Raw genomic sequence first — 57,671 nt, 5'->3', positions numbered from 1 at the left:
CGGCGAGACCTAGTCTGAAACCCTTGATCCACTGGCAGGGGGAGCAAAATGCGGGTAGCGATCGTTCATTATTGGCTTGTGTCCATGCGGGGGGGCGAAAAGGTCGTCGAAGCCCTGTGCGACATGTATCCAGACGCCGACATCTTCACATTGGTCTACGACGCGGAAAAGACGTCCGAGAAGATCCGCCGCCACCGTATCATTCCCTCGTTCCTTCAGCGCATTCCCGGCGCAGTCTCCAACTATCAGGCGCTGCTCCCCCTCATGCCGTTCGCGCTCGAGAGCCTGGATTTGAAGGACTACGACCTGATCATCTCAAGCGAATCCGGCCCCGCGAAGGGCATTATTCCGCCTCCGCATGCCGTGCATGTCTGCTACTGCCATTCGCCCATGCGGTATCTCTGGGACCACTACCATATCTACCGGTCGACGGCGGGATTTGCCACGCGGATGATGATGCCGGTGCTGGCGCCGTTTCTGCGGTCCTGGGATGCCAGTTCGAGCCTGCGCGTCGATCGCTTCGTGGCCAATTCGCATCATGTCAGCGAACGCGTGCGCAAATATTACCGCAGGTCGACGTCGGTCGTGCCGCCGCCGGTATCCGTCGATGACTTCGCGTTGGCCGCCGATCCGGGGGACTTCTACCTCTGCGCAGGACAGATCGTTCCCTACAAGCGGGTCGATCTCGCGGTCCGCGCCTTCACCGAGATGGGACGGAACCTGGTTGTCATCGGCGACGGCGCGCCGAGGGACGTCGAGGCATTGAAGCGCCTGGCCGGCCCGACCGTGCGCTTCCTGGGCCGGACGTCCTTCCCGGTCCTCAAGGCCAATCTCGCGCATTGCCGGGCATTGCTTTTTCCTGGTGAGGAGGATTTCGGCATCGTGCCCGTCGAGGCGATGGCGAGCGGGAGGCCGGTGATCGCCTATGGTCGAGGAGGTGCCCTGGAGACCGTCGTGCACGGGCATACCGGCCTGCTGTTCAACGAGCAGTCCGTCGAAGCGATCATAGGCGCCGTTCGCGAGTTCGAAGAGCGCGCTCTGTTGTTTCAACCGGAAGCCATCCGCGCGCACGCCTCGCGTTTCAGCGTCCAGAATTTCCAGGCGAGCATGCGCAAGATTATCGACGAGGAGCTGGCGGCAAAGAGATCCGGCTTCTCCGGGGATTTCGATTTCCTGACGCCGCCCTCGAGCTACAACGGTGAACTACCGGTTCCCCTGCATTGATGGGTGGGCCGAACAGAAGGATGTGGCGAATGAACCAGATCATGGCGTGCTACACTCGGTTCGACGAACATGGGCCGCTTCCATGGAACAGGTTGCCGAAGGGGCCGGGGAGACCGCTGCGGTTCGCGCTCCATCGCCTGGGGTTCGTGGTCTTCCTTACATTCGGCGGTGTGCTTGTGGCCACCGTCGTACTGCTGATGCTTGCCAGTTGGCTGCTGGGCGTTGACCGGGACCAGGACGTTTCGCGCGAACAAGAATGACGCCCACGAAGGCCCGAGCGGTGAAGCGGCGTGTTGCCGCGCATGACAGCGGTTCCAACCGGGTGCTACCGCGTGGTCCCGGTCGCTCAAGCGCTCCATCCGGCATTTCCTATGACCGAACGATCCATGTCGTCGCGTTCACCGGGCGGATATCCGCGTGAATGTCCCATTTGGCGTGCGGGCCGAGGCCGGTGCCTGGAAGAACATGCGGTGCCTCCATGCCCCGCAGTCGTGTTTACTTCAGCTTGAAGGCCGCTTCCGTGCGGTTGGTGGCGTGCAACTTCTTCATGATGTTACGGATATGCACCTTCACCGTGCTTTCGCGGAGATTCATCTCATAAGCGATGATCTTGTTGGCCTTTCCGCGACGAAGCGCTTCCGCGACTTCCATCTCGCGGGGCGTGAAGATGTCCGAATGGCAGTTTGGCCCGTTGACGGCGGAACTGATCGCGTCCTTCGCCGCGAGAATGCTGCTCGCGGGAATGAAAACCCCTCCGGCGCGTGCCAGCGCGATGGCCTGGGCGGCGACGCTGACGCGCACGCTGTTGGGGATATAGCCCCGCGCGCCCAACTCAACCGCTTTCATGATCTCGCCCAGATCATCCGAATCCGCAATCACGATGACCGGAACGCCGCCGAATGCCTTCGCCGCATTCGAAATCTTCTCGCAGGTTGCCGGATCGCTGACTTTCGTGCCGCTGAAAACAAGCAGTATGGCGGCGGGGTCATCCCGTGGCGGCTGCCTACGCCACTCATCGATCGACCCAGCCGTTCGGATGGTCATCGCCGGACTGTACATTGACAGGCTTTGTGACAGGCACTCCCGATCAAGCGTGCGGGGATCGATGATGAGAACATAGTCCCCGTCGTCATCGGTTATGTCATCGGTCACGATGTTACTTCCAAATGCATGTTCGGAGCGAAACGCCTCGCTCCGAAGTGGAGTAATATTGTTCTGTCCAATGCTTTCCGTGTTCATGGCACTCTCCCTACCCTAGCTCCGCCTGTTTGTGTTAGCTCTGTCGCGGAGCCCCCAAAATTTCGCAAAAGGATTCGCATTCTCCGCCCGGGCGAAGACAAGTATTGAGTAATTTGGTGAGCGTTTGACCTTTATATTAGTCTTTCAGAATTTTGTTGAAGATGCATTAACCTAAGTTAATTTGTTGGTAATTATTGTTGGGTGCGCCTGTGCTATTGACTTTTTTCACTTGGGCGATGCAGTCGTGGTGCTACGATGATCGTGCAGGCTTGCTGGTAAGCGGAAATACCTCGACGTGACTGTATCACGGGCGACCGAGGGCTCGGGGCGAGACGGATCGCGAACGCGCCTTCGAGTACTCCCGCTTCATATTCGCGGGATGTCGCCGCGGTGATCCAAACTGGCGAAACAGGCTCGCGAGACAAGGCGGCGGGTGGCGTTCAGCCGATGCGGCTGGCGAGGTATCCCGGGTTGAAGTCAACCAGTTCCATCAATCTCCTGCGATCCAGGAATTCGACGATCCCGTTGCGGAAAGACAGAAGGCCGTTCGTCCTCAGGTCCTTGAGCACGCGATTGATATGCACGGTCGACAGGCCCACGGCGTCGCCGATGTCAGACTGCTTCAGAGGGCAGACAAAGCCATCGAAGTCCGCCTTTGTGCCTTCGCTCGCGCGAATTCCCAGTTCCAGAAGCAAGTGCCCGGTTCGCTCAAGCGCATCACGCCGGCCGATGTTCGCGATCCGTTCGGACAGTCGCGCCAGGCGCTTGATCATTTCCGAAACGATGATCTTGGTGAGTTGTGGGGAGAGGTCCGATCCCTGTCCAAGGAGACGGTCGGGAAATTCATACAGGCTAACCGGAGACAGAGCCTGGATCGTCTCTTGCGCGAGGGCGGAGGATTTCGTCGAAATCAGGTCGCCACGAAGGGCAAATTCCGTCACGATCCGGGTACCGTTTGGCAGGATCTTGGCGCAGATCGCCCAGCCACTGTTGACGAACAGGATCGATGAATCGTCATCGCCGGGTTCGAAGATCGTGGAGCCGACCGCGTAATGGCGCAAACAAGCGCCGGCCAATTCGTTGGACGCGCGGCTATACTGGATATCTGCCGGTGTCTGTTTCGGCAGATCATCTATTCCCATTCGACCACCCCCCGGCCCCGAACAGTACACTCCTCACGACGAGGTGAATTGCCCTCGGATTGTACAATTCAGCACAGTTTGCTCGAAACTGAAATCAATTTTATTAAACAAATTCAGAATTTACTTTCTTCCAACGCTAAAAATGACTTTTATCAATTATGATTTCATTTTCTGGTGGCCATTTTCGCGTGGTTGTTCTGGCGGAGACGGCCGCTGCTCATCGGTTCACCGGTCATTGTCGCCGACGCTTGTAGCCGGTCCGCGAGCATCCGAACCGCGTCCGTCGCCGCTGCCAATCCCGCCGCTTGCGTGGCCTCGTCGATCCCGCTTTCCGCGGCACGCGCGAGAAGAAAAGCCACATGCGTCGGTGTTGTCGCCGGACCATCGGCGAAATAGCCTTCCCGTCCCACCGACCGGAAAAAGCTCGCGACCTTCTGATCCCAGCCAAAGCCGACATGTGGAATTCCGAGGGCGTAGGCCGCGATGCAGGCATGCAGCCGATGGGCGAGAATGACCGAGCTCGATCGAAGCACGTCCATAAGCTCCAGCGGCGTGCGAGGACGCGCCGCCAGTTGCAGCATCCCGGCGGCGCGACTGGGCGCGAGCCGCTGGTCCAAGAAGACCCGCCCGGCGAAGGCCTGATCTTCGCGCGCGCCGTTCGAAAAGAGGTGGACACGGTCACCCCCGCGAGACCAGCAGCCGGACGAGATCGACATATTCCCCGACCGTGCCAAAACAGATGCCGCGTGTCCGCCTGCCGGAATGGCGCACCAGGATCAAGGGGTCGGTGACGCAAATACCGGTGACCCGCTCTCCATCATTCGTGGATGCTACGGCGCCTGTCGTCACCAGATCCCGTGCGAACAGCCCGGGATCAGGCACGACCGCAGGTATTTGTCCGCCCGGAAAATGGCGTCGCCAGTTGTCGCGGGACGCCGCGTCACGGACCGACAGGTAGACGAGGTTGGTGTTTTCGACCCTGTGAAACAGCTCATGCGCGCGCCGCGACCAAGTCCCGCCGACGCCGACGGCATGGATCGCGAGCGGTTTGCCGCTGCGGCGAACGCAGTCCAGCAAGGTTCCGATCTTGAGCGGAAAGTTGAGATCGTCGTCCTGAAAAAGATTGCCTCCGCCAATGACGACAGCGTTGGCGTCGGCGATCCTATCGTCCCATTCGTCGCCCAGTACGCGAAGCCGGGAGCGGAGGGCATGCGTCACGGCGAGGCGGCGGGCGAAGAAGGGAAGGACGTGCAACACCCGGACGGCGATTCGCCGATGCGCGGAGGTCGCACCGAAATCCGTGCGACCCGCCAGATCGATGGTCTCCACCTCGACACGGCTCTGGCTGCACAACGCCTTTTCCAGGCACTGCGCCAAAATGCCGTCGCCGAGATTTTCGCTGAATTTGACATTGAACACCGCGACTTTCATGACACGGCCTCCACGGCGCCGGCCTGCCGCGACGGCCGCCGCCAAGCCACCCGACCGGCGGCGGATGCGGGCACGACGAAGGCCGCGAGGCTGCCCGTCAGAAGATAGAACATCGCGCTCATGTCATAAACCGTGCCGGAAATGGCCGCCGGGACGATCATGGCAAGCACGCCGGCCTTGCAGGCGCGGGCGACGCAAAGCAATTCATCACCCACAGACCCGGGCATCGTTGCCGGTTGCGCCCTCAACACCGCGACGACGAAGATTGAGAAGAGCAAGAAACCGAGGACGCCGACATTGGAGAGCAGGACCAGGATATAGCTGGAGGCCCGGGCGCTTCCCAGCCCGGCGCCGAAACCGTAAGTGTCGAGGAACGTCTGGTACGCCATCGCGTTCCAGAGCGTGCGTTCGCGCCCTGACTGGCTGCCGGCCTTCGAGAGCAGCATCTCGTCGATGAAGTCATTCAGGCTTTCCGCGACTTGAGGAAAAAGGACAAGGAGAATGAGGGCCAGGAGTGGAACGACGGCGACCACCACGACCAGAAAGGTCGGCCGTGCCATCGCAGGCTTCCAAAGACCGGTCACCAGCGCTCGAAGCCAGAGAAACGGAACCACGGCGATGACTCCGATCAGGGCGGTCGCCGACGTGGATAGCAGCAGGGCCGCCAGCGAGAGCGCCGCGAGCGGTCCCGTCGTCCATGATCGCATGCGGTCGAGCCACAGGCTGGCGGTCGCGGCAAAAAGCACCAGAGCGTAGCTGGCGAAGGTCGATGCTTCCGGGAAGGTTCCCGAGATGCGTTTGAGGCCGCCCTTTTCCGATCCCGTCAGCAGAGCGTAATTCGCCGTCCTGAAGATGCTCATGAACTGTTCCGTCCGCGTGAAGTAGGTCGCGACATCGATGATCGCGAAGATGATGTTCATCGCGGCCAAAAGGACGATCGCCGCGACGAGGTGTCGTGGCGTGCCGGTTTGGCGGAAATAGGAGAAGGCGGCGGCGAATGCCACCACGCCGCCGATCGCATAGACCGACTGAGTGATATTGTTGGAGGAGAAACGCAGTGGCGTGAGCGTAATGAAATTCCGTCCGTTCGCGACACGCTCGACTGTCATCGTCTCGGTGACCCCCTGGAACAAGCGCGGGAAAAAGATCGCCGTCAGCAAGCCGAAAGCAGTGAGCAACAGCAGCCAGAATCCGGCGCGGGGTGGCTGAAGCGCCGCGAGGAAATAACCTTCACCCGCAGCCATGAACATGCGCAGGGCGAAGAACGGTAGAAAGAGACTGGGCACGAGAACCGTCGCGCCTCCAAGCATCGGCAAGCTCAGCGCCGCCGCCGCGCCGAACAAGGTCGACACCAGCATGACCGAAAAAGCCCAGTGGATCGGCGCGGCCAGAATGACTAGGCCGACCAAGATCGTGATTGCTCCTATCGGCTCGAGATTCATATTCCCGGTCCCCCGCCGGTGCAGGTCGGTCACTGTCGGATAGGATGGCCCTGCAACCCCTTTCTCCGTCCGATCTCGTCGTTATTCCATCAAAAACCAGGTGGAAGGGGAAGCTGACCATATTCATATTCCGGGGCTACGCCTTTTGCGGTAGCTGGCGAAACGAATTCAGTTCTATCCCATCGCCGGCCCGAGCGACTACGAAAGCGGCATGTTCACCTCGGATCAAAGCCATGAGTGCGTCCCTGGGGGCCGTGCGTTTCAACGCCGCTCGGCGCGGGCATCCTTGCTCGCGGTCGTGCTGCTGTTGGGCTATGTCGTGAACGCGAAAGGCGACGGCGAGGGCGATACGGGCGATGCGCTCGATATCGAGGGGATGAGGGTTGCCTTCGACGAGGATTTCTCGCGGCTGAACGTCTCGGAATGGGGTCCGGGAACGCGATGGATAGCGCATACGCCCTGGTCGGGCGATTTTGGTGGCGCGCGTTTCGCCGCGCCGCGTCCCGGTTTCCCCTTCACCGTGGCGGATGGCGTCCTGCGCATCGAGGCCAGACGCGACGAGCACGGGGAATGGCGTTCCGGATTGCTCGCCTCCGTCGACACCAAGGGCCGGGGATTTGCCCAGCAATACGGATATTTCGAAATGAGGGCACGCCTGCCGGACGGCCCTGGCGTGTGGCCGGCCTTCTGGCTGATCGGCCTCGATCGATCGCAATCCACTGCGGAGATTGACGCGCTCGAATATTATGGCGACCGACCGGGCGCCTTTTCGTCCATTGTCCATGTCTGGCACCGTGATGGGCGGCATTATTCGCAGGGCAAGCGCATTCCGGCCTTTCGCGACGCCGATCCGAGCGAGTTCCATACCTATGGTGTGAAGATTGATGCGTCGCAGATACGCATATACTTCGATCGGCAGCTCATGTGGAAGACACCGACACAGCCGGCACATCGCCAGCCGATGTATATCCTGCTGAATCTCGCTCTCGTCGAGGAGGAGAGCCGGAACGCCGCTGCCAATCCCTCTAGTATGTTCGTGGACTATGTCCGCGCCTACAGCTTCAAGTAATCGCGCTTGCCGTGCCCGATCGGATGATCTCGCCTGTCATCTTCAGGTCGCGGCACCGTGCCGTTTCGCGGACTTTCCGCCGGTTCCGTGAGTGGCTCGATCGGACAAACGCAGCGCAAGGCCGTGAACCGTATCGGTCAAAGGGATTAGGTCCACGGGTACGATCGATCAAACGTCTCAGCCCAATGATCATCTATTTATTTCGCCCGATCATGGAATTCTGAAACTCCGGTGGCGGCAGTTCCGGCCGTGATGGCGCGGGTTCGAAACCTCCGATTACGCCGTTTCAACGATCATGACGAGGGGGCGATGAACCATTCGACGGACTCCAAGGGGAACCATACCCGGTCAACGTCGCGCCGACAGGGCGCGTTGCCCTATGACCGGGACTGCAGCGTTCACGATGTCTTTGGCCAGCAGGCGAGAGCCATTCCCTATTCCAAGGCCGCGGCCTTCGGTGCCCGATCCTTGACCTATGGCGAGCTCGATCGCCTGTCGGACGCGTTGGCGGCCTATCTCATCAAGCTCGGCGTTCGTAAGGGCGACATCGTCGGCCTTGCCGTGCCGCGTGCTCTTTCCACGGTCGTCGCGAAGCTCGCGATCCTTAAGGCGGGCGGTGCTTACCTGCCTATCGACCCGGCCTTTCCTCTCGAACACCTCAGCTATGTGATCGGCGAATGCGTGCCGAAGGTCATCTTCATCGACGACGTCCACGGCGAGCACGTGCGGTCGCTGCCCGAGGTCAGGGGCGTGACGATCAATCTGGAAGCGCTGCTTCCGACCCTTGCCGTCGACGTTTCCATTGGCCTGCCCGAGGTGGGAGGCGGTGATCTGGCCTATGTCATGTACACATCTGGTTCCACCGGGCGTCCCAAGGGCGTCGCCATTCCCCATCGCGGGATCACGCGGCTGGTGCTCGACCAGGACGTCGCCGATTTCGGTCGCGGCGACGCGGTTCTGCACACCGCGACCATCTCCTTCGACGCCACGACCTTCGAGATCTGGAGCGCCCTGCTCAACGGTGCGGCCTTGATCGGCATGCCGGAGGCGAATTTCTCGCTCGGAGATCTCTGCGAGGTCATCCGCGAGAACGATGTCACCGCCGCCCTGCTGACGACCGGCATGTTCAACCTGTTCGCCGATTTCGCGACGGAACCTCTGCCCAGTCTGCGCAAGGTGCTGTTCGGCGGAGAGGCCGGATCGGTCGAACACGTGAAACGCTTTCAGACGTGCCATCCCGAGGTCGTGCTGGTCAATGTCTACGGGCCTACGGAATGCTCCTGCATCGCGACCCTCTACACGGTTCCCCAGGACTTCCAGAGCCTCGAACTGCCCATCGGCGAAGCGATCGCCAACACACGCGTCCTGGTCCTCGATGAGGGACTGCGTCCGCTGCCGGCGGGCATGGAGGGCCAGCTCGCGCTCGCGGGCGACGGTCTTGCCCTCGGCTATTCCCACCGGCCGGACTTGACCGAGGAAAAGTTCGTCATGATCGGGACCCCTGAGGGACCGTTGCGTTGCTACCTCACGGGTGATCTCGCCGTGATGGACGAGAACGGTACCTTCTTCTTCAAGGGACGCCGCGACCGGCAGATCAAGATCAATGGCAAGCGTATCGAACTCGACGAGATCGAAGCCGCCATCCGGCGCGACCCTCGTCTGCTGGATGGCGTGGTAACCTGCCAATCGCAGGGGACCGCGATCAAGCGGATCGTCGCCTATCTGCGGCCACGGCTGGCAAGCGATGTCGGCAATCCCAATTTCGTGCCGGCCTTCATGGAGCGGCTGCGTCACGCGCTTCCGGCCTACATGATCCCCAGTGCCGCGATCGCGCTTGCCGAGTTGCCATTGACGCCCGCCGGAAAGGTCGATCGCGCGCAATTGCCGCCGCCACCGATCGAAGTCGCCAAGCCGGCGGCGCCCGAAAGCCGCAGCGAGGAGATGCTGGCGCGCCTGTGGAGGAATGTGCTTGGCATCCAGGACATTCCGCTCGATCGCAATTTCTTCGATCTCGGGGGGACCTCGCTGCAATTGCTCAGGATGCAGGCCGGCCTTCTCGCCGAACTCGGGCGCAACGTGGACGTGCTCGCGCTCTTCAAGCACTCGACCGTCCGTGAACTGGCGCGGTTTCTCGACGGCAAGATACCGAAGACAGCACGGTCGATGACCACCGATCAAAGGGCGGCTTTGCAGAGAAAGAGCAGGTCCCAATTCCGCAGGAGTGCATCATGAAGGGGAACGGCAAGCTCGTGCAGGGACTGGCAAGCGGCCAGGAACCGGACGAACCCAGCACCGCAGACGGTATCGCGATCATCGGCATGTCCGGCCGCTTTCCGGACGCGCCGTCGGTGGAGGCCTTGTGGTCGCTCATCGAGCAAGGAGGCAGCAGCTTCGGCTCCTTCTCCGCCAACGAGATCGATGATGCCTTCACCGACGAGGAACGCGCCGGCGCGGACTATATCGCGTCACGCCCGTTTCTCAGTGACATCGAGATGTTCGACGCCGAGTTCTTCGGGATGTTCCCGCGCGAGGCAGCCGTCACCGATCCGCAGCACCGCGTCTTCCTCGAGGTCTGCTGGGAAGCGCTGGAAGGCGCGGGCTATGATCCCTATCGCCGCTCGGAAATGGTCGGCGTTTTTGCCGGCTGCTCGATGCCGACCTATCTTCTGAACAACGTGCTGGGCGACCGTGCCAAGGTCGAGGAGTTCACCTCGAACTACCAGATCGGCTGCTTCAACCAGATCGTCGGTTCGATCACAGACGCGCTCGCGACCCGGATCGCCTACAAGTTCAACCTGCGCGGGCCGGCTTTCACGATCCATTCGGCGTGTTCGACATCGCTGCTCGCGGTTTGTCAGGCGTGCCAGAACCTCCTGACCTATAGCTGCGATCTGGCGCTGGCCGGTGGGGTGTCCGTGACGATCCCGCAGAAGCGCGGCTACATTTACCAGGAAGGTGGCATGGTGTCTCGCGACGGCGTCTGCCGGCCCTTCGACGCGGACGCGACGGGAACCGTCTTCGCGAGCGGCGCCGGCGTGGTGTTGCTGAAACGGCTGGACGATGCCCTGCATGACAGGGACAGGATCTATGCCGTCATTCGTGGTTACGGCATCAACAACGACGGCTCCGACAAGATCGGGTTCACGGCGCCAAGCGCGGAGGGACAGGCGGAGGCCATTTCCGTTGCTCTCGCCAATGCCGGGATCGAGCCGGACACGATCGGCTACGTGGAATGTCACGGAACGGCGACACCGCTCGGAGATCCCATCGAATTCGCCGGACTGCAACTCGCTTTCTCCTCGATCGCGGAAAAGAGGGGTGGCTGCGCACTCGGTTCGCTCAAAGGCAATATCGGCCATATGGACGCGGCCGCGGGTGTGGGGGGGCTGATCAAGACCGCGCTGGCGCTTCACCATGCGAAAATCCCTGCTATGGCCAATTATGCGGAGCCCAATCCGCACATCCATTTGAACGACAGCGCCTTCTACATTCCAAAGAGCATCTCGGCCTGGCCCCGCTCATCGGCGCCCCGACGGGCCGGTGTCAGCTCGTTCGGGGTTGGCGGCACTAATGTCCACGTCGTGCTGGAGGAAGCGCCTCCACCCCGACCCATCGCGGAGGGCCATATCGAGGGTCCGTTCATCCTGCCCTTGTCAGCCCGCACGGAGGATGCACTGACGGCGGCGCGCCGTAATCTCGCAGCTCATCTGAGGGCGCATCCCGACATCGTTCTGCCCCAGGCCGCTCGCACCTTGCAGATCGGCCGTCACGCCTTCGCGCACCGCGCCGCTGTGGTGGCGGGCACGACCGCCGAGGCGATTGAGCTCCTCGGCGCCGAACGGGTGAGTAGCAGTCAGGCCGAGGATGTCGCACCGCCCGTCGTATTCATGTTTCCGGGGCAGGGTGCGCAATATGTTGGCATGGGCGCCGAGCTTTGCCGACGCGAGCCAGAATTCGCGCGGTGGATTGATCGCGGCGCCGAAGTGCTAAAGATGAGCCACAACATCGATGTGCGCGACTATATCTGCCACACGGGCCAGGTGACAGAGACGATGGCGCAGGAACAGCGCGAGACACGCATTGCCCAGCCCTGCCTCTATCTGGTTGAGCATGCCATGGCGCGGATGTGGATGAATCGCGGGCTGATGCCCGATGCGATGATCGGCCATAGCGTCGGGGAATTCGTGGCGGCCACCATCGCCAACGCGATCTCCTTCGAGGATGCGCTTCGGCTCGTCGCGACGCGCGGCCGGCTGATGCAGACACAGCCGCCCGGCGCGATGGTATCGGTTCGCTGTGATCCGGAAACGGCTCGGCGCCATCTGCACGGCGGCGCCGAAATCGCGGCCATCAATGCCCCCAGGCTGTGCGTCGTCTCCGGTCCGTTCGAAGATATCGACGCGGTTTGCTCTGATCTGGAAAAGGCCGGGATCGCCTTCAGCCGGCTGCAGACCTCCCATGCGTTTCACTCGGCGATGATGGAGCCGTGCATCGACGACCTGCGCGAGCAGGCGGCGAAAGTGACCTATGGCACAGCGACCGTTCCCTATGTCTCGTGCATCACGGGCGAATGGCAGACGGACGAAGCCGGATCCTCACCCGATTATTGGGCGCGGCATTGCCGGGAGGCCGTACGGTTCGCGGATGGTCTCGGCACACTCTGCAGCGAACAGAAGCCCGTCTTGCTCGAGGTCGGGCCAGGTCGCACGCTGTCGACCTTCGCGGCGCAGACGATCGGCCGCGGCGGCGCGGCGGCCATCGTGCAGTCGATGCCGGAGCACGACCGGGCCGACGCGGCGGCCGTCATTCTGGCGGAAGCGCATGGCAGGCTCTGGGCGAGTGGTTGCGAGCTCGCATGGCCGCCTTTGCCCACCGCCGCCGAGCGCGCCGTGCCGCTGCCCACCTACCCATTCCAACGTCAGCGTCACTGGATCGACGCGCCTCCGCCCGTACGGCGAGGGCCACGCGCGAGCAGTGTCCAGTCCAACAGTCCCGAAGTGAAACCAGCAGGCGAGATTGAAACGATGAACGCCGTGAATCCCTTCCCCACCACAGATCGTATTCCGGAACTGGAGGGGGCGCTGATCACGCTCCTCGCCGACATGTCGGGAGAGGCGCTCGATGCTGGCAGCAGGACGAGCACCTTCCTGGAGCTCGGCTTCGATTCCCTTTTCATCGGCCAGTTCACCCAGAAGGTCGAAAGGCAGTTCGGCGTGAAGCTGTCGTTTCGTGAACTGCTGAGCAATATCCCGACCGTCGGCGATCTCGCCCGGCACCTGGACCTGCAAATGCCGCCTCCGGCGAAGCCAGCCGAAGCGCAGCCGCGGGCGACCATGCCGGCCGTCGCCGGGGCGACGACGGTGTCCGCACCTGCTACGGCCGTTTCCTTTACAGGCGCCCCGCCCGCGGCGGTCGCGCGGATGGATGGTGGTTCGGGCATCGAGGCCGTCATTCAATCCCAGCTGCAGATGGCGCAGGCTCTTTTCACACAGCAACTTCAGGTGCTTCAGGCCGCATCGTCGGCACGCCCACCGTCCCCCCGTGACGCCGAAGTGTCTGAGGCTCCAGAGGCTGCTCCCAGGGTCGCCGCACCTGGGAGCAGCCCCGAGGATCAAGCCGAGTTCGGAGGAGAGCGCATTCGGCTCTACCGGCCCGACGCCAAGGTGGCCGCTCCCGCGTTATCACCGGAAAAGCAGCAGTTCATCGAGGATCTCATCGCGGCCTATGCGACGAAGAACCGCCGGTCGAAGGAGTTCACCGAGAAGAACCGGCGGCGCCTCGCCGATCCCAGAACGGCGTCCGGCTTCCGCGCCGACTGGAAGGAAATGATCTTCCCGATCGTCTCCGACCGTTCGAAGGGTGCGCGGATTTGGGACATCGACGGTCATGAATACATCGATCTGGTCAACGGCTTCGGCCAGACCGCCTTCGGGCACGCCCCGGATTTCATCGTTGAGGCGATGAAGACGCAGATCGACGCGGGTTTCGCCATTGGCCCGCAAACGCCCCTGGCGGGCGAGGTCGCGGAAATGATCTGCGCGACGACCGGCCATCAGCGCGTGACGTTCTGCAACACCGGTTCGGAAGCCGTGATGGCGGCAATGCGCGTGGCGCGCACGGTGACGGGCCGAGACTATATCGTCGTGTTCGCCAATGATTATCACGGACAGTTCGACGAGGTGCTTGTGAAGGGCCGCAACCGGTCCGCCAAGCCCGTCGCGCTGCCGATCGCCGCGGGAATTCCGGCGAACTCCGTCTCGAACATGATGGTGCTTCGCTACGGCGCGCCCGAGAGCCTGGACTGGATCCGCTCCAACGCGGGCGATATCGCGGCCGTCATTATCGAGCCGGTGCAGAGCCGCCATCCGGAATTGCGGCCGGAAGAGTTCGTTCGCGGCCTCCGGGAGATCGCCACGCGGGAGGAATTCGCGCTCGTGTTCGACGAGGTCGTGACTGGATTCCGCGTCCATCCGGGTGGCATGCAGGCCATCTGGGGCATCAAGGGCGACATGGCGACCTACGGCAAGGTGATCGGCGGTGGCATGCCGATCGGCGTGCTGGCCGGCGAGCCGCGCTTCATGGACGCCCTCGATGGCGGTGACTGGAACTACGGCGACGATTCCGTACCGATGGTGGCGCCGACCTTCTTCGCCGGCACCTTCGTGCGCCATCCGGTCGTGCTGTCGGCCGCCCGGGCGGTGCTCAGGCACATCAAGGGCGAGGGAGCCGCGCTCTACGACCGCGTCGCCGAGCGCACGCAGGCGCTCATCAGCGAGATCAACGCCGATCTCGAAAAGCGCGGGATCGCTCCGCACCTCCAGGGCTACAAGAGCTGGTTCGTGACCGATTTCAGCGCCCAGGATCCGCTCGGAGGACTGATCTATCCCTACCTGCGCCTGAACGGCCTGCATATCCAGGACGGTTACCCATGTTTCCTGACGACGGCGCACAGTGAGGAGGATTTCCGCTTCATCGCCAAGGCCTTCCGCGATGGTGTCGAGGTGCTTCAGGCGGTGGGCATCCTCTCGCCGAAGGGGGCGGAAGGCCGTTCGACCGAGCGCGCATCAGCGCCGGCTGCGACGGAAGAGACGCAGGGCGGACTGGAAAAGACCGCGGGGCCCGACACGGCGCCGCTGACGGAAGCGCAGTCCGAGATCTGGCTCGCGGCGCAGGCCGGCGCCGAGGCCTCGTGCTCCTTCAACGAGTCCTTCACGCTCAGGCTGGACGGCGTTCTCGACGAGGCGGCATTCGCCGGCGCGTTCAAGGCCGTCATCGATCGCCATGACGCGCTGCATATCCGCTTCGACCGCTCCGGCGACCGGTTCGGCTTCATTCCCGATTTCAACCTCGACCTGCCGGTCCTCGATCTGAGTCAGGAGGACGACGGCGACGCCATCCTTCGAGAGCTCGTGGCGGCCGAGGCGCGCGTTCCCTTCGACCTGGTCAACGGACCGCTTGCCCGGGCCACGCTGGCGCGGCTCTCCGGCGACAGGCACGCCTTCGTCTTTACCGCCCATCACATCGTATGCGACGGCTGGTCGATGAACGTTCTCATCGAGGAACTGTCCGCCACCTATTCCGCCGCCATCCAGGGCGAGACCGCACGGTTTGAGCCGGCGCTGTCCTTCGCGACCTACGCGACCGAATATGCGCCGAAATCCGAGCCGACGGGGGAAACCGCGCGCTTCTGGCTGGACCAGTTCAAGGACATCCCCGAGGTCCTGGAAATGCCGTTCGACCGGCCGCATCCGGAGCGCCGGACCTTCTCCGGCGGCACCTGCACGAAGACGATCGGCAAGGAGGTCTACAAGACGCTGAAGAAGCGCGGGGCGGGGGCGGGGGCCACGCTGTTTTCCACCCTGCTCGCAGCGCTCCAGGTCATGGTTTCACGCCTTTCGGGACAATCGGACGTCGTCATCGCGGTACCGTCGGCGGGACAAAGCCTGCTCGATGACGAAGTCCTTGTCGGCCATTGTGTCAATCTGCTGCCGCTGCGCCAATCCGTCGTGGCCTCGTCCTCGTTTACGGATCACCTCAAAACCACCCAGCAACTGGTACTGAAGGCCTTCGAGCACCAGGACTATACCTATGGCACGCTGGTCAGGACGCTCAACATTCCGCGCGATCCTCATCGGTTGCCGCTCACGGGCATCCAGTTCAATCTTGAGCGCGTCGCCTCCAATGCCGAGTTCGCCGGTCTGACGGCGAATGTCGAGCCCAATGCGAAGGCGTTCTCCAACTTCGACATGTTCCTGAACATGATCGAGGGCCCCGAAGGCATCCGCATCGACGTCGATTACAACGCCGACGTGCTCGACCCCGAGACGGTCGACCGCTGGATTGGCCACTTCACCACGCTGGTCACCGCCCTGGCCGAGAGCATGGAGCGCCCGGTCGCAGAACTGCCGCTTCTCTCCGAGGCCGAGCTCGACTGGCTGGCGAATGGTCTCAACCGCAGCGAGGCGGACTATGAACGCGGCGAGACGGTCGTTTCGCTGTTCGCGAGGAAGGCCGCCGAGCAACCCGACGCCGTCGCCGCGATCCATCGGGAGAAGGCGATCACCTATGGCGAGCTCGAAGCGCGCTCCAACCAGCTCGCCCGGCACATCCAGGCCTGCGTGCCGGAGCGCGGACAGCGAGTGGTCGTGCTTGTGGATCGTTCGCTCGGCATGCTCACGGCGCTTCTCGCCGTGATGAAGGCCGGTCATGCCTATGTACCCCTCGATCCGGAACACCCCGAGGCGCGCCTGCGCCAGACGCTCGAAACCGCGCGTCCGGTCGCGATCGTCTGCGACAGCGAGGCCATGGCGAGGCTCGGCAGAGAAGGGGTGCGCGTCATTCGTCTCGACACGGAGAGCGAGGCCATCAAGGAGCAGTCCGAGGCTCCGCTCGCGGACCTGCCGACCGACACGGACGCGCCGGTCTACGTGATCTTCACCTCGGGCTCCACCGGAACGCCCAAGGGCGTCGAGGTCTCCCACCGGGCGCTCGTCAATTTTCTCACGTCGATGGCGCGCGAACCCGGCTTCACCAAGGACGATACGATCGTCGCGGTGACGACGGTTTCCTTCGACATCGCGGGGCTTGAGCTCTATCTGCCGCTGGTAACCGGCGGCAAGGTGGTCATCGCCGATCGCGGACAGGTCCAGGACGGATTCGCGCTTGTCCGGCTCGTGCGCGAGAGCGGGGCCACGGTGTTGCAGGCGACGCCGACGCTCTGGCAGATGCTGGTTGAGGCCGGGATCGGAAAGCAGAGCGGCCTCAAGATGCTGTGCGGGGGCGAGCCGCTTCCGAAGGATCTGGCGAAGGCGCTCGCCGGAGTGGGCGCGGAACTATGGAACATGTATGGCCCGACCGAGACAACAATCTGGTCTTCCCTGCAGCGTATTCGCGACGACGATGCCGCGATCACGATCGGACATCCCGTCGCAAACACCGAACTTCATATCATCGACGGTAATGGCGGGTTGGCGCCGGTCGGTGTCTCGGGGGAACTGTATATCGGTGGAGACGGCCTCGCGCGCGGCTATTTCGAACGGCCGGACCTGACCGAGAGAGCCTTTGTCCCTTGCGACATCGGGTCTGGGGGCGTCCGTCGTCTCTACAAGACGGGCGATGTAGGAAAACGGCTGCGCGATGGTTCTCTGCAACTGCTGGGTCGCCGCGACAACCAGATCAAGCTGCGCGGCTTCCGCATCGAACTCGGCGATATCGAATCGGTCGTCGCCCAGACTCCGGGCGTGCGCCAATGCGCCGTGGTCGGCGTTCGCAACGGCAAGGGGGATCCGTCGCTGGTCTGCTATTTCGTCACCGAGCCGGGTGCTTCGGCTCCGTCCGGGGAAAGCCTCGCGGCGCGGGCCCGGGCGCAACTTCCGGCCTATATGGTGCCGGTCCATTGGCGGATCGAGCAGGCCTTGCCGCAGACCGGAAACGGCAAGCTCGACCGCGACGCGCTGGTGAAGCGCGGTCTGCCGCAGCGCGAGGCGGTAGCAGTCAAGACCGCGCCCCGGACCGAGATGGAAAAGAGGCTCGCCAGGATATGGATGGCGGTGCTCGACATGGATGACATTGGCGTCGAGGACAATCTCTATGCGCTTGGGGCGGATTCGCTGACGATCTTCCGCATCGCCGCGCGCATGCTGGACGACGGCCTGCCACTCGAGGCCAAGCACCTGCTGCGTCATCCCTCGATCGCGGAACTGGCGGCCTATGCGGAGGAACTGGAAGAGACGGACGTGGAGGCCACGGCCTATCAGATCCCGTCACTGGCTAATTTCCGCAATGGCGCGCGTCGTGGAATGGGGGTCGTCTGATGAATCATATGGGAAACATCACCTCGGCCCCCGATGCGACCACGGCGATCGTCGGCGAATTCCCCTGCACCCAGACCCAGCTGCGCTGCTGGGTCCTCGATCAGCTAAAGCCAGGCAACCCGGCGCTGAACGTTGCGGTCCGCTGGGAGATTCGCGGGGATTTCAAGGCGTCGACGATCGAGGCCACGTTGCGCACGATCATCCAGCGTCACGAGATTCTGCGCACGCGCTTCGTCGAACGGAACGGCAGCCCCTATCAGCAGGTCGTCGAAGGCGTCGACTTCCGGCTGTCGGTAATCGATCTCCGGGGCATGCCGATCGAGCAGCACGAACAGCGGATTCTCTCCATCGGGGAAGAGACTGCGTCCGCGCCCTTCAACCTTGGCCGGCCTGGCCTCATACGGGTGTCGCTGCTGATCGTCGAGAACGAACGCGCCTTCATTCTGATCACCGCGCATCAGAGCTGCTTCGACGGATGGTCGATCCGCGTGCTGGGCAGGGAGGTCGGGGAAATCGCGGCGGCGCTCGACGCGGGGCGGGCACCAAATCTTCCGGACCTCGCCCTGCAATACGGCGATTTCGCACTGTGGCAGAAGGCCTATCTGGACAGCTATGGTTTCGAGACCGAGAAGACCTTCTGGCGGGAACAACTGGTCGGCGCGCCCTATTTCGAGGTGCCGACGGATCATCCGCGCAAGGCGCAGAAGACGAACAACGGGAATATCATGTCGGTCGTGAAGCCGCTGGAATTCGGCGAGCGGATGGAAAACGCCGCCCGCGAGAACCGTGTGTCGCTCTACAGTTTCGGCGCCGCGGTGATGAGCGCGATGCTACACCGCTATACGTGTGCCGGCGATATCCTGTTTGGCACGCAGATCGCCGGGCGCGACCAATCCGACCTGGAAAACCTGATTGGCGTCTTCATCAACAATCTGGTGCTTCGCTTCCATGTCGCACCGGAGACATCCTTCCTCGACCACTTGCGGGCCGCGAGCACGGTCGTGGCGGCCGCGCTCGATCACCAGCGCATGCCGTTCAACAAGTTGGTCGAAATGGTCAACCCACCCCGAGACCCATCGCGCAATCCGCTGATCTCGGTCAACTTCAATCTGCAGAAGGCCTTCCTCGAGGATCGCCGCTACGGTGCCTTCGAACTCGTTAGCGCTCCATCGCAATCACCGGGCGTCATCTATGACCTGAGCTTCATCATGATCGGCCGTCCGTCCGGCTGGCGGATGTCGATCGAATACAACACGGATCTCTTCGACCGAGGGACCATCGAACGGCTGTTGCAAATGTGGCAGGACGCCTACGAGCTTGCGCTTGGCCGGCCAACGGCGCCGCTGTCGTCGCTCGTCGCTCCCGGGGTGGTTGTTTCCTCAGACCAGACCGGCAGCCGCGTGGGGACCGTGCCGGTCGTCGCCCTCTCCAGCGCTCGCGCCGGTCGTGTTGAGGCGGCGGAGATGACCGCGCGGGACCTGCGCGCGCCGGTGTCTCCATCGGATCGCGTCGCGACCCTCACGGATATCTGGGCGCGGATCCTCGACGTCAAATCGGTCCGGCCGGAGGATGATTTCTTCGCGCTTGGCGGGCACTCGCTGCTGGCGCTCCGCATGCTGTCGGCGGTGAAGGAGCAATGCGACGTCAGGCCCAATCTCGAGCTGCTTTTCCGCGCGCCGACACTCGGCGCCTTTGCCCGCGCGATATTCGGCGACGACACGCCGGAGGAAACGGTCGACAAGTCCACCGGCGCCTGGGAAACGACCCTCTACAAAGCGGGGTCCGGCCGGTGCGCCGTCTTCACGCTGAACCATCCCTTCCTCTACTACCGTCTCGCGAGCGAACTCGCCGACACCATCTCGGTCTACAACGTCAATCTTCTCCGAGGGGCGTCGTATTCCTGCCTGGACGAGCCGTCGCTTGAGCGGGTCGCCGGGGACGCGATCGCAGCGATGCCGCTCGCGGAGGTGACAGGCCCGATCGCCGTGGTTGGCCTTTGCGTCAACGGCGTGCTCGCGGTGGAAGTCGCGCGACAGCTGAAGGCGGCCGGCAAGGACATCGCCTTTACCGCCGTCATCGATTCATGGGCGCCGGGCTATTTCCGTTCGCTGCCGAAGGCGCGACAGCGCTGGTGGAATACCGAGAAGCGGGTGCGACGCATCGGCTACTTCACCGGAAGGCTGCTGACCGGGCGCATGCGGCTCGTCGCCTTTCTCCGGGAGTTCAACGCCACGCTCAAGCTCCTGCGGATGCTGGGTGCCAAAGCCGCCCAGCCTTCCTCGGAAGAGCAGGCGAACGCCGATGCAACGGAAATCCTCGTCCGGGCGGCACGGAACTATCGGGCCACGGAAGCTCGCGACCTGCAGCTTTTTCGCAGTCAGGCCAATCATCGTCGGGCAGGCGCCGTGCGGTTCGGCTGGGGAGATGCCCTTGATGGTGATGCCGGTGTGATCGACCTCACGGGCTGGCATGAGAATTCCCTGACCTTCGACGGGATCCGCACGCTCGCCGCGTCGATCGAGGAACGGTTGCGAGCCCGCTGACATGGAGAAACTCGTGACCGAACGCGAGCGAATGAGGTCGGTTGCGACGGAGCCGTTGCGGATCGGATTTCTCGTAGGACCAAACCCCGGATTCGAGAACTGGGAGCTCCGCATCTTCGACCGTGTCATGGCGGCTCCCGGCCTTTCGCTGGTAAGTTTCCTGGTCCATCCCCGACCATTCAGGCGCCAGCCGATTTCTCCCCTGTTCGGACCGCTCGCGCGGCTGGAACAGGCGGTACTGGCGCGCGAGCCGGTCTATGTGCCCACGACCTTTTCCATGAATAACCAGCGTCACGAACGATTGCCGCCGGCTGTCGATTTCGATGGCTGCGATGCCAAGCGGGCGGTTCGGCTGGTGTCGGATCTCGGCCTCGACCTGGTTGTCCGCATGACCGCCGTCGGCCTGCCCGACGAGGTCGTTCGGGCGCTTCCGTTCGGGGAGTGGAGCTTTTCCTTCTCCGACGAGCGCAGCGATACCGACGATTGGCACGGCTATGACAGCGTACTGCGTCGCGCGCCTTCCAGCCTTCTGTGCCTTTATGTGAGACATGGCGCCGATCCTGAGACCCAATGCCTGGCGTCGTCGTCCTTCAACACCAAGTTCAGCGCCGCGCGCAATGCCGGTTTCACCAAGGAACGCGCGGTGACGCTCGTCATGCGGGAGCTCACCCGCGTCGCGGATACCGGGAATCTAGGCACCGTCACGGCCGCGCCCAAGACGGACGATGCCGCCACGCCGCCTTCCACCGGAGACCTGCTGCGCTATGCCGGTGCGCTGTCCGGCCAGCTCCTCTATCGCGCCGGCAAGGCATTGCACACGAAGGTGGGCGGCGCATCGGCGGTCTGGACACTGTGCACCGGCCACGGAAACATTGAGGATTTCGATCCCCGGCAATCCGTTGAAATCGCGCCGGACCGGGATGAAATTCGCGCCGACCCGTTCATGCTGCATCACGATGGCCAGTGCTACCTCTTCTACGAGGCCTATGCGAAGCGGGATACCAAGGCCCATATCGCGGTCGCGCGAATGAATGGCGACAGGCTGGAGAGGTTGGGCGTCGCGCTAGAGCGCGACTACCATCTTTCCTATCCTTTCGTCTTTCGTCATGGACAGGACCTTTTCATGATGCCGGAGACCAATCAGGCGCGCCGGCTGGAAATCTGGTGTTGCGTGGAGTTTCCACTGAAGTGGGAACTCCACGCAACAGCGCTCCACGGCCTCTCTCCCGCCGACAGCGTATTGACGCGCTATCGGGATCGGTGGTGGCTCTTCACCAATCTGTCTGACTTCCACGCCTACGAGGATCATTGCAGCGAGTTGCATGTTTTCGAGGTCGATGGCCCGGGCCTGTCACGGGTCGTTCCGCACAAGCGCAATCCCGTCGTTCTCGACAGCACGACGGCCCGCAACGCGGGGCGGATGTTTCAGCGCGACGGGCGTCTCTATCGCCCCTCGCAGCGCAATGAATACGGCGTTTACGGCTATGGATTGAACGTCATGCTCGTCGAGCAGCTCGATCGGGAGAATTATCGCGAGCGATGCGTCAGAACCATCGTCCCCGATTTCAAGCCGAAGCTGGTCGCGTGTCATCATTTTGATGCAGCGGGAGACCGCTATATCCTGGACGCGCGGCTGCGCAACTGAGGCTCTCGCGCGGTACGTCGTCGCCCGACCAGCGGTGATAACGCAGCTGTACGGGAACACCACCGGTCAAGGCGACCAACGCACCCTGGAAGCCGACGGGCGTCTTGATGTTGAAAAGTCTCCAGCGGCCGCTCCGCGACGCTTCGCCGTCGAGGCGTCCGAGATCGAGAGTCGCCTTTGCCCCGACCGACACGTCGAAGGCGTCCAGCGCGATTGTCAGACCGTCCCCATGCGCCTTCACGAAGGCCTCCTTGCGGGTCCAGCACCGATAGAAGGCGTTCAGATAACCGCTTCGTGGCAAGCGATCGAGCGAGGCGCATTCGCGAGTGGAGAAGAAATATCCCGCGATGTCCTCCTTGAGGGGTTTCGCCTCCTCGATGTCGATGCCGAGCGGAAAACGGTCGGAGATCGCCAGCATCGCCAGTGCGCCACTGTGACTGAGGTTGAAGTGCCGGAGCGCCATGTCGCACGGCGCGAGGCGCGGTTTGCCAAAGTCGTTGTAGAGGAAAGCCAGTTCGGCGGGCGCAATCCCGAGGCGGCTGCCGAGAATTACGCGCAACCCGGCCCTCGCAACGATATAGCGCCCGGCGTCGCGCGCCATGACGAAACGGGAAGCCCGGGCGGTCTCGTCGGGGGCAAGCAGCGCGGCGAAATTCGCGACCACGGCCGGAGGCCTGTCCAGATCCCACGTCCAGAGATCGATCGCCACCGCCGATGTCGATGCGCGCCCCGTCATCGATCAGGTCCCGTAATCCGGCGTCGCGACATAGACCGGGGCAGGGACGTTGCGGTGCCGCCCCATCCTGCGGGCGAGAAACGTCATCACCGGAAGCGGATAGTTTTCACCGAGGCTGATGCGGCATGTGCGCTTCAGGATCTCGAGGGAGCGCGCACAAACGTCCTGTGAATAGTCCATGGGACGGCTGGCCCAGACGAACGGGTCCATCCGGGGATGGGCGGCTCGCTGCTGCAATATGGGTTGCCAGAAGCTGTAGACATGCCTGCTCGAGTCATGAACCCGATGGACGCCGCGCGGGTTCTCGGACGCGAACGCCTGCGCGTCCTTCTCGGTATCGAAGATCACGTGAAGACCGATGGCGTTGGGCCGGTCGTTGTGTGGCCCCACGCGCGGGCCCCTGGCGGCGGTAAGGATCGCAGCCATCGCGTCATAGCGCCGGCGCATGCGCGCGATCATTGGGTCGAGTTTGCCGAGCTGGACGTTGAGCATCGCGCCCTGGATCTGGCTGGCCTTCAGGTTGACGCCGCAGAAGGGAGGCTCGTTGGCATTGTCGAGATGGCCGCGAAACACCGAACCGATGTCGTGATACATCCGGGCACGCGCGAACAGGCGGTCGTCATTGGTGACGATCGCGCCGCCTTCGCCTATGCTGATGTTTTTGAACTGATTGAAGCTGAAGGCGCCCGCGTCGCCGATCGTCCCGACGCGTCGACCCTTGTAGCTCGCGCCGACCGCCTGGCAGGCATCCTCGACCACGACGAGGCCGTGCCGGCGGGCGATGCCCATGATGCTGTCCATGTCGCAGACCATGTTGGCCATGTGCACGGGTATGATCGCGCGCGTGCGCGGCGTGATCTTGCGCTCGATGTCGAGGGGATCGATGGTCAGGGTCTCGTCGATATCGACGAGGACGGGCACGGCGCCCGTGGCGAGAACCGCGCCGGCCGTCGCGATCCACGTATAGGCGGGCACCAGGACCTCGTCCGAAGGGCCGATGCCGGCAGAGACCAGCGCCGCGATCAGCGCGGCGGTTCCATTGCAGACCGCGAGTGTGTGGCGCACACCGAAGGACGTGGAAAAATCTGCTTCGAATCGCGCCAGAGGTCCGCCTTCTCCGCCGCCGTAGCGCGACAGCCTGCCGGATGCGATGACGGGGGCAATCGCCAGCCATTCCCTCAAGCCGACCCGCGCCATGATCTGTTCTCCATTCGAGCGAGCATTTGCCAAACCGGTATTTGCAGGATGCGGATCGAGCCTAGACGCTCACGGCCAAGCATTCAAAACGGACATCCGGCTGAGCGGGGAGCCGATCCGCTGATGGCGCCCCCTACGGAAGCGGTATGCCGTGCGGGCGTCCTACCCCTATAGGATAGCGGGTGGTCGCGCGTGATCTCCGTCCGGCGCTGCGCCTTTGGTTCAAGCGATGATAGCCGAAGTCGCTAGGCTGGCGATGCCCGGTAAGCCTTGGCAAACAATCGGGAATTGCGCAGAAACGACGGTGATCGAAAACGGCGTCGACTTGCCGTCCGTGGCAGGGGGAAGCGGATTCGGAATGAAGATCGAGTATCTGGCCGACATTGAGGACAATTCGGTCATCGCGGTGGATCTTGTGATCGTCGGCGCGGGCCCCGCCGGCCTGACGGTTGCCGCGCAATGCGCGCGTTCCGGCAAGAGGGTCCTCGTCGTCGAAAGCGGGCTCGAATTCGAAAATTCCGAACATGCCGCGCTGAATGAGGTCGAGAATGCGGGCGAGCCGTGCTCGGACCAGCAGTTCCGCAAGCGCAGGGAGTTTCACGGTCCGCAAGCCGGTTTCTGGTCGCACGAGGTCCAGCCCTTCGGCGTGCGCTGTCGGGCTCTAGGGGGGTCGACGCATGCCTGGGCGGGAAAGTCGGCGCCGTTCGACGCGATGGACTTCCAATCACGCCCCTGGGTGCCCTATTCGGGCTGGCCGGTCGATCACCGTCGGATCGAGGCCTATGTCGAGCGTGCCATGGAGGTTCTGAACCTCTGTCCCGAGGCACCGCCCGGCCGTTTCGACAGGGAAGGTCTTCAGTCCTTCCATTGGCAATTCGCCCGCTCGCGGGTCGACCGGTTGGACGTCATGCGTTTCGGCCGAGAATTGCTGGCGCGAAGGCCGCGAAACACACGTGTTCTTCTTGACGCATCGGTGACGCATATCGGTCTCAGTCCCGACGGATCGCGTTTCTCCCATGTCGACGTGGCAAGCATCAAGGGCAAGCGGGCCAGGATCGAGGCCAGGATCTGCGTCGTGGCGGCGAGCGGCATCGAGAACGCCAGGCTCCTGCTGGCGTCCAATGACGTCCATGCGCGCGGAATAGGCAATCAGCACGATGTCGTTGGGCGGTATCTGATGGATCACGCGGCGACGCGGGTCGGGCGGTTTTCAAGCGGGCACATGGCGAACGTGGGCAGGTTTTTCGGCTTTTACGGCGTTTCTCACAAGGGACGCGGGCACATGTTCATGCACGGGCTGGCGCTGACACCGGAGATTCAGCGGCGCGAGGGGCTGTTGAATGCCGCGATCTATTTCGCCACGGAGCGGGCACCGGACGATCCCTGGGACGCGCTCAAGAAGCTGCTGCGCCGGCGCAGCACGGACCTGGGGCGAGACCTTCGCTCGGTCGTGGCCGGTTCGGGGCTGATCGCCCGGGGCGCCGGCATGAAGATCCTCTCGAGCGAGCGGACGCCCCGACTTGTCAAGGATCTCGTGGTTAACACCGCGATCCGGTTGTCACCGAACATGGTTGCCGACGAGTTCCAGAGCCGGGGCCTTCCCCACAAGCTGGCGGGCCTGCGGATCGAGGCAATCTGTGAACAGGCCCCGGACCCCGACAGCCGGATCAGCCTCGGTTCGCGCCGAGACAGGTTTGGCGTCCCGCTCGCCAGGGCCGATTGGCGCATCAATGGTGGCGAACGCCAGACGCTGTTGAGGATCGCGGAGCTCTCGGGCGCCGCCCTGGCGAGCGCCAACCTCCCCGTGCCCGTACTCGAGGACTGGGCGGTCGAGCGACGTCCGCAGGATATCGTCGTTATCGACATGGCGCATACGCTCGGCACGACGCGGATGTCGGCCAGCCCGAAGACGGGCGTGGTCGACGAAAACTGCAAGGTCCATGGCCTGCCCAACCTCTATATCGCCGGAGGTTCGGTCTTCCCCACGAGCGGCCATGCCAACCCGACGCTGATGATCCTGGCGTTCGCGATCAAGCTCGCCGATCATCTCGGCTCGCAACTAGAAGGGCTCTGACGGGTATTGTCACATTAACTTTGTCATGCCGGGAAAGGGGCTCTGATGGGCGTTGGTGCAGCGTTCAGCGACAGTTCATCATTCGGTCTTTGATGCACCGGCTTATTTGGTTGCTCCCGCTGAGGCTCGGCAACGAACGGAATTCGGGCGTCCACAGGCGAGCATTCGGTTAAGAATGGCCACACCGATCGCAACCTCTATCTGTTGAGCAAGGAATGAACGAGCACGCATACGCGGCCCGATGACGCCCTTGTATCGACCCATCGCTGTTTCAACCAAAGCCCGCTTGCCATAGCCAGTGCCGACCTGCCATTTCAGCCGGCCATCTGCCTGAATGGATGCTACGTGATCGTCTCTCTGGCAGGATGCCTGGGCGTTGGGCCTTTCAACCGCGTTCGAGCGCGGTGGAATGACAACCCTTGCGCCTTTGCTGTGACGAAGAACAGCGTCGTAGGTTGGAGTGCCATCATAAGCTCCATCGGCAGTGAACTGGCTGATCTCATCATCGATCTGATCCAGCAGCGGCTCCAGCTGTGAGGCATCACCTGTTTCCCGATCTGTCAGACAATGTGCAAGGATCTCGCCGCTGTCGGCATCAACGGCCAAGTGCAGTTTTCGCCAGCCACGCCGGGACTTTGTCCTATGCTTTTCTTCCAACCATTGGCCGGCGCCATAGATCTTCAGCCCGGTGCTGTCGATCAGAACATGAATGGGCCCACTCGCCACAGACTGTCGGTCGTTGCTTCTGGCCGATGGCTTCCAGGTTCTGGCCCGTCGGCTGAGTGTCGTGTGATCGGGCACTGGCAAATCCAGTCCCATCATACCAAGCACCGAACTCAGAAGCCCTTCACTCTGGCGCAACCGCAATCCGAATACCATGCCCAGCATCAGTGTGGTTTCGATCACCAGATCCGAATACAGAGGCTGGCCGCCACGCGTCTTGCGTAGTGGGCCAACCCAGCCGCTAAGCGCTTCCGGCGTTATCCAAAGGGTTAAACTGCCACGGCGGCGAAGGCCCGCCTCATACTCCTGCCAGTTCGCCACCTTGAACTTCATCTTGCCGATGTGGTGACGGCGGGCGATGCTGTGTTTGTGCGGCATCCGGGATCAATCAAGCTATTTTCGATACCGGCCACATAGATGAAAATCGTTGAAATTTGGTCCGTGCACCAATTCCAACGCAGTCGCCTCGGCCAAACCCAGGTGCATGATGCTCGTGAAGAACAAAATTGTCGCACCAATCCAGAGCGTCCCACGCAGGAGATGTGCAATGGGTCGATAGGATCGCAGCGCGCCGGTTCCGCCCATCTTCAACGCGATCAGGAATGTGAAGGGCAGGGCGATTACATTGCGTAAAAATAGGATCTGAAGCGGTGAATAGCCTGTGGTGAGGTTTTTCGCGATAGCGTCATTGACGCTGAGACACGCGACACCGGCGCACATCATCACTATGCCCGCTGCGCTGTACGTCTGTGATTCACTCGATGCTTTCTGCAACACTCTTCCCCAATGCTAGTATCGCCAGCCTAAGTATTTTGTGAGTAGTCATGCAAGGCCCCACTGTTCGCATTGCTGCGACTGGTCCTATGGGCCAAAGAGGTTTGCTCCCCGCCCCTTTCGACCGGTCGCCGCATTTTGACCAATTCCAGTGCGAGTTTGGCCGACACCCTCCGGGGACGTGTTCGGCAGCCGCTCGAACGCGACCGGCGGCAGCATCGCGTTTCTGACATGCTTTCGTCTTGAATTATAGAACATCTCGTCGCGCCTTGTCTTTTCAGCTACTTTCGCAGGAGCTTCAGTGCGGCTTGCGGTGCGGTTCAATACCTCTCCTGCGAACCTATGGAGCAGGCAATGGTTAATAGATTGCTCGCTCAAGAACACGACCTTCAAGGCGTTTCCTATTCCAAATCCTAGTCCCGTTTGAAGGCCGTTTATCCGATATTGTTGCCGAAGTTCGCATCGCGTTGTCCGAACAGGCCGACATAACAAGGAGTTCCATAATATATATTACATGATTTTTGTTATATTATTGAAAAATAACGTTAAAATTATATTCTCATATTGAGCAAAACGCTGTCTCGCCGTTCTTTGTAGGAGCCGCGGCAGCAACCGTTCACCGAAAGAACCGCGCCGGGACAGAGCAGCATCGAAAGCAGTCCGATCCCGCTTTTTGTGATGTCGCCCTGGACCAGGTCCGGATCTCCGTCGATCAACCCTTAAGGGGTCGGCTAGCAAGCTGCCGCCGCTCCGTCTTTGTCTCCGCGGTGATCGCGACCGTCCCTGTTCCCTTGAGGAGCCATCAGCGGGAATCGACCCGCTTCCGATGGAGCACCTGCACATGGCACACGATCTTTCCCTCGCTCAGTCTCACGCCTTTCACCTCTGCAACGACCTGATGGTCCCGATCACCCTGTTCAAATCCGGAGACGAATTCGGCGTCCTTCCGTCCGACGAAGACGATCTTGAGATCGTGCACGAATATTTCCCGCGCGGGTTTCATTGAGACCCGCCTGTCTCTGCCGCTGACGATCTGTCGGCCGCAAGGGAAGCTTCGCCGCAGCACCTTGCTGCAACTTTTGTCAGTTGCGTGCTGCGCCCTTGCCCCCTCCGCTCTTCGCGGCGGGATGAAGGTGGCCCGCACACTGCGGGAAGATGAAGGGACGGCCGCTGCGCGGCCGATGAACATATGAAACGAGAAGAGTTAGAAGCGCTACGCGCCAAGGTCAGTTGCGAGGTGGTGCTGGAGCAGGCCGGATACAAACTCGATGCGAAGGAGAGCACCCGCCGCGCCATCAAATACAGGCGTGACGGAGATATCGTCATTGTCACGCATGGCGGACGTGGCTGGTTCGATCCGCTCAGTGATGGGAAAGGCGATGTATTCGGGCTTGCCATGTTTCTTGACAAGGTCACTTTCCCGGTTGCTGCGGAGGAAGTGGCAACGCTGGTCGGTCTTCGACTTTCCCGCCCGGAATGGACGTCTCCGCGGTCGTCAGCGCCGGCGCGAGACATCGCTGAGCGTTGGCGAAGCCAGCGTACGCCATCGCCCGCCTCCGACACCTGGCGCTATTTATGTTGGGAGCGCTCAATCCCACCTGCCATCCTTCGGCTGGCGATCCGGGAGGGACTCCTGCGGGAAGGACCTTTTGGCAGCATGTGGGCGGCGCATGTCGATAGCAATGGCCGGGTGGTCGGTTGGGAAGAGCGCGGCCCCGAATGGCGGGGATTTTCCACTGGTGGCTCTAAAGTTCTGTTCCGGCTCGGCCCAGGCGATGCCAACCGCCTCTGTGTGACCGAGGCCGCGATCGACGCGATGAGCCTCGCAGCACTTGAGGGCCCGCGCGAGAAAACTCTCTATCTGAGCACCGGCGGCGGGTGGTCACCGGCGACGGATACGGTACTTGCTGCGCTGGCGGCTCGCTCTGTGATGAATCTCGTCGCCGCCACCGACGCCAACTCTCAAGGGGATGTCTATGCGGAGCGACTACGTGTTATCGCAGAGCGAGCCTGCTGCGACTGGCAACGTCTCCGGCCGCCCGCTGAAGACTGGAACGATGTCCTGCAAATCAGGGAAAGGAAGAAGCGGGAAAGGAAAACGGAGAAGAGGAGGCCTGCCGCATGCGCGTCGGCCGCATCAAGGGAGGCTTCGCCCGGCATGCGCCGGCCCTTGACCCGGCCGCACGCGGACGCAGCACCGCGGGAGGGGTCATGAAGGGCTGAAGAGGATAGCAAGGTCGAAACGACTTTGCAGGCTTCGGTCCCAGAACCCCGAAAGGACCAAGCTGATGACTTCGATATCCCTCCCTCGCAAAGTGTTTCAGGGTGTGGCCAAACGCGCTGACATGTTCCGCATGTTCGACCGCCACGCGAAGCGCCCAAGCCGTTTGACGGTGATCAGTCTGCCGTCTATGCCGGCGAATGGTTCGAGATCGACGAGACCTCCTACGCCTACATGCTCGACGTCCTGCCGCCGCTCTGGATGCGTGGGCTGACCTTTGCGATGCGCGAGTTCATGACAGGTTCCGTGACCTCGGTGTTCTACACCATCCGGATCGATGACGCCGTCCGCTTCTTTCACACCTACTGCAACCTCTCCGATGCGAATTCGGTTGAGGCAATGCGATCCGTGATCCTCGACCGCGAAACCAGACCCGTTCGAGTGATGAGCCGCGAAGAACGGCTCGAGCACATCTGGAGCACCACTGCCGACGACTATCGCGGCTATGCCGGTGAACGATGGCCCGCGGCAGATCGAGGCAAGCGCACCGTCATTCTCTATCGTCAGGGTGATGGCACGATCCTGAAACTGCTTGACGACCTCAGCGATGCGGAAATTTCCGCCAAGCTGCCGGTGCATCTGCGCCATCTCCCTGAAACCGTCGCGGTGTGAACCCACTTCCATTCAACCCTCCCAGCCCATCTTAACTGCCAGATGACCTCCGGCGGAACGATGGCGCTCGCTCTCATTTCAGATGGAGATTTCCATGAGTAATGATCCTTTTTCCCTCGATATGTTTGGCTCGAGTGCCCTGTCATCGGGGCTCGGCTTTGGTGTCACCGCCTTTGGCGGCTTCGCGGCGAACGATGATGACCCCGATCCCACACCGCCGGCGCCCGCTCCGGCAAGGGCTGCGATATCGCCCGCTCCACTCAAACCCGCCACCCGCAAACAGGGTGACCGCGCCAATTTCTATTTCGAGGAAGGCGAGGACCGTGGTCTTGCCGTATCGTGGCAGGAGCGCGCACGCCTGAATGTCGCGGCCATCCTGACGGCGACCGAGATCTAGCGGAATAATGTTCCGGTCACACGCGAGCAGCAGAAGCGACTGGCCCGCTTTACCGGCTTCGGTGCATCGGAGCTTGCGAATGGCATGTTTCGCCGTCCGGGCGCGGTCGATTTCCGGGACGGCTGGGATGAACTCGGTGCGTCACTCGAAACGGCCGTTTCCGACGCGGATTACGCCAGCCTGTCGCGATGCACCCAATATGCCTACTTCACCCCCGAGTTCATCATCCGGGCGATATGGGCCGGGTTGCGGCGCCTGGGTTGGCGGGGTGGCCGCGTGCTGGAGCCAGGCATCGGCACGGGCCTGTTTCCGGCACTGATGCCGGAAGCGTACCGGGAGAACAGTTATGTCACCGGCGTCGAACTCGATCCGGTGACAGCACGGATTGTCAGGCTTCTTCAGCCGAAGGCGCGGATTATCGAGGGCGACTTTGCCCGCACCGATCTAGGGCCGATCTACGATCTTGCTATCGGCAACCCACCCTTCTCGGATCGCACCGTGCGTTCCGATCGGCAATACCGGCCACTCGGCCTGCGCTTGCACGACTATTTCATTTCGCGTTCGATCGACCTGCTGAAGCCCGGCGCCTTCGCTGCATTTGTCACCAGTTCCGGCATGATGGACAAGGCCGATACCACGGCTCGCGAGCATATCGCCAAATCGGCCGATCTGATTGCCGCCATTCGCCTGCCTGAAGGCAGTTTCCGCCGGGATGCCGGTACAGATGTTGTCGTGGACCTCCTGTTCTTCCGCAAGCGCAAGGCCGGGGAACCGGAGGGCGACCAGATGTGGCTGGATGTGGATGAGGTACGCCCGGCCACCGAGGACGAGGGCACTATCCGCGTCAACAGATGGTTCGCCCGCCATCCGGATTTCGTGCTCGGCACCCACGCCCTGACGTCAGGCCCTTTTGGCGAAACCTATACATGCCGTCCGCGTCCCAGTGTCGATCTCGAGACAGCGCTGAACGCCGCCATCTCCCGTCTTCCGGAAGCTCTCTATGATTGTGAGCCGACCAGCATCGACATTGATCTGGAGAGCGAACTCGGCGAGATCGTCGATTTTCGCCCCGGCAGTTCGAAGGTTCGCGAAGGCAGCTTCTTCATCGATACCAGACGTGGTCTGATGCAGATGGTCGATGGTGCTCCCGTCGAAATCAAGGTCCGCAAGGGCGGTGGTGGTGACGGTGGAACAGGCGAATGCCTGCCGGAACAGCATATTCGCATTATCAAAAAACTGATCCCGGTCCGGGACGCCGTGCGCGCGGTGTTGAAGGCCCAGGAGCAGGCCCGGGACCAGGATTGCCCGTGGAAGGGTCTTCAGGTCAGGCTGCGCATCGCTTGGTCGGGCTTTGTGCGCGATTTCGGGCCAATCAACCATACAACGGTGTCGATCACCGAGAACGAAGAGACTGGCGAAGTCCGGGAAATTCATCGTCAGCCGAACCTTCAGCCCTTCCGAGATGATCCCGATTGCTGGCTGGTGGCCTCCATCGAGGATTATAATCTCGAAACCGATACCGCAAAACCCGGCCCGATCTTCTCCGAACGAGTGATTTCGCCACCCGCGCCGCCGGTCATTGCCAGCCCTGCCGATGCGCTGGCCGTCGTGCTCAACGAGCGCGGCCGCGTCGATATCGACCATATCGCGGAACTGCTGCATCGCGATGCCGATGCGGTGATCGCCGATCTGGGTGATGCCATCTTCCGCGATCCGGCAGATGGGTCATGGCAGGCCTCCGACGCCTATCTCTCCGGACCGGTTCGCACGAAGCTTGTTGTGGCGCAAGCAGCAGCAGACCTTGATCCTGCCTTTAGACGGAATGTTGAAGCCTTGAGGCAAGTCCAACCCGCCGATCTGCGCCCCTCCGATATCACCGCCCGGCTCGGCGCACCGTGGATCCCGGCAACCGATGTCGTGGCCTTCGTGAAGGAGACGATGGGCATAGATATCCGCATCCACCATATGGCGGAGCTCGGTTCCTGGACGGTCGAAGCCCGGCAGCTCGGATATTCGGCGGCCGGCACATCGGAATGGGGTACCAGCCGCCGCCATGCCGGTGAGTTGCTGGCCGATGCCCTGAACTCTCGCGTGCCGCAGATTTTCGACACCATCAAGGATGTCGGTGGCGAGCGAAGGGTGCTGAACGTCGTCGATACGGAGGCGGCGCGTGACAAACTGCAACGCATGAAGGAAGCGTTCCAGACATGGGTCTGGTCCGATCCCGATCGCACGGATCGGCTGGCGCGTGTCTACAACGACCGTTTCAACAATATCGCGCCGCGCAAGTTTGACGGCAGCCATCTTCAACTTCCGGGCGCCTCTGGCGCCTTTACGCTTTATGGACATCAGAAACGCGGCATCTGGAGGATTATCTCGTCCGGTTCCACCTATCTCGCCCACGCCGTCGGCGTCGGCAAGACGATGACCATGGCGGCCGCCATCATGGAGCAGAAGCGGCTCGGACTGATCGCCAAGGCGATGCTCGTCGTTCCCGGCCATTGCCTCGCGCAGGCGGCGCGCGAGTTTCTGGCACTCTATCCCTCGGCCAACATCCTGGTCGCCGACGAAACGAACTTCACCAAGGACAAGCGCGCCCGCTTCCTGAGCCGAGCCGCCACCGCCGTCTGGGACGCGATCATCATCACCCATTCGGCGTTCAGGTTCATCGGCGTGCCCTCATCCTTCGAACAGCAGATGATCCAGGACGAGTTGCAGCTTTATGAGGATCTTCTGCTCAAGGTCGATGATGAGGATCGCGTATCGCGCAAGCGGCTGGAACGGTTGAAGGAAGGTCTGCAGGAACGGCTCGAAGCGCTTTCCACTCGCAAGGATGATCTTCTGACCATCTCTGAGATCGGCGTGGACCAGATCGTTGTCGATGAGGCGCAGGAGTTCAGAAAACTATCCTTCGCGACCAATATGTCGACGCTGAAGGGCATCGACCCGAACGGCTCGCAAAAGGCTTGGGACCTCTATCTCAAAAGCCGTTACATCGAAACGAAAAATCCGCGCCGCGCGCTTGTGCTGGCATCAGGAACCCCGATCACCAACACACTCGGAGAAATGTTCTCCATCCAGCGCCTGCTCGGTCACGAGGCACTGCACGAGCGCGGTCTGCATGAGTTCGACGCATGGGCCTCGAACTTTGGTGACGAACGCACCGAACTGGAGCTTCAGCCCTCCGGCAAATACAAGCCGGTCAGCCGTTTTGCCTGCTTCGTCAACGTGCCTGAACTGATCGCCATGTTCCGCGCCTTCGCCGATGTGGTGATGCCGGAGGATTTGCGCCAGTATGTGAAGGTGCCGGATATCGCCACTGGCAAGCGTCAGATCCTGACGGCTGCCCCGACATCTGCGTTCAAGACCTACCAGCAGATTCTCGAAACCCGCATCAAGGCAATCGAACAGCGCGAGGGACCGGCGAAGATATCCTGCTTTCGGTCATCACCGACGGCCGTCATGCGGCGATCGACCTTCGTCTGGTCATGCCGGCCATGGATGACGAGCCGGAAAACAAGCTCAATCTGCTGGTTAGAAACGCACACCGGATCTGGAAAGAAACCTCCGGACTGACCTATCTTCGTCCGGACGGAAAGGTTTACGAGCTTCCGGGTGCGGCGCAGATGATCTTCTCCGATCTCGGCACCATCAATGTCGAGAAAACACGCGGCTTCTCGGCCTACCGCTGGATCCGCGGCGAGTTGATCCGCATGGGCGTCCCTGCCTCCGAAATCGCCTTCATGCAGGATTACAAGAAGACCGAAGCCAAGCAGCGCCTGTTCGGTGATGTCCGTTCTGGCAAAGTACGGTTCCTGATCGGTTCGTCGGAGACCATGGGCACCGGGGTTAATGCGCAACTGAGGCTGAAAGCCCTGCATCATCTCGATGTGCCGTGGTTGCCCTCGCAGATCGAACAGCGGGAAGGCCGTATCGTGCGTCAGGGCAACCAGCACGAAGAAGTCGATATCTTTGCCTATGCCACACAGGGCTCGCTTGATGCGACTATGTGGCAGCAGAACGAGCGCAAGGCCCGCTTTATTGCCGCAGCACTCAGTGGCGACACGTCGATCCGCCGGCTTGAGGATCTCAACGAAGGCCAGGTCAGCCAGTTCGCTATGGCAAAAGCCATTGCCAGTGGCGATGAGCGGCTGATGCAGAAAGCGGGACTGGAAGCCGATATCGCCCGGCTCGAACGCCTGCGTGTCGCCCATGAGGACGATCTCTTTGCCGTGCGACGCCAGTTGCACGACGCCGAGCGTGAGATCGCGACCGCCACGCGGCGCATCGCCGAAATCGGTCAGGATATCGAGCGGCTGATCCCGACAGCAGGCGATGCCTTCTCCATGGCCGTGAATGGCAAAGCATACACGGAGCGCAAGGATGCCGGTCGCGCCCTGATGAAGGAAATCCTCACCCTCGTTCAGCTTCGGCAGGAGGGCGAGGTCCACATCGCCAGCATCGGGGGCTTCGATCTTGTTTATGACGGCGAAACATTTGGACGCGGCGACAATTGCCATTACCAGACGCTGCTTCAGCGCGCCGGCGCGACCCAAGAGATCGAATTGCCGGTCACGCTGATGCCGCTTGGGGCCGTCTCCCGCCTCGAATATGCGCTTGATGGGTTCGAGGCGGAACGGCAGCGCTATCGCCAGAGGTTGGAAGAATATCGTTGCAGGCTCGCGTCCTATCAGTCGCGGCAGGCTGGCGAGTTCGGCTCTGCCGGCGAACTGGCCGACAAGCGCCAGAAACTGCGTGAGGTCGAGGAGGCGCTGGCAGTGTCGGCGCGCGAAGATGCCGATCGGGAGGAGATCGCGGCTTGATTCAATAACCGGCCGGTCGTATGTCGCATATGCGACTGGCCTTTTCGTGCCAGGACAGATGGCGTCCTGCGCGGACTATCGCGACAGCCGGTGTTCGTCGTCGATCAGGGTCACGCGGCCGGGCGCCGTGCTGCCCCATGTCCACAGGACGAGATTGAGATCGTTATCCTTGGCGCCGGGGGCGAAGCTCTTCACGAGTAGCCCGCAACAACCGTCGGCGGCAAGCTGACGCGCGAAGGTTTGCGTTCTTGCCTCCCCGGCAATTTTCATCTGGTCGCGCCAGGTCGTATCGGCGAGTACCGCCGCATCCATGCCGTGCGCCTGAAGGGCCGCGTCGTCGCGGCAGTCGAACACGCTCTCGATATCGGCCTCATAGGAAACCAGCGTCGTCGGTTGCAGGTTGCCAACCTGATTGGCCTCCTTCAGCGCCGTCATGATCGTCAGCGACGTGTACAGAGCCGGCATGCCTTTCGGGTTGAACCTGCCGCCATAGAGTTCCGCGCCGCGTCCGGACAAAGGCTCACGGGCGTAGATCGGATTGAGCGCCCGGTAGAGCTTTCCTTGATAGTGCATTGGCGGGCCTATGCGTGAACGCCGGCGTCGACCGCGTCGATATAGTCGAGCACCTCGTCGGCGCGACCGTTGCGGACCAACTGCATCGCAGTCTGGCCGGAGAAACCGGACAGTGGTTCGGAGCGATACCAGGCATAAGCCATCAATGCCGATCCGAACCGCGGTTCGACCTTGTTGACGATCTCGATCATCTCGCGCAGGCGCCGCTGCGTTCTGTCGGAGCGAATACGGTCCTTGCGCTGGATCGCATCTTTCCCGAGCCCGGCAGTGCGGGCGATCTCTTCACTGGTCGTGCGAAACGCATCGGCGATCTTGCGCGGTGCGAACAGTCCATCGTCTGCATATTGGGCGAGGCCCATTGTCCGCCTCCATCTTTCGAGCGCCATTAATATAGACGCTATATAGCGTCAATAATGGCGGCGTTCAACGCTTCTGGGAAAAGAAAAAGGAGGGAAGAAGAAACTCCTCTCGCAGCTCGGCCTTCCCGCCGCCGCAGTCGCTCAACCGCCCCCTGCGCAACCCTTCCCGTCGTGCTCGCAAGGCGTTGCCCCGCTCGACCTGACGGGCAAGCCCACTCGGGCGCAGTTGCGCCGGTCCGCCCGCCCTGCGGTCCGGGAGATGTCTTCGGAAAGAACTGAAGGCAGGAAGGACCGGTGAGGTACCGGTTCCGCGATCCCGGAAGGAACAGTTCCCATGCAGATCCTCAAACTCGACCCCCGTGCGTTAAAGGACAATCCCGATGATACGCGCCGGTTCAAATCGTCCCCGCAGGCCGATGCGCTGCTGCTGGCGACGGTGAAGGCCGTGGGCATCATCCAGCCGCCGGTGGTGTCGCCGCAGATCGATGGCGGAAACGGTTATGTCATCCAGGCAGGCCATCGTCGTGTGAAGCAGGCGATTGCCGCGGGCCTCGAAGAGATCGATGTCATCGTCGTCGAAGCCGCCAATGACAACGGCGCCATGCGTTCCATGATCGAGAACATCGCCCGCGAGCCTCTGAACCCGGTCGATCAGTGGCGTGGTATTGAGTGGCTGGTTGCACTGGGCTGGACCGAGGAAGCCATCGGCGTCGCACTCGCTCTGCCGGTCCGCCAGATCCGGAAGCTGCGTTTGCTGGCAAACGTGCTGCCGGTGATGCTCGACCAGATGACACTCGGCGACATGCCCAACGAACAGCAGTTGCGCACCATTGCATCGGCTTCGCTCGATGAACAGAAAGAGGTCTGGAAGGCGAACAGGCTATCGTCCGTCTCGTCGGCGCTTTGCTGCTCGAGCACAATGACGAATGGGCCGTCCAGCGGTCTCGATACATGACACTGGAAACAATCGCACAAATGAGCGATGATCCCCTCATCAGCCTGCCAGCCGTGGCACGCTGATATCCCATCCGGCCAACCGGAACACACCGTGGTTGTTAAGAGCTACACCACGCTACGGGACACGATCATGTGTCGGCTTCTTCATGTTCACCCGAGCGGATTCTATCCTTGGCTGAAGAACCCGTTGAGCAAACGGGCCAGCGAAGACAAACGACAGACCGATCTGCTGTTTCAGGCTTGGCAGGAGAGCGGCAAGGTCTATGGCTATTGCAAGCTTCTTGACGACCTTCTCGACCAGGGAAAGATGTGCTGCCCGAACCGCGTCGCACGTCTGAAACGGCTTGCCGGGATCAAGGCTGAGATCGGTTACAAACGCCGCCCGGTATCTATGGCGGCAGACCTGCCGTCGCTATCGACAACACGCTCGACCGGCAATTCGACGTGGCGGCTCCGGACAGGGCGTGGGACACGGACATAACCTACATACGGACCTGCGAGGGCTTCGCCTATCTCGCCGTCGTCATCGACCTCTATTCCCGCCGGGTCATCGGCTGGGCAATGCAGAGCCGGCAAACCACGGACGTCGTGCTGCTGGCCTTGCTCATGGCGGTTTGGCGACGCAAGCCCAAGGATCAGGGCTCCCAGTTCACCAGCATGGACTGGGCTACGTTCTTGAAGCAGGCTATTCAATGATCCCGCTTATGACCCGGCGATCATCAGTACGATGAGCGCCACGTTGGTTCGTGGGAGGCAAAGGGGCGATCACCGCCCATTGCCGGTCATGAAGCCAGAATTCTCCTGCCATGGTCCAAAAATCCCGTTAGTGGGGATAGTGAATCATACAGCACTAGCTCATTCAACCGCTTGATTGGTTTAGACCTTAAAGCGACGCGGTTTGCGTTCCATCATCAGCGAGCAGGATGCCATCCTCAGGACGCCATGCGATTTCCACGCGTTCGCCAAGGTCAAATGCCGAACCTTGCGGAGGCATTCGCGATGTCACGATCATTCCGTTCGGCAAGGCCACCTCGTATTTGGCGGATGAGCCGAGATAGAGCTTCTCACGGACCGTGCCCGACAAGATATTGGTGCGGTCATTAACGATACCCGTGCCGATCCTCTGTACCGCGACGGCGTCCGGTCGCAGAAGTATGGCATGCGCGCCCGTCGTTTCCGGCATCATCGCCACAACTACGTCCTTGTCGCCGATAGCCATCGCAGTTGCATCATTTATCACCCGGTATGGCCCGCGCAGCACCGAGCTTTCGCCGATGAACTGCCCCACAAACAGCGTCTTCGGGTGCATGTAAAGTTCCTCGCTCGTGCCGACTTGCTCGATCCTGCCCTTGTTGAACACCGCGATGCGGTCCGAGAGGACCAGAGCCTCTTCCTGATCGTGCGTGACATAGACGAACGTGCTGCCCAGCTCGCGGTGGATGCGTTTGATTTCGAGTTGCAGCACCTCGCGCAGCTTCTTGTCCAATGCGCCGAGCGGCTCGTCCATCAGAAGCAGAGGCGGCGCGAAAACCATGGCGCGGGCCAGCGCCACACGCTGCTGCTGGCCACCGGAAAGGGCGCTTGGATAACGGTCGGCAAAGGTCTCCAGCTTCACTTTGGCCAGAGCCTCGTGCACGCGCTTCTCACGTTCGGCTTTCGACATGTTCCGCTGCCGCAGAGGATAGGCGACGTTGGCGGCCACCGTCATATGTGGAAAAAGAGCGTAGTGCTGGAAGACCACGCCGATATTGCGTTTGTGGGCCGGCAGGTTGCCGATGGAGCGCTCGTCGAGCCTGATGTTGCCCGCGCTCAGCGAAGTGAAACCGGCAATCAGGTTCAGCGTCGTCGTCTTGCCCGAACCGGAGGGGCCGAGAAAGGACATGAATTCACCCGGCTGGATCCTGAGACTCACATCGTCGAGGGCAGTGAAGTCGCCGTAGAACTTGCTAGCGCCCCAGATGTCGATAGCAGCCCCGGCAGAGGGTCCGGCATGCGTCATGATTTACGTCCTTTGGGAGTTCCGATCAGAAGGCCCGCGCCGATGAGAAGTGTCGTGACGGCGAAGACAAGCGAGCCGAGCGCCGCCACGGTCGGGTCCGCATCGCGGGTCATCGAGGCGAAAATCTGTACCGGCAGGGTCTTGAGTTGCGGGCTGGTGATGAAAAGGGAAACGATTACCTCGTCGAAGGAGGTGACGAAGGCGAACAGCATACCGGAGAGGATGCCAGGCATGATCAGTGGCATGGTGATAGTGATAAAGGTCGTGAGCCGCGAGGCGCCGAGACTGGCCGCAGCCGCTTCCAGCCGAACGTCGAAGACGGCGAGGTTGGCGCTGACGGCAATCAACACGAAGGGCAAGGCAAGCAGCGTGTGGGCAAGCACATAGCCAGTCCACGTGCCGACCAGACGCGCATCCAGATAGACCGCGTAGATGCCGACCGCCAGAACAACGCCCGGCACGATCATCGGCGTGATGAGGACGAGCCGCATGAGACCGGCGGTGCGGCTCTTCATCCGTTCCAGACCGAGAGCCGCCATCGTGCCGATGACGGTCGCGACGACCGACACGATGGCGGCGACTTTCAGCGAGTTCAGCAGGCTGCCTGACCAGTCGCGGCTTGCGAAGATATTCTGGTACCATTGCAGGGAAAAACCCGTCGGCGGAAACGCCAGCGACTTCTTTTCCGCAAACGACATCGGGATGATGACCAGCGTCGGGGCGACCAGCCAGATGGCGACAAGCACGCAGGTCAGGCCGAGCAGGAGACGTCCAGGAAGTCCGGTCATTTTCCGCTCCCGCTCATGTCATATTTGCGCCGCATGAAGGGGCCGGTAACGGCGAGGAAGCCCAGCGTGGCGATGAGGAGGATGACGCCCATCGCACCGCTGCGTCCCCAGTTCAGCAGTGATAGCGCCTGTTGCTGGATCAGGGTTGACAGCATGGTGCTTTGCGGGCCGCCAAGCAGCAGCGGTGTGATGTAAAAGCCAAGCGCCAGAATAAAGACGATGATCGAACCGGCAAAGACGCCCGGCAACGAGAGCGGCAAATAGATCTGGAAGAAGGCCTTGAGCGGCATCGCGCCGAGGCTTCCGGCCGCCTGCAACAGGCGTCGGTCGATGCCGCGCATGACCGAGTAGAGCGGCATGATCATGAAGGGCAGCAGGATCTGTGTCATACCGATCATGACACCGAGCTGGGTGCGGATAAGGCGGATCTTTTCGAAACCGAGCGCGAGTAGCGTGCGGTTGATCACGCCCGAATCCTGAAGGAGAATGACCCAGGCCAGCGTCCGTACGACGCCGGAAACCCAGAAAGGAACCAGCACGCACAGAATGAGCAAGAGCCGTAGGCGGCGCCCCGCGACCGACATCGCAAAGGCATAAGGATAGGCGATCACGATGCAGCACAGCGTCACCCAGAAGGCGATCTTGAAGGTGCGGCCGAGAACGATGAGATTGATGTCTGCGCTGAAGAACCAGAGGTAGTTACCGAAGCCGAGGGCCGGGTCGGCGAAGCTGCGGAGGACGACAATGGCCAGCGGCAGGGCCATGACGGCGATGAGCACCGCAAGGGCCGGCAGTGTGAGAATAAGACCGCTGCGCCGGTTTCCAGCCTCTTCGGTGGACGTTCCAGCTCTGGAGGGGGACATGGCATGCTCCTGTTGCGTCGATCGGCCTGGAACCCGGCCGGGACGGGGACGTTGCGTCCACGACCTCTTGGCCCCGGACGCAACGCTTCTTGTGATCAGTTACCGGCGATGAACGAGGCCCACTTCTCGTTCAGCTCGGTGTTGTGATCCACCCAGTAGCTGATGTTGTAGTTGTAGGCCTGCGCCAGCTTTTCCGGTGTGCTGGTCAGCCACTTGGTCGTCAGTTCGTCGACCTTCGGCTTGGCGTCGATATTGATTGGCGAATAGGAGGTCGTTTCGGTCATGATCTCCTGTGCCTTCTGACCAAGATAGGCGTTGATCAGCGCATAGGCACCGTCGAGGTTCTTCGTGCCGAGTGGAATGGTCAACTGGTCCTTGACGACGACCCAGTCCTTCCACACCGGCTCGTATTCGGCGCCGTTGGCGACCGCGGCCTTGCCACGGCCGGACCAAACGATGGCCATGTCCGTTTCGCCCGATTCCATCATCTGTTGCGACTGCGAGCCGGTCTGCCACAGAATGAGGTCGTCACGCATGCCACGATACTTGTTGAGCGCACGGTCGATATCGGCCGGGAACAGCTTATCCTTTTCGACGCCGTCATTGAGAAGCGCCAGCTCGATCATGTATCCTTCCGCATCGCCATAGCCCGGAATGGCGCGTGTGCCAGGGAATTTCTTGGTGTCGAAGAAATCTGCCCAGCTCGTCGGCGGATTGTCGCCGTAGGTCGATTTCTTGTACATCAACACAACTGCATAGTTCATTGCCGGAACACTGCATTCGCCGACCTGACCTGGAGGGATCTTGGAAATGTCAATCTTGCTGAAGTCGAGCTTCTGGAACAGTTTGCCGCAATGGACGAAGGGCATGAGGTCTCCGGTATCGACCACGTCCCACATCACGTTGCCGGCTTCGACCTGCGCCTGGATCTTGGCCTGTTCGGTAGGGCCGTCGGACAGGAGATTGACCCCTGACGCCGTCACAAAGTCCTCCAGCGCCTTGAGCTGACCGTCCTGATAGACGCCACCGTAGGAAACGAAGGTGAGCGTCTTGCCCTTTAGCGATCCCTCCGCAACCTTTCCGGCAACCGGCGCCTCCTGGGCCGCGGCCGGCATCGAGAAGACGAGGCCCAAGGCCAGCGAAACACCCAATCCGATTGTAATTCTCATTCGGCAGTCCCTCTCGTAGTTAAGCCATGATGACAGGTCCGGTCGAGCGGCAATGCCTTCGACCGGGTTTCGAGCATGTGGCCTTACCGAGCAGCGGTGCGCGCAGCCGTCAGGGCGCGCGCCATACGCATCCGGCATGGGCGTTCTGGTCTGAACTGTCTTTCTCCGACAGCGTTTTTGTTCCCCTCGGTCTTTTCGCCGAGCCGCTTTTCGGCTTGACCGCCGAGTACGCGTGTTGTTTGCGAGAAAAGAAAACCACCGTAAAACTTTTTTGTAAATAAAAAAAATGCCAAAAAATTTTATTGCATAAAAAATCAACGCTCATAAATTGATGTGGCAACGCGACGGTCATGGTGCATCCGCACGCTTTGAACACGCCGCGAAAAAGGGAACAGTTCAGCTATCACCATGAAGAACCTCTATTTGGAAACGGCGCGTCCACAGGTCGCCGCGCCAGCGCTATCGGAAAATATCACGGCGGACGTGGCCATCGTCGGCGGCGGCTATACGGGCGTTTCCGCCGCGCTGCATCTTGCCGAGCAGGGCATCAGCGTAGCACTGGTCGAAGCCGGCGAGATCGGCCACGGGTGTTCGGGTCGCAATGGCGGGCAGGTCAATCCCGGCCTGAAAGTCCTGCCGGATACGGTGAAGGCCCATTGGGGCACGGAACGCGGCGAGCGGATGAACCGAATGGCTTCGGATGCCACTAGCTACGTTTTTGATCTCATCGAGAAGTATGGCATCGATTGCGCACCGAGTCGGACCGGCACGATACGCGCCGCCATCGATGCCGCCGGTGTGAGGCAGGTTCGTGCGCTCGCAGATCAATGCAGCCGTGACGGCCTGCCGGTTCGCTATGTCGATGCCGCCGAAATGGCGAACATGACTGGCACCACAGTCTACAAAGCGGGAGCCTTTGACGCGCGCGGCGGTCACGTCAATCCGCTGGCTTATACGCGTGGCTTGGCCCTGGCGGCGCAGCAGGCCAAGGCAAGACTCTATGCCAACAGCCGCGCCACTGCCCTGAGCAAAAGCGGCCCATCCTGGATCGTCACGACGGAGAAGGGAAAAATCACGGCGTCCGACCTCATCGTCTGCACCAACGGCTATACCGGCGACCTATGGCCGGGCATGCGACAGGCGCTAATCCCCGTCTACACCTATATCGCCGCCACCGATCCGTTGCCGGAGCACATTCGCCGGACGATCATGCCCTGTGGCTCGGCGCTCTACGAGGCCGCGTGGGATGTCGTCTATTACCGGGTGGACGATGCGGGCCGCTTGCTGATGGGCGGACGCGGGCCGCAACGCGATGCCCGCACAGACGCCGATTACCGGCATCTCGTCGATTACGCCTTCAAGCTCTGGCCGCAGCTCAAGGGCACGACCTTTCCTTGGTCGTGGCACGGTCAGGTGGCAATCACACAGGATCACTTCCCGCATCTCGTCGCGCCGGAAAAGAACGTCCACCTCATGTTCGGCTATAATGGCCGTGGTATCGCCGTTTCGACGATGGCAGGGCATATGCTTGCCGAACGGATCGCCTCGGGTGGAACAGCGGATGTGGACCTTTCAGTGCGGGACCGGTTGACGCCCGTGCCTTTCCACGATTTCTGGCGCACCGGCGCGGAGATCACGATGAGCTGGAACCGTCTCAAAGACTGGGTTCGCGGGCGCTGATTCAGGCATTTTGAGACATTGAAGGAGCCCACATGCAGTTTGCGGTCGAAAATCCGAAACTGGTCGATCACACCACCCTGGAATACAAGGGCAAGTCGGATGTCCCCGACGCCGTGAGGCTCTCGGGAAACCCCAGTTCCGAATCCTGGTCCTGCGAACCCTTGCCTGGAGGCAAGAGTGTCCGCTACGGACTCTGGATGGGTGAGCCCGGCGCAATCGCGCTCGCCGCCTATCCCAACGATGAGTTCTTTACCGTCATCGACGGGCGCGTTCAGCTTGAAAACAGGGACGGTTCCATTCTGGATGTAAGGTCGGGGGAAACCTGTCTGATCCGTCGAAACTGGGCCGGTGTTTGGCGCACGGTTGAGAAAACCCACAAAGTATTTGTCGTGATCGTGCCCGACGATCAAGGCTGATCGCGCTCCACCGCGCCGGCGGACGATACAAAACGAATGGCGTTGCAATGGTGGCATCGCGGTCATCGACGAGGTAGAATGTGGTCTATCTAATTGTCGGCGATCGCGGACACGAAAATTCACAATTATAATAACAGGAATGGTGCGATTGGCCACCATGACGGGGCGAGGAGACGAGGTTGAGCTTGCACGACGAGGAACCTATTGAAGCGGGACGTGCGATCGCTGGAGACCGTATGCAAAACACGTCTGTCAGCGAGCTCGGTGGTCGCATTCGCCTGCGCCGCAAGGTGAAGAGATTGACGCTCGCGCAGGTGGCCGAAGCCGCAGGCATCTCCACGGCACAGCTCAGTCAGATCGAGCGTGGCAACGCCATGCCCTCCGTAGACAAGCTGGTCTTGCTATGCCAGGCCATCGACATGCCAGTGAGTTGGTTATTCGACGGCGCCGATCATACAGGGCCGGCCTCCACGGAAAGCCGGTTAATCGTGCGCAAGGCAAAGCGACGGCACATCGTCTTCCAGAAAAACGGCATGGAAAAGGATATGTTGACGCCGGATTCCATGCCCCAGATTCAGATGATGCGCTTAGTGCTGAGCCCCGACGGCACCACCGGCGACATGCCCTACAACGAGAAAGAAGGCGCCAAATGCGGCCTTCTTCTCAGAGGGTCCATATCGCTTGAGATCGACGGAGAGGTCTACCGGCTCTACGCCGGAGACTCTTTCGCTTTCAGCGCCACAGCCCTCATCCGCTTCTGGGCGGAAGGCGAGGAGAGCGAAATCATCTGGGCCTGCACACCCGCCTTCTACTGAAGAACCTATGGCACGGGAGGGCGGATCCAATGGATTTGGGCGGCAACTGCCGCCCCTTTAGAGTGCGGCGGCGAAGAGATTTCACACAGCGGAGACGATTGAGACGAAGCGCTGTGAACTTCCGGTTGCTCAGACAGCCTGTTTCTTCAACAGTTTGATCGGAAATCGCTTGGCCGCTTTCACCGACTATCCGCTATGTCGGCCGATCATCCAAGGGCCGCGGGCCCTCGCCATTTTTCGGTGGCGGCGATCCATTGCAGCGTCCTTAGCTCGGGCTTGTCATTGCGGATGATGTCAGTGACGACGGCCGCGCTATCGGCACCGTGGGCAAACACACCCTCGACAAGATCAACGTTCAGCCCTCCGATGGCGACCAGAGGCAGGTCGCCGACGCGCGACTTCCAATCAATCAGCCTTTTCAGCCCTTGCGGCGCCCATTTCATCTGCTTGAGGATTGTCGCGTAGACCGGTCCAAGCGCGATATAGTCAGGGCTTGCCGCCAAGGCGGTCTGTAATTCGGTGTCATCATGGGTTGAAAGGCCGAGTTTCAAGCCGGCTTCCCGGATGGCGCCGAGGTCCGCCGTCGCGAGGTCTTCCTGGCCAAGATGAACGAAGTCACAGCCTTCCTCGATCGCAAGCCGCCAGTAATCATTGACAACCAGCTGGCATTGATGGGCGGCGCAGAGCGCCAAGGCGTGGCGGATCTCGGCGCGCAGCTCTATGTCCGGGCGATCCTTGATCCGCAATTGCACAAGCCGGACGCCGAGCGGCACCAGGCGTTCGATCCATCTGGCACTGTCGACGATGAGATAGAAGGGGTCGAGGGTCATGCGAACACCGCCTTGCCGATCACCGGCGTGGAGGGGACCGCCATATCCCGGGGTTCCAACGGGTCGGCGAGATAGGCGTCGCGCCCGGCGGTAATGGCGGACGCAAAGGCGGAGGCCATGACAACCGGATCGCCGGCGCCGGCTACGGCGGTGTTGAGCAGAACGGCGTCAAAGCCCAGCTCCATCACCCGGCAGGCATGGGATGGCCGACCGATCCCGGCGTCGACGATCAGCGGCACGTCCGGAAAATGGTGCCGCATCGCCCGCAATGCGGGTACGTTCTGCGGTCCCGCGGCGCTGCCGATCGGTGCGCACCAAGGCATCAGCACCTGGCATCCGGCATCGAGCAGCCTCTCCGCCACGACCAGATCGTCGGTCGTATAGGGGAAAACCCTGAAACCGTCGTCACTCAGGATTCGGGCCGCCTCCACGAGCGCAAAGACGTCGGGCTGCAGCGTGTCATGATGGCCGATCACCTCCAGCTTGATCCAGTCGGTGGCGAAGACTTCGCGCGCCATCTTCGCGGTCAGCACCGCCTCGGACACGCTGTGGCAGCCCGCCGTGTTAGGCAAGATCCTGACACCAAGGCTCCGGATCAGATCAAAGAACGCGCCGCCCGATTTACCGCCGGCCGTCTCCCGTCGCAGCGAGACTGTGACGACATCGCTGCCCGAGGCTTGCACGGCGTCGGCCAGAATGACCGGCGACGGATAGCGCGAAGTGCCCAGCAGCAGGCGTGACGCGACTGGCGTTCCATAAAACTCCAGCATGATCAGCCTCCCTGCATCGGCGAGAGGATTTCGATCCGGTCGCGGGGTTTGAGCGCATAATGCGGGCGATCCTCGCGGTGGACGAGTTCTCCGTTGACAGCTGTGGCCAGCCAATCGCCGACGTATTCCAGAGCTTCTAGCAGTTCGGCGAGGGTGTTTGCCTGAACGGCCTGTTCTTCGCCATTGACGATGAAGGTCATGAGCAATGCCTTTCGCTGTTGGGGATGGTGTTGGTCAAAATCTCGGCCACCTGCCGCGCCATGGCCGGCCCCAGAAGAAAGCCGTGTCGGTGGAAGCCGTTGACGCAGATCCGGCGGCCCTCGACCGTGACGCGCGGCAGGTTGTCGGCATAGGCCGGCCGCACGCCGACGCCCGTTTCCACCACACGGGCCTCGCCGAAGGCCGGATGCAGGGCATAGGCGGAGTTGAGCAGTTCCATCAGCGAACGGGCAGACATCGGTCCGGCATCGTCGCTTTCGATCATTGTCGCTCCAACCATGAAGCGGTTATCGTCGCGTGGCACGACATAGAGCGGAACGCGCGGATGCAGTAAGCGCACCGGGCGGGAAAGGCTGATCTCCGAGGTTTCGAGAAAGAGCATTTCGCCGCGCACGCCGCGAAGGCCCCTCGTCGTGCCGATGGCCGTGGCGCCTGTGCAATCGATAACCCTGTCAAAGCCCTTCACTGTGTCATCGAAATCGTGACCGAAATGAAAATGAATGCCGTTTTCGACGAGAACCTGGTGCAATCCGGCCAAAGCCTTGCGCGGGTCGAGATGGGCCTCGTCGCGGAAGAGCAGCGCTTTCCTGAAGCGTCCGCCAAGGGACGGTTCAAGGGCCTCGATGCCCGCGCCGTCAAGCCAGTCGCAGCCGCGGGTTCGCCCGGCAAAGCGTGTCAATTCGCTGACGTCCCTGCCAGGCGTGACCACCAGCGTTCCGTTGCGGGTCACCTGTCCGGGCAGTGCCCACTCCCACCAGTCCGCCGCCATCCTGCCGAGTGTCAGCACGGCTTCATCGGCGCTTTCGCGCTCGCACCAAGGCGCCAGCATGCCGCCGGCAAAGCTGGAGGCGCCGGTCGCCACTTTATCCGCCCGCTCGACGACGTCGACCTCTATCCCTCGGCGCATGAGTTCCAAGGCTACCGTAAGGCCGGCAACGCCGGCCCCCTTGATTAGGACCCGCATGTCATGCGCCGGTCGGCTTGGTTTCAATGGTGCCGCCGAGCGGCATGTAGAGTTGGCCACCTTCGCGGAATCTCTCCGCCATGGCGGCCAGACCCTCCTTCTGTGCTTCGGTACGGATGTCGTGGGAGATCCGCATGGAGCAGAATTTCGGCCCGCACATCGAACAGAAGTGCGCCACCTTGTGGGCCTCCTTCGGCAGGGTCTCGTCGTGCATCGAGCGGGCGGTGTCCGGATCGAGGGAAAGGTTGAACTGGTCTTCCCAGCGGAACTCGAAGCGCGCGCGCGACAGCGCGTCGTCGCGAACCTGGGCGGCAGGGTGTCCCTTGGCGAGATCGGCGGCATGGGCGGCGATCTTGTAGGTGATAACGCCAACCTTGACATCGTCGCGGTCGGGAAGGCCGAGATGCTCCTTCGGCGTCACGTAGCAGAGCATGGCCGTGCCGAACCAGCCGATCATCGCCGCACCGATGCCCGACGTGATGTGATCGTAGCCGGGGGCGATGTCGGTGGTCAGCGGCCCGAGCGTGTAGAAGGGAGCCTCGCCGCAGGTCTTCAGCTGCTTGTCCATGTTCTCCTTGATCTTGTGCATCGGCACATGGCCGGGGCCTTCGATCATCACCTGGCAATCCCTGGCCCAAGCGATCCGGGTCAGTTCGCCGAGCGTTTCCAGTTCCGCGAATTGTGCGGCATCGTTGGCGTCGGCGATCGAGCCGGGCCGCAGGCCGTCACCGAGCGAGAAGGAAACGTCGTAGGCGCGGCAGATGTCGCAGATCTCCTCGAAATGCTCGTAGAGAAAGCTCTCCTTGTGGTGGTGCAGGCACCACTTCGCCATGATAGAGCCGCCTCGGCTGACGATGCCGGTAACGCGGTCGACGGTGAGCGGGATGTAGTGCAGCCGAACGCCGGCATGGATGGTGAAATAGTCGACACCCTGTTCGGCCTGCTCGATCAGCGTGTCGCGATAGACCTCCCAGGTCAGGTCCTCGGCGATGCCGCCGACCTTCTCCAGCGCCTGGTAGAGCGGCACCGTGCCGATCGGAACGGGTGCATTGCGGATGATCCAGTCGCGGATATTGTGGATGTTGCGACCGGTCGAAAGGTCCATGACGGTGTCGGCGCCCCAACGGATCGCCCAGACCATCTTGTCGACCTCTTCCTCCATCGAAGAGGTGACGGCCGAATTGCCGATATTGGCATTGATCTTCACCAGGAAATTACGACCGATGATCATCGGCTCCAGTTCCGGGTGGTTGATATTGGCGGGAATGATCGCCCGCCCGGAAGCTATTTCCTGCCGGACGAATTCTGGCGTGACATAGTCTGGGATATGGGCGCCGAAGCTCTCGCCGTCTCGGCCGAGTGCCTGTTCCGGCATCCGCCGGCCGATGTTCTCGCGGATGGCGACGAATTCCATTTCCGGCGTGATGACGCCAGCGCGCGCATAGGCGAGCTGGGTAACGGCCTTGCCGTTGATGGCGCGACGCGGCCGGTTGCGGATCGGGAATTCCGGCGTCAGTCGATCGCCGGTGGCAAAGCCATTGTCTTCTGGCTTCACATGGCGGCCATCGTAAACCTCCAAATCGCTACAGGCGGCAAGCCAGCGTGCGCGAATGCGCGGAAGCCCACGCTCGATGCCGATCGTTTCCGCGGTTTCGGTATAGGGGCCGGAGGAATCGTAGACCGTCACCGGCGGTTCGCCCGAGGTTGGATGAAGCATGATTTCGCGCATCGGCACGCGGATGTCGGGGTGCAGAATGCCGGGCCTATAGACCTTGCTGGAGGCAGGCAGTGGTCCGGTCGTGATTGCGGAATGCTGGTTTTTCGGGGCAATGTTCATCGTGAGGCTCCAAGTTTGCGGTTGGAGACCCAGTCATGTCAGCCGGAAAGATGGAAAGACGCCGATACGGATTCCACCCGTGAATCCGAACCTTTCGAGCGCTTGCACCGTCCCTACGCCAGTATGAACTGGATCAGGTTCAACGGGTCACTGCGCGCAATAGCAGTATCTCAGCCCCTTGCCGGGACCCCCCTGGTGAATGCGGGAAAGGGTAAAAGCTTGCCAGCGCGCCTGTCAAGGCGCAGCGGATTGGATTGTACGTGAAACTGGAGGCTCTGTTACAAGAATCTGGTTAATGCCTGAAAAGGCGCTTCAGCTTTTCAGCAATGGCATTCAGAATTATAGGCTCGCTCCGCAAATCTCGGAGTGGCAATTTCATTTCCGATGGTCGACATGCCGTTAGCCGAGAAATTCGCGACAAGGTCGCAACGCTTCTCGCAGGCTCATTGTCTCGCTTGAGCGCAAATCGAGATCGGCCTCTATATGGGAAATGTGGCGCAGCATGTATTCGGTGGCTCGCGCGACATCACCGTGTTCGAGAGCGTCGAGAATTTCGCCATGTTCGTCATGTCCGCAGCTTGAGACGCCGGTGCGGCCATAGAGGGCGATAACGAGGGACGATCGCGCCACCAACTCATCCATGAATTTCTCCAGAATGGCGTTGCCCGCGACCTTCGCCAGCATCAGGTGGAAATCCCCGGAAGCTTTGATTTCCGCTCGTCTGGCGCTTGCGCCGCGCTCGGTTTGATAGCGTGCCTCTTCCTTCAGTTGTTCGCGGAACCTGGCGAGGTCGTCAGCCGTCAATCGTTCAGCCGCGGCGGCCACAATGCCAGGCTCGATTAACCGACGCGAAGCGAAAATCTGTAACGCCTCTTCTGGCGAAGGATCGGATACAAACGCCCCCCTGTTGCGTTCGGTCTTGACCAGGCCCTCGAAGGCCAGCATCTGCAGCGCGTCGCGCACCACCGTGCGGCTGACGTCGAACAATACGCCGACCTCGGCTTCGGAAAGCTTGGTCCCCGGGGCCAGCCGCCGATCAACGATCGCGTCGCGGAGCTGGTCTCGAATGGCGCGGGTTCTGTCCTCCTTTTGCGGGTCGGCAAAAGTGGTGCTTTTTTCCATGGTCTTCACGCTGTCATTTCGATCTCACTTATTTCTACCGCCGCCCGCAGACGATGGGAATAGCAATATGAAACCAATAACGAGAAACATTGCGTGCGAAGCTGTTTGAAATTGTGTGCAATCGCGTAAATTTTATGCATGCAAAATTGCGACGTCCTTGTCTGCAAGATGCCCACCTCAGTCGATCCTCATGATTTCAATGCCTTAGATACATAGGGCTAAAATGGCACGGCTTATGCATCGTAAAGGGGGACGAGAAGGGACCCTCCATGAGCAAAGCCGCTGACATTGAAATCGCCGCCGTCTCCAAGGTCTACGGAACGACAACGGCCGTTGATGCCATAAGCCTGAAGATACCGGCGGGAAGCTATTGTTGCCTGCTTGGGCCATCCGGCTGCGGCAAGACCTCGACACTTCGCATGATCGCCGGCCACGAGAGCATATCGAGCGGCGATGTGCTGCTTGGCAATGTCAACGTGACGGACCTGCCGCCGGCCCGCCGCGGCACCGCGATGATGTTCCAATCATACGCCCTCTTTCCGCATCTCGATCTCGTCGACAATGTCGCTTTCAGCCTGAAAATGAAGGGCATCGACAAGCCCACGCGCCGGCGCGAGGCGATGGAGATGCTGAAGCTCATGCAATTGGAACCCTACGCTACCCGACGGCCGGCGCAGCTTTCCGGCGGTCAGCAGCAGCGCGTGGCGCTCGCGCGCGCCTTGATCACCAAGCCGGAGGCCTTGCTGCTCGACGAGCCGCTGTCGGCGCTCGACCCCTTCTTGAAAATTCGCATGCGGGCCGAACTCAAGAAGCTGCAGGCATCGCTTGGAATGACCTTCGTTCATGTGACCCACAGCCAGGAAGAGGCGATGGCCTTGGCCGACCTTATCGTGGTGATGAATGACGGGCGTATTGAACAGGCCGCGCCGCCGCGCGCGGTTTTCGAGAAGCCAGCGACCGCCTTCGTCGCTCGTTTCATGGGTGACCACAATGTCATCTCCGGGCGGATCGTCGAACGTCGGGCCAATGGTACTGTCATCGAGGTCAACGGCGGCGGCAAGTTCTTCGCGCTCGGTCAACCGCCGGCTACGCAGGAGACGGCCGATATCGCGATCCGAACGGATCATGTCCGCCTGCGCGCGAGCGACAGCGATACCCTCGGCCTCACCGGCATAATCACCAATGTCGAATATCTCGGCGCCACCGTGAAGCTCTCGGTCAACGGAGCGGGCGTCGAGGACTTCACCGTTGTCATCGATGACGCCGATTATTTCGCCAAACCGGTCAAACCCGGCGAAGCGGTGCCGCTCTCCTGGGTGGAGGCGGATGCGATCGTTCTCGGTCGCCTAGGGGAATGAAAGCCAATACCAGCTCAGAACAGGAGAACAGCGCATGACTGAGAAAACCAAGAAAGCCACCGGCGTTACCCGCCGCTCATTGCTGAAGACGGCATCCGCCGCCGCTGGCCTTGCCGCCGGTTCCGGTGTCATCACCGGCTTTCCGACGATCTGGGCGCAAAACCCGATCACGCTGCGCCAGTTCGGCACCGGCGTATCGAACATCAATGCCATTGCCGACAAGTGCAAGGAAGACCTCGGCATAACGCTCGAGATGACGGCGACAGATTCCGACGCCGCCGCCCAGCGCGCCGTGACCCAGCCAAACTCCTATGACGTCGCCGACATAGAATACTGGATCCTGAAGAAGGTCTTTCCGACGGGCGTGATCCAGCCGATGGATACGTCCAAACTGAAATATTACGACAAGATCGTGCCGCTGTTCAAAACCGGCAAGCTGACGCCCGACAGCGTGATTGCGCAGGGCACGGCGCCGCACACCGTCGGTTATGTCGACAAACCTGGTGACAAGGCCTTCGCCAAGGGTGAAACCGGTTGGTTCACGATGGTTCCAACCATTTACAATGCGGATACGCTGGGCATTCGTCCCGACCTCGTCGGCCGTGAAATCACCAGCTGGGCCGACATCATGGATCCGGCCTTCAAGGGCAAGACCTCGATCCTCAACATCCCGTCGATCGGCATCACGGATGCGGCGATGATCTGCGAAGCCATGGGCATTATCAAATATGCCGACAAGGGCAATATGACGAAGGCCGAGATCGACACCACGATCGACTTCCTCATCAAGGCCAAGCAGGACGGCCAGTTCCGCGCCTTCTGGAAGTCGTTCGACGAGTCGGTCAACCTGATGGCCTCGGGTGAAGTGGTTATCCAGTCGATGTGGTCGCCGGCCCCGGCATCGCGTCAGCCGGCATCTTCGCCTTCCTCACCTCGTGGAACGAATTCGCGCTCGCCTCGCAGCTCACCCGTTCCGTCACCTCCAAGACCCTGGCTGTCGGCCTGCTCGACTATACCGCGGAATTCACCATCGACTGGCGCGGCATGTGTGCGCTGGCCGTCGTGATGATCATCCCGGCCCTCGTGCTGACCTTCATCGTGCAGAAGCATCTCGTTTCCGGCCTCACCTCCGGCGCAGTCAAAGGATAGACCATGGCAACCGTCACCCTCGAAAAGCTGGTCAAGCGCTATGGCGCCCTTGAAGTGGTCCACGGCATAGACCTCGAAGTGGCCAACCGCGAATTCATCGCGCTCGTCGGTCCGTCCGGCTGTGGCAAGTCGACGACGCTCAGGATGATCGCCGGGCTGGAGCCGATCTCCGGCGGCAACCTGAAGATTGGCGGCCGGATCGTCAATGACCTGCCGCCGCGGGCCCGCAACCTCGCCATGGTGTTCCAGTCCTATGCGCTCTATCCGCACATGACCGTGCGCGAGAACATGGGCTTTTCGCTGAAGATCGCCGGCATGAAACCGGAGGAGATCAGCCCCCGTGTCGAGGAAGCGGCCAGCACCCTTGATCTCACCGCCCTTCTCGACCGCCGTCCTTCGCAACTCTCCGGCGGCCAGCGCCAGCGCGTCGCCATGGGCCGCGCCATCGTGCGCGATCCGGAAGTCTTCCTGTTCGACGAGCCGCTGTCGAACCTCGACGCCAAGCTCAGAACCCAGATGCGCACGGAGATCAAGAAGCTCCACGCCAAGGTGCAGTCGACCGTCATCTACGTGACCCATGACCAAGTGGAAGCGATGACGCTCGCCGACCGCATCGTCATCATGCGCGACGGCTATATCGAACAGGTGGGCTCCCCGGAGGAAGTGTTCCAGCGCCCGAATTCGAAGTTCGTCGCCGGCTTCATCGGCTCGCCGCCGATGAACCTCAAGGATGCCGAGATTGCCGACGGCCGCATCGTCTTCGCCAATGGCGAGAGCCTGCCGCTGCCGAAGCAGTTCGCTGACCGCGTCTCCGCCGGCCGGAAGGTCACTTTCGGGCTGCGCCCCGACGATCTCTACCCGACTGGGCACGGCATCCATTCCGGCCACGAGACCGATGTTCACACACAGGATCTGAGGGTCAGCATCACCGAACCGCTCGGCAACGAGACACTGGTCTTCTCCGAATTCGGCGGTCACGAATGGGTCGGCCGCATGCTGAACCCGCGCCCGCTGAAGATGGGTGAAATGCTGGGCTTCTGCTTCGACCTGTCCCAAGCGCATCTGTTCGACCGCGACAGCGGCAAGACATTGAGGGGCTGAGCGATGGCCCAGATCGAACGCGTGGAACTGCGAATGGTCGACCTTCGCCCGAAGGTCGAGCGGACCGATGCCATTCAGAGCTTCGTCAGCCAGGAAACGCCGCTGGTCACTGTGACCGACAGTGATGGCGCTATTGGCACAGGCTACAGCTACACGATCGGCACGGGCGGATCGTCGGTGATGCGGCTTCTTGCCGACCATCTCGCACCGCGGCTGATCGGCCGCGATGCCGACCAGATCGAGGCCATCTGGCACGAACTGGAATTCGCCACCCATGCCACGACAATCGGCGCGATCACCTCGGTCGCGCTTGCGGCCATCGACACCGCGCTTTGGGATCTTCGCGCCCGCAAGCAGGGCCTGCCGCTATGGAAGCTCGCCGGCGGCGCCAAGGACCGCTGCCCACTCTACACCACCGAAGGCGGCTGGCTGCATATTCCGACCGAGGCGCTGGTCGAGGATGCGCTGGACGCAAAGTCCAAGGGCTTCCGCGGTTCCAAGGTGAAGATCGGCAAGCCGGGCGGTTTCGAGGACTTCGCCCGCCTGTCGGCCGTTCGCAAGTCCGTCGGCGATGCCTACGAGATCATGACCGATGCCAATCAGGGTTTCGCCGTCGACGAGGTGATCCGCCGTGCCGAGCGCCTGCGCGAGCTCGACCTTGCCTGGCTGGAAGAACCGCTGCCGGCCGACGACATCGGCGGCCATGTGCGGCTCAACCGTTCGACATCGACGCCGATCGCGGTCGGCGAGTCCCTTTATTCGATCCGCCATTTCCGCGAATATATGCAGAAGGGTGCCTGCTCCATCGTCCAGGTCGACGCCGGCCGGATCGGCGGCATCACGCCGTGGCTCAAGGTCGCCCATGCGGCGGAGGCCTTCGACATGCCGATCTGCCCGCATTTCCTGATGGAATTGCATGTCAGCCTGACCTGTGCCGTGCAGAACGGAAAATATGTCGAATACATCCCCCAACTCGACGACATCACCACCTCCCGTCTGGTGATCGAGGACGGTCAGGCGCTTGCGCCGATGACGGCGGGGCTTGGCATCGAATGGGACTGGGACGCGATCAAAAGCCGCCGGATCACCGAATTTGACCGCGAGATCCGGTAAGCGAGGAGGACATCATGCAACGCAAGGGAATGGTGATCGGCCTAAGACCCGAGAAGATCGCCGAATACAAGCGGCTGCACGCCGCCGTCTGGCCGGACGTGCTGGCGATGATCTCGGACTGCAATATCCGCAACTACGCGATCTTCCTGAAGGAACCGGAGAACCTGCTGTTCTCCTTCTTAGAATATCACGGCACTGACTATGAAGCCGACATGGCGAAGATGGCCGCCGACCCGAAGACCCAGGAGTGGTGGGCCGTCTGCATGCCCTGCCAGTCACCACTCGACAGCCGGAAAGAGGACGAATGGTGGGCCTCGATGGAGGAGGTGTTCTTCCATGCGTGACCTGTTCGACCCCAGATCGCTCTCGCAATCCTGGGCCCTGCCCGCGAACCCGCGTCCGATCGTGACCTTCGGCGCAGGCTCGATCGTCGGCGACGCGCATTATCCGGCCTACCGCAAAGGCGGCTTTCCCATCGCCGGTCTCTATGATCCCGACCACGAGAAGGCGAAGGCCCTAGCTGAGAAATGGGGCGCGAAGGCTTACGCGACCGTTGAAGAAGCCGCAGCCGTTGACAATGCCATCTTCGATCTCGCAACACCGCCAGGCATACACGCGAAGGTGCTTGCCGCCCTCCCCGATGGCGCGGCCGTGCTGATCCAGAAGCCGATGGGTTCGGACCTCGCCGCGGCAACCGAGATCCTGACGCTTTGCCGGGCAAAGAAACTCAAGGCCGCCGTCAACTTCCAGCTGCGCTTCGCGCCGATGATGCTGGCGCTAAAGGACGCGATCGCCAAGGGGTTGCTCGGCGACGTTGTCGACTTCGACGTCTATCTCGCGCTCGATACCCCCTGGCAGCTCTGGTCCTTTCTCGAAGGCCTGCCGCGTATCGAGATCGCCATGCATTCGATCCACTACCTCGACTTGATCCGCCAAGTGCTCAACGACCCGAAGGGCGTGCATGCGAAATCCATCGGCCATCCCAACCACAAGATGGCCCAGACCCGCACCACGGCGATCCTCGACTATGGCGACCGCGTGCGCTGCGCGCTGTCCGTCAACCACGACCACAAGTTCGGACGCAAACACCAGGCCTGCGAATTCCGCGTCTGCGGAACGGAAGGTGCGGCTTACGTTCAGCTGGGGGTCAATCTCGACTATCCGCGCGGCGAGCCGGACATTCTGGAAATCTACCCGAAGGGCGGGAGCGAATGGATAAGCGTGCCGCTCGAAGGCACCTGGTTCCCGGATGCCTTCGTCGGCCGCATGGCCAATCTACAGCGTTTCGCTGCCGGTGAAGACGAGGAGCTCGTCTCCTCGGTCGAAGACGCCTGGATGACGATGGCGGTGGTCGAGGCGCTCTATGCCTCGAACGCCGCCCCGGCCACGCCGCTCGCCGAAAAGCCCTGACAAGGAAGACACCATTGGAACAGCTGAAATACTACGAAGACTACCAGATCGGCGAACAGCGCCAGACCACCGGCCGCACCATCACCGAGACCGATTTCATCGTCCATGCCGGCCACACCGGCGATTTCTTCCCGCACCACATGGATGCGGAATTCGCCAAGACGACGCCATTTGGTCAGCGCATTGCCCATGGAACCATGGTGCTTTCGATCGGCATCGGGCTTACCGCCTCGGTCATCAATCCGGCGGCCTTCTCATATGGTTATGACCGGATGCGCTTCATCCGCCCGGTCTTCATCGGCGACACGATCCATACCCGGGTAACGATCCACTCCAAGGACGACGATCCGAAACGCGCCGAGGTCGGCCGCGTCGTCGAACGCACCGAGGTCGTCAACCAGAAGGGCGAGGTCGTGCTCGCCGCCGACCACATCCATATCGTCGAGCGCCGGCCGAAGGCCGCCTGACCGAACAGCATCCAGAAAGGAAGACCCATGTCCCTCTCTCTCGACAA

The 57,671-nt window shown here is 61.6% G+C and carries 41 protein-coding genes, 9 pseudogenes and 1 riboswitch; of the genes and pseudogenes, 25 read left to right on the top strand and 25 right to left on the bottom strand.

Features of this window, described 5'->3' with window-relative positions:
- Positions 1-48: 48 nt before the first annotated feature.
- Both RNA01_RS19030 and RNA01_RS19025 read left to right on the top strand, forming a co-directional pair.
- Positions 49-1,224: a glycosyltransferase gene (locus RNA01_RS19030; protein ID WP_147181746.1), complete on the top strand. Its 1,176-nt coding sequence runs from the start codon at positions 49-51 to the stop codon at positions 1,222-1,224.
- Positions 1,225-1,253: 29 nt separating this feature from the next.
- Positions 1,254-1,484, top strand: a complete 231-nt coding sequence (locus RNA01_RS19025; protein WP_147181745.1) for a hypothetical protein — start codon at positions 1,254-1,256, stop codon at positions 1,482-1,484.
- A 235-nt stretch (positions 1,485-1,719) separates the two neighbouring features.
- Here the strand turns inward: RNA01_RS19025 and RNA01_RS19020 are convergent, their stop codons facing one another.
- The 5 genes from RNA01_RS19020 to RNA01_RS19000 form a co-directional block, all read right to left on the bottom strand.
- A complete protein-coding gene (locus tag RNA01_RS19020) occupies positions 1,720-2,376 on the bottom strand; it encodes a response regulator transcription factor (RefSeq protein ID WP_235916767.1) in 657 nt (218 codons plus the stop codon).
- A gap of 527 nt (positions 2,377-2,903) precedes the next feature.
- On the bottom strand, positions 2,904-3,605 hold the full coding sequence (locus RNA01_RS19015) for a Crp/Fnr family transcriptional regulator (protein ID WP_147181743.1): 702 nt from the start codon (positions 3,603-3,605) through the stop codon (positions 2,904-2,906).
- A 164-nt stretch (positions 3,606-3,769) separates the two neighbouring features.
- The gene (locus RNA01_RS19010) at positions 3,770-4,222 is read right to left on the bottom strand and encodes a polysaccharide pyruvyl transferase family protein (RefSeq protein WP_170253546.1); all 453 of its coding nucleotides are present in this window, start codon (positions 4,220-4,222) and stop codon (positions 3,770-3,772) included.
- 61 nt (positions 4,223-4,283) lie between these two features.
- Complete coding sequence (locus RNA01_RS19005; protein ID WP_147181741.1) at positions 4,284-5,036, bottom strand: polysaccharide pyruvyl transferase family protein; 753 nt, start codon at positions 5,034-5,036, stop codon at positions 4,284-4,286.
- Entirely contained in the window at positions 5,033-6,478 is a 1,446-nt protein-coding gene (locus tag RNA01_RS19000; RefSeq protein ID WP_174824568.1) for a hypothetical protein, read from the bottom strand. Before RNA01_RS19000 ends, RNA01_RS19005 begins: the two co-directional genes overlap by 4 nt.
- 211 nt (positions 6,479-6,689) lie before the next feature.
- Here RNA01_RS19000 and RNA01_RS18995 point away from each other — a divergent pair, with 211 nt between their 5' ends.
- The 5 genes from RNA01_RS18995 to RNA01_RS18975 all read left to right on the top strand — a co-directional run bounded on the left by RNA01_RS18995 (position 6,690) and on the right by RNA01_RS18975 (position 22,048).
- Entirely contained in the window at positions 6,690-7,547 is an 858-nt protein-coding gene (locus RNA01_RS18995) for a glycoside hydrolase family 16 protein (RefSeq protein ID WP_147181740.1), read from the top strand.
- Positions 7,548-7,856: 309 nt separating this feature from the next.
- On the top strand, positions 7,857-9,779 hold the full coding sequence (locus RNA01_RS18990) for a non-ribosomal peptide synthetase (protein WP_147181739.1): 1,923 nt from the start codon (positions 7,857-7,859) through the stop codon (positions 9,777-9,779).
- Complete coding sequence (locus RNA01_RS18985; protein ID WP_147181738.1) at positions 9,776-17,860, top strand: hybrid non-ribosomal peptide synthetase/type I polyketide synthase; 8,085 nt, start codon at positions 9,776-9,778, stop codon at positions 17,858-17,860. Before RNA01_RS18990 ends, RNA01_RS18985 begins: the two co-directional genes overlap by 4 nt.
- Positions 17,860-20,403, top strand: a complete 2,544-nt coding sequence (locus RNA01_RS18980; protein ID WP_235916766.1) for a condensation domain-containing protein — start codon at positions 17,860-17,862, stop codon at positions 20,401-20,403. Before RNA01_RS18985 ends, RNA01_RS18980 begins: the two co-directional genes overlap by 1 nt.
- 1 nt (position 20,404) lies before the next feature.
- Positions 20,405-22,048 (top strand): glucosamine inositolphosphorylceramide transferase family protein, encoded by a 1,644-nt coding sequence (locus tag RNA01_RS18975; RefSeq protein ID WP_147181737.1) that lies wholly within the window; start codon positions 20,405-20,407, stop codon positions 22,046-22,048.
- Here RNA01_RS18975 and RNA01_RS18970 read toward each other — a convergent pair.
- On the bottom strand, positions 21,969-22,784 hold the full coding sequence (locus RNA01_RS18970; protein WP_147181736.1) for a 4'-phosphopantetheinyl transferase family protein: 816 nt from the start codon (positions 22,782-22,784) through the stop codon (positions 21,969-21,971). The two genes, RNA01_RS18975 and RNA01_RS18970, sit on opposite strands and share 80 nt — an antisense overlap.
- A 3-nt stretch (positions 22,785-22,787) precedes the next feature.
- Entirely contained in the window at positions 22,788-23,981 is a 1,194-nt protein-coding gene (locus RNA01_RS18965; protein WP_147181735.1) for a DegT/DnrJ/EryC1/StrS family aminotransferase, read from the bottom strand.
- A 358-nt stretch (positions 23,982-24,339) separates the two neighbouring features.
- On the opposite strand from RNA01_RS18965, the gene RNA01_RS18960 reads away from it, so the two are divergent.
- Positions 24,340-26,055, top strand: a complete 1,716-nt coding sequence (locus RNA01_RS18960; RefSeq protein WP_147181734.1) for a GMC oxidoreductase — start codon at positions 24,340-24,342, stop codon at positions 26,053-26,055.
- A 102-nt stretch (positions 26,056-26,157) separates the two neighbouring features.
- On the opposite strand, the gene RNA01_RS18955 is transcribed toward RNA01_RS18960, so the two are convergent.
- The 4 genes and pseudogenes from RNA01_RS18955 to RNA01_RS23765 form a co-directional block, all read right to left on the bottom strand.
- Positions 26,158-27,156, bottom strand: coding sequence for an IS5 family transposase (locus tag RNA01_RS18955; RefSeq protein WP_147181733.1), 999 nt, complete (start codon positions 27,154-27,156; stop codon positions 26,158-26,160).
- A gap of 15 nt (positions 27,157-27,171) precedes the next feature.
- Positions 27,172-27,552, bottom strand: coding sequence for a DMT family transporter (locus tag RNA01_RS18950; RefSeq protein ID WP_210245776.1), 381 nt, complete (start codon positions 27,550-27,552; stop codon positions 27,172-27,174).
- A gap of 165 nt (positions 27,553-27,717) precedes the next feature.
- A pseudogene (locus tag RNA01_RS24475) lies at positions 27,718-27,840 on the bottom strand (IS3 family transposase); the annotation flags it as partial.
- A gap of 514 nt (positions 27,841-28,354) precedes the next feature.
- Positions 28,355-28,531: a hypothetical protein gene (locus RNA01_RS23765; RefSeq protein WP_170253544.1), complete on the bottom strand. Its 177-nt coding sequence runs from the start codon at positions 28,529-28,531 to the stop codon at positions 28,355-28,357.
- Between the two features lie 210 nt (positions 28,532-28,741).
- Here RNA01_RS23765 and RNA01_RS18945 point away from each other — a divergent pair, with 210 nt between their 5' ends.
- The 3 genes and pseudogenes from RNA01_RS18945 to RNA01_RS18935 all read left to right on the top strand — a co-directional run bounded on the left by RNA01_RS18945 (position 28,742) and on the right by RNA01_RS18935 (position 35,665).
- On the top strand, positions 28,742-29,767 hold the full coding sequence (locus RNA01_RS18945; RefSeq protein WP_147181732.1) for a DUF3991 and toprim domain-containing protein: 1,026 nt from the start codon (positions 28,742-28,744) through the stop codon (positions 29,765-29,767).
- 73 nt (positions 29,768-29,840) lie between these two features.
- Positions 29,841-30,445, top strand: a pseudogene (locus RNA01_RS18940) (DUF1419 domain-containing protein).
- Between the two features lie 94 nt (positions 30,446-30,539).
- Positions 30,540-35,665: pseudogene (locus RNA01_RS18935) on the top strand (helicase-like domain-containing protein).
- 75 nt (positions 35,666-35,740) lie between these two features.
- Here RNA01_RS18935 and RNA01_RS18930 read toward each other — a convergent pair.
- Both RNA01_RS18930 and RNA01_RS18925 read right to left on the bottom strand, forming a co-directional pair.
- Positions 35,741-36,238, bottom strand: coding sequence for an RES family NAD+ phosphorylase (locus tag RNA01_RS18930; protein ID WP_147181731.1), 498 nt, complete (start codon positions 36,236-36,238; stop codon positions 35,741-35,743).
- 8 nt (positions 36,239-36,246) lie between these two features.
- Complete coding sequence (locus tag RNA01_RS18925) at positions 36,247-36,597, bottom strand: antitoxin Xre/MbcA/ParS toxin-binding domain-containing protein (RefSeq protein WP_147181730.1); 351 nt, start codon at positions 36,595-36,597, stop codon at positions 36,247-36,249.
- 334 nt (positions 36,598-36,931) lie between these two features.
- On the opposite strand from RNA01_RS18925, the pseudogene RNA01_RS18920 reads away from it, so the two are divergent.
- The 3 pseudogenes from RNA01_RS18920 to RNA01_RS18910 form a co-directional block, all read left to right on the top strand.
- Positions 36,932-37,477 (top strand): annotated as a pseudogene (locus tag RNA01_RS18920) (ParB N-terminal domain-containing protein); the annotation flags it as partial.
- Positions 37,471-37,617: pseudogene (locus RNA01_RS18915) on the top strand (IS256 family transposase); the annotation flags it as partial. The pseudogenes RNA01_RS18920 and RNA01_RS18915, both read left to right, overlap by 7 nt.
- Before the next feature lie 67 nt (positions 37,618-37,684).
- Positions 37,685-38,235: pseudogene (locus RNA01_RS18910) on the top strand (IS3 family transposase); the annotation flags it as partial.
- A 10-nt stretch (positions 38,236-38,245) separates the two neighbouring features.
- Here RNA01_RS18910 and RNA01_RS18905 read toward each other — a convergent pair.
- The 6 genes and pseudogenes from RNA01_RS18905 to RNA01_RS18880 all read right to left on the bottom strand — a co-directional run.
- A pseudogene (locus tag RNA01_RS18905) lies at positions 38,246-38,362 on the bottom strand (transposase); the annotation flags it as partial.
- 75 nt (positions 38,363-38,437) lie between these two features.
- Positions 38,438-39,553, bottom strand: coding sequence for an ABC transporter ATP-binding protein (locus tag RNA01_RS18900; protein ID WP_147181729.1), 1,116 nt, complete (start codon positions 39,551-39,553; stop codon positions 38,438-38,440).
- Positions 39,550-40,341, bottom strand: coding sequence for an ABC transporter permease (locus tag RNA01_RS18895; RefSeq protein ID WP_147181728.1), 792 nt, complete (start codon positions 40,339-40,341; stop codon positions 39,550-39,552). The genes RNA01_RS18900 and RNA01_RS18895 overlap by 4 nt, the downstream gene beginning before the upstream one ends.
- Positions 40,338-41,204: an ABC transporter permease gene (locus RNA01_RS18890; RefSeq protein ID WP_147181727.1), complete on the bottom strand. Its 867-nt coding sequence runs from the start codon at positions 41,202-41,204 to the stop codon at positions 40,338-40,340. Before RNA01_RS18890 ends, RNA01_RS18895 begins: the two co-directional genes overlap by 4 nt.
- A gap of 95 nt (positions 41,205-41,299) precedes the next feature.
- A complete protein-coding gene (locus RNA01_RS18885) occupies positions 41,300-42,373 on the bottom strand; it encodes an extracellular solute-binding protein (RefSeq protein ID WP_147181726.1) in 1,074 nt (357 codons plus the stop codon).
- A 109-nt stretch (positions 42,374-42,482) separates the two neighbouring features.
- On the bottom strand, positions 42,483-42,725 hold the full coding sequence (locus RNA01_RS18880; protein WP_147181725.1) for a hypothetical protein: 243 nt from the start codon (positions 42,723-42,725) through the stop codon (positions 42,483-42,485).
- 56 nt (positions 42,726-42,781) lie between these two features.
- Here RNA01_RS18880 and RNA01_RS18875 point away from each other — a divergent pair, with 56 nt between their 5' ends.
- The 3 genes from RNA01_RS18875 (at position 42,782) to RNA01_RS18865 (ending at position 45,284) form a co-directional block, all read left to right on the top strand.
- Positions 42,782-44,053 (top strand): NAD(P)/FAD-dependent oxidoreductase, encoded by a 1,272-nt coding sequence (locus RNA01_RS18875; protein WP_147181724.1) that lies wholly within the window; start codon positions 42,782-42,784, stop codon positions 44,051-44,053.
- Between the two features lie 32 nt (positions 44,054-44,085).
- The gene (locus RNA01_RS18870) at positions 44,086-44,469 is read left to right on the top strand and encodes a cupin domain-containing protein (RefSeq protein WP_147181723.1); all 384 of its coding nucleotides are present in this window, start codon (positions 44,086-44,088) and stop codon (positions 44,467-44,469) included.
- 185 nt (positions 44,470-44,654) lie between these two features.
- Positions 44,655-45,284 (top strand): helix-turn-helix domain-containing protein, encoded by a 630-nt coding sequence (locus RNA01_RS18865; RefSeq protein ID WP_147181722.1) that lies wholly within the window; start codon positions 44,655-44,657, stop codon positions 45,282-45,284.
- A 206-nt stretch (positions 45,285-45,490) separates the two neighbouring features.
- Here RNA01_RS18865 and RNA01_RS18860 read toward each other — a convergent pair whose 3' ends face one another.
- The 6 genes from RNA01_RS18860 to RNA01_RS18835 all read right to left on the bottom strand — a co-directional run bounded on the left by RNA01_RS18860 (position 45,491) and on the right by RNA01_RS18835 (position 51,026).
- Positions 45,491-46,114 (bottom strand): thiamine phosphate synthase, encoded by a 624-nt coding sequence (locus tag RNA01_RS18860; RefSeq protein WP_147181721.1) that lies wholly within the window; start codon positions 46,112-46,114, stop codon positions 45,491-45,493.
- Complete coding sequence (locus RNA01_RS18855; protein WP_147181720.1) at positions 46,111-46,884, bottom strand: thiazole synthase; 774 nt, start codon at positions 46,882-46,884, stop codon at positions 46,111-46,113. Before RNA01_RS18855 ends, RNA01_RS18860 begins: the two co-directional genes overlap by 4 nt.
- Positions 46,885-46,886: 2 nt before the next feature.
- Complete coding sequence (gene thiS, locus RNA01_RS18850) at positions 46,887-47,084, bottom strand: sulfur carrier protein ThiS (protein ID WP_147181719.1); 198 nt, start codon at positions 47,082-47,084, stop codon at positions 46,887-46,889.
- The gene (thiO, locus tag RNA01_RS18845; protein ID WP_147181718.1) at positions 47,081-48,067 is read right to left on the bottom strand and encodes a glycine oxidase ThiO; all 987 of its coding nucleotides are present in this window, start codon (positions 48,065-48,067) and stop codon (positions 47,081-47,083) included. Before thiO ends, thiS begins: the two co-directional genes overlap by 4 nt.
- Position 48,068: 1 nt before the next feature.
- Positions 48,069-49,904, bottom strand: a complete 1,836-nt coding sequence (gene thiC, locus RNA01_RS18840) for a phosphomethylpyrimidine synthase ThiC (protein ID WP_147181717.1) — start codon at positions 49,902-49,904, stop codon at positions 48,069-48,071.
- A gap of 92 nt (positions 49,905-49,996) precedes the next feature.
- Positions 49,997-50,108: riboswitch (TPP riboswitch) on the bottom strand.
- Between the two features lie 195 nt (positions 50,109-50,303).
- Positions 50,304-51,026, bottom strand: coding sequence for a GntR family transcriptional regulator (locus RNA01_RS18835; protein ID WP_147181756.1), 723 nt, complete (start codon positions 51,024-51,026; stop codon positions 50,304-50,306).
- Between the two features lie 269 nt (positions 51,027-51,295).
- Here RNA01_RS18835 and RNA01_RS18830 point away from each other — a divergent pair, with 269 nt between their 5' ends.
- The 8 genes and pseudogenes from RNA01_RS18830 (at position 51,296) to RNA01_RS18795 (ending at position 57,624) form a co-directional block, all read left to right on the top strand.
- The gene (locus tag RNA01_RS18830) at positions 51,296-52,384 is read left to right on the top strand and encodes an ABC transporter ATP-binding protein (RefSeq protein WP_147181716.1); all 1,089 of its coding nucleotides are present in this window, start codon (positions 51,296-51,298) and stop codon (positions 52,382-52,384) included.
- Positions 52,385-52,418: 34 nt separating this feature from the next.
- Positions 52,419-53,288, top strand: a pseudogene (locus RNA01_RS18825) (ABC transporter substrate-binding protein); the annotation flags it as partial.
- A pseudogene (locus RNA01_RS18820) lies at positions 53,270-53,533 on the top strand (carbohydrate ABC transporter permease); the annotation flags it as partial. The pseudogenes RNA01_RS18825 and RNA01_RS18820, both read left to right, overlap by 19 nt.
- Positions 53,534-53,536: 3 nt before the next feature.
- Complete coding sequence (locus tag RNA01_RS18815; RefSeq protein WP_147181715.1) at positions 53,537-54,634, top strand: ABC transporter ATP-binding protein; 1,098 nt, start codon at positions 53,537-53,539, stop codon at positions 54,632-54,634.
- A 3-nt stretch (positions 54,635-54,637) separates the two neighbouring features.
- Entirely contained in the window at positions 54,638-55,747 is a 1,110-nt protein-coding gene (locus RNA01_RS18810) for a mandelate racemase/muconate lactonizing enzyme family protein (protein WP_147181714.1), read from the top strand.
- A 14-nt stretch (positions 55,748-55,761) separates the two neighbouring features.
- On the top strand, positions 55,762-56,091 hold the full coding sequence (locus RNA01_RS18805) for an L-rhamnose mutarotase (RefSeq protein WP_147181713.1): 330 nt from the start codon (positions 55,762-55,764) through the stop codon (positions 56,089-56,091).
- Positions 56,084-57,157 (top strand): Gfo/Idh/MocA family protein, encoded by a 1,074-nt coding sequence (locus RNA01_RS18800; protein WP_147181712.1) that lies wholly within the window; start codon positions 56,084-56,086, stop codon positions 57,155-57,157. Before RNA01_RS18805 ends, RNA01_RS18800 begins: the two co-directional genes overlap by 8 nt.
- Before the next feature lie 14 nt (positions 57,158-57,171).
- The gene (locus tag RNA01_RS18795) at positions 57,172-57,624 is read left to right on the top strand and encodes a MaoC family dehydratase (protein ID WP_147181711.1); all 453 of its coding nucleotides are present in this window, start codon (positions 57,172-57,174) and stop codon (positions 57,622-57,624) included.
- The last annotated feature ends 47 nt before the right edge of the window (positions 57,625-57,671 follow it).

Origin of the sequence: Paenirhizobium naphthalenivorans (assembly GCF_007992095.1) — a bacterium.
Lineage (GTDB): Bacteria > Pseudomonadota > Alphaproteobacteria > Rhizobiales > Rhizobiaceae > Allorhizobium > Allorhizobium naphthalenivorans.
The sequence above is the reverse complement of the archived record's forward strand: the minus strand, read 5'-3'. Positions and strand labels throughout refer to the sequence as shown.

Excerpts from the sequence above, each read along its gene's own strand:
- RNA01_RS19005 (WP_147181741.1), bottom strand. The coding sequence starts at position 5,036 with ATGAAAGTCGCGGTGTTCAATGTCAAATTCAGCGAAAATCTCGGCGAC.
- RNA01_RS18945 (WP_147181732.1), top strand. The coding sequence starts at position 28,742 with ATGAAACGAGAAGAGTTAGAAGCGCTACGCGCCAAGGTCAGTTGCGAG.
- RNA01_RS18880 (WP_147181725.1), bottom strand. The coding sequence starts at position 42,725 with ATGACCGTCGCGTTGCCACATCAATTTATGAGCGTTGATTTTTTATGC.
- RNA01_RS18980 (WP_235916766.1), top strand. The coding sequence starts at position 17,860 with ATGAATCATATGGGAAACATCACCTCGGCCCCCGATGCGACCACGGCG.
- RNA01_RS18890 (WP_147181727.1), bottom strand. The coding sequence starts at position 41,204 with ATGTCCCCCTCCAGAGCTGGAACGTCCACCGAAGAGGCTGGAAACCGG.
- RNA01_RS18955 (WP_147181733.1), bottom strand. The coding sequence starts at position 27,156 with ATGCCGCACAAACACAGCATCGCCCGCCGTCACCACATCGGCAAGATG.
- RNA01_RS18895 (WP_147181728.1), bottom strand. The coding sequence starts at position 40,341 with ATGACCGGACTTCCTGGACGTCTCCTGCTCGGCCTGACCTGCGTGCTT.
- RNA01_RS18960 (WP_147181734.1), top strand. The coding sequence starts at position 24,340 with ATGAAGATCGAGTATCTGGCCGACATTGAGGACAATTCGGTCATCGCG.
- thiO (WP_147181718.1), bottom strand. The coding sequence starts at position 48,067 with ATGCGGGTCCTAATCAAGGGGGCCGGCGTTGCCGGCCTTACGGTAGCC.
- RNA01_RS18930 (WP_147181731.1), bottom strand. The coding sequence starts at position 36,238 with ATGCACTATCAAGGAAAGCTCTACCGGGCGCTCAATCCGATCTACGCC.
- RNA01_RS18995 (WP_147181740.1), top strand. The coding sequence starts at position 6,690 with ATGTTCACCTCGGATCAAAGCCATGAGTGCGTCCCTGGGGGCCGTGCG.
- RNA01_RS18800 (WP_147181712.1), top strand. The coding sequence starts at position 56,084 with ATGCGTGACCTGTTCGACCCCAGATCGCTCTCGCAATCCTGGGCCCTG.
- RNA01_RS19025 (WP_147181745.1), top strand. The coding sequence starts at position 1,254 with ATGAACCAGATCATGGCGTGCTACACTCGGTTCGACGAACATGGGCCG.
- RNA01_RS18990 (WP_147181739.1), top strand. The coding sequence starts at position 7,857 with ATGAACCATTCGACGGACTCCAAGGGGAACCATACCCGGTCAACGTCG.
- RNA01_RS19030 (WP_147181746.1), top strand. The coding sequence starts at position 49 with ATGCGGGTAGCGATCGTTCATTATTGGCTTGTGTCCATGCGGGGGGGC.
- RNA01_RS18875 (WP_147181724.1), top strand. The coding sequence starts at position 42,782 with ATGAAGAACCTCTATTTGGAAACGGCGCGTCCACAGGTCGCCGCGCCA.
- RNA01_RS18975 (WP_147181737.1), top strand. The coding sequence starts at position 20,405 with ATGGAGAAACTCGTGACCGAACGCGAGCGAATGAGGTCGGTTGCGACG.
- thiC (WP_147181717.1), bottom strand. The coding sequence starts at position 49,904 with ATGAACATTGCCCCGAAAAACCAGCATTCCGCAATCACGACCGGACCA.
- RNA01_RS18900 (WP_147181729.1), bottom strand. The coding sequence starts at position 39,553 with ATGACGCATGCCGGACCCTCTGCCGGGGCTGCTATCGACATCTGGGGC.
- RNA01_RS18855 (WP_147181720.1), bottom strand. The coding sequence starts at position 46,884 with ATGCTGGAGTTTTATGGAACGCCAGTCGCGTCACGCCTGCTGCTGGGC.
- RNA01_RS18860 (WP_147181721.1), bottom strand. The coding sequence starts at position 46,114 with ATGACCCTCGACCCCTTCTATCTCATCGTCGACAGTGCCAGATGGATC.
- RNA01_RS18965 (WP_147181735.1), bottom strand. The coding sequence starts at position 23,981 with ATGGCGCGGGTCGGCTTGAGGGAATGGCTGGCGATTGCCCCCGTCATC.
- RNA01_RS19015 (WP_147181743.1), bottom strand. The coding sequence starts at position 3,605 with ATGGGAATAGATGATCTGCCGAAACAGACACCGGCAGATATCCAGTAT.
- RNA01_RS18870 (WP_147181723.1), top strand. The coding sequence starts at position 44,086 with ATGCAGTTTGCGGTCGAAAATCCGAAACTGGTCGATCACACCACCCTG.
- RNA01_RS18810 (WP_147181714.1), top strand. The coding sequence starts at position 54,638 with ATGGCCCAGATCGAACGCGTGGAACTGCGAATGGTCGACCTTCGCCCG.
- RNA01_RS18830 (WP_147181716.1), top strand. The coding sequence starts at position 51,296 with ATGAGCAAAGCCGCTGACATTGAAATCGCCGCCGTCTCCAAGGTCTAC.
- RNA01_RS18805 (WP_147181713.1), top strand. The coding sequence starts at position 55,762 with ATGCAACGCAAGGGAATGGTGATCGGCCTAAGACCCGAGAAGATCGCC.
- thiS (WP_147181719.1), bottom strand. The coding sequence starts at position 47,084 with ATGACCTTCATCGTCAATGGCGAAGAACAGGCCGTTCAGGCAAACACC.
- RNA01_RS18985 (WP_147181738.1), top strand. The coding sequence starts at position 9,776 with ATGAAGGGGAACGGCAAGCTCGTGCAGGGACTGGCAAGCGGCCAGGAA.
- RNA01_RS19000 (WP_174824568.1), bottom strand. The coding sequence starts at position 6,478 with ATGAATCTCGAGCCGATAGGAGCAATCACGATCTTGGTCGGCCTAGTC.
- RNA01_RS18970 (WP_147181736.1), bottom strand. The coding sequence starts at position 22,784 with ATGACGGGGCGCGCATCGACATCGGCGGTGGCGATCGATCTCTGGACG.
- RNA01_RS18885 (WP_147181726.1), bottom strand. The coding sequence starts at position 42,373 with ATGAGAATTACAATCGGATTGGGTGTTTCGCTGGCCTTGGGCCTCGTC.
- RNA01_RS18835 (WP_147181756.1), bottom strand. The coding sequence starts at position 51,026 with ATGGAAAAAAGCACCACTTTTGCCGACCCGCAAAAGGAGGACAGAACC.
- RNA01_RS18925 (WP_147181730.1), bottom strand. The coding sequence starts at position 36,597 with ATGGGCCTCGCCCAATATGCAGACGATGGACTGTTCGCACCGCGCAAG.
- RNA01_RS18815 (WP_147181715.1), top strand. The coding sequence starts at position 53,537 with ATGGCAACCGTCACCCTCGAAAAGCTGGTCAAGCGCTATGGCGCCCTT.